Here is a 47,259-nt window from a genome sequence, read left to right as displayed (position 1 = left end):
TTTGAGACAGCTTCTTTTTTTTATTCATTAAAAATAAGCTTTCTTTTTTAGTTAATTTTTTAAAATACTTAAATAGCATATTGTATTTTATTATTTTTGGAGCACTAAAATTATAACTTGATTTATATCAAGTAATTTGGTTAAAAACGGTCGTAATTTTGCATTGATAACATTGATAAAATAGTATAGACGTATGTTGTTGAATAATTGTAATGTTTATAATAATTTGGTTTTTGATGTAGGTATAACTGCATTTGAATTGAATGATATCCTACATACAGAAAAATTGAGAAAAGAGTTATCTGTTGATGAGTATTTTGGAATAATCTGGTCTGGTTCTAAAAAATTTGTTCATAAAATAAATGGAAAAGAATATTCGATTCCTAAAAACCATTTTCTTTTTATAGCTCCCAATATCTCTCAAGAATTTGTGAAACAAACTACTCGTACTGATGCTTATTATATTGTTTTTAAACAAGAATTTTATTCAAAATCAATCGAAGAAAACTTGAAGTTAGAAAATTCTACACTTTTTTCGCGAGATATTATAAATATTGTTGAGAATACAATTTGTTCTGCTCCAATTTTTGAGGCTAATTATTTGCAATATTTCTTTACTGCATTCGAAAATGAATTAGATATGAAGCTTGCTCATAATCTCTTGGAACGTATTATTATCAATGGTCAAATGGAAACATTTGATATGCAAAGCCAATTTATACAAGATGATTTTGATGTAGAACTTGCGACAAAATTCAAAAAACTTTTGCAAGAAAATGTCAAGGAAAATAAACAAGTATCTTTTTACAGTGATAAACTTTTTATTACAAAAAGAAGGTTAGATAAAGCAACTCAAATCGTTTTTGGAAAAACAGCAAAAGAAATGATTGTTGAAGAATTGATGAAAAATGCAAAGATTTTATTAGTCAACTCAAAAATGTCAATAAAAGACATTGCGCTGGAACTCAATTTCCTTCAAGAAACCAATTTTACTGCGTTTTTCAAGAAAAACACGGGGATTTCTCCGACTAAATTCAGACAAAGCACTCCGAATTAAATAGTTAGAAATGTCGTTTTTCATCATCTTTTGGTATGATTTAATCTTTTAAGAATAAAAAACAACTTCTACATTTGCAATCGCATTTGAGAATAACCAATCTTAAATATACAAACTACCAGATTGTTTAACAAATATTTTTTAATAAATTTTTAACAAATTATAAAATCATGAAAAAATTAGCATTTTTTTTAACAATTTTCTGTGGATTAGTTTCTGGAATTGCTTTCGCTCAAGTTGCTCCAGTGATACCTGCAACTGCAACTGCAACTGCAACATTAAACGTAAAACTACACCCAATTCAAACAATTGTTATTGGAGGTAGTGAAGTTGACATAGATTATATAACAAAACAAGATTATTCAAAAGGTGTTACAAAAGAAATGAAAGACCACTTAGTTGTATATAGTACTGGAGGGTTTGCTGTTAAAGTAGGATCTCAAAATGAGAAGTTAACTTCTAAAAATAATGAAGTAAAAGGAGAAATTGAAGCTAAAACAATTAATTTAGAAGCAAGTAAAGGTAGTGGAAATTTATTAACTTCATATAAATTTAATAAAGAAGTTGCATTGAATACTGAAGCTAAACCATTATTTTCAAGTACAGTTGGTGGTACAGATTTAAAATTCAACGTTGCATATACTGGACAAGGAACTGATGCTTATGTAAACAAATATTACAATGCTGAGAATCCTACTGTGTATACAACAACTGTAATTTATACAATAGAAGCTCAATAATATAAAAAAATAGGAAGTGATGTTGAAAAATGTCACTTCTATTTTGCTTATGAAAGTACTTCGTTTATTAACAATCGTTTCTTTTTTAGCATTGATTATTTCTACAAAAATCAATGCCCAATCAGGTATTACAGTAAGTCCACCAAGGACTTATTTTGCGTTAAATCCTGGTGAGTCTGAGCGTAAAAAGATTATGGTAACCAATGTAAGTGATGTACATACATTAGAGTTGTCTGTTTCTTTTAATGATTGGAAGTATGATGAATATGGAGCTAATATAGTTTCGGATATCAATACTTTACCAACAAGTAATGCAAACTGGATCACAGTTTTACCAAGTAATACATTTACACTTTTACCAAAAGAATCGAAAGAAATAGAAGTTCTGATGCAAGTTCCAGAAAATATAAATGCAGAAAGTGTACATACAGCTATGATGTACATCACGCAAACAAATCCTATTGCTGGACAAAATAAAAGTGGGGAAAATATTGTTTTTTCAATACGTACAGGTATTAAGATTTATCAACGATTAAATATTCCACGTGATACAAATGTTGAGTTTACAAATTTTGTTTACGATAAAGCAGAAAATCGTTTGGTGCTAACTATTTCGAATGATGGAAATGTTTGGAGCGAAGGAACGATTAGAAATGAAATCATTAATCAAGAAAATGGTCAACAAATAAAATTGCAAGATGCAGTTTTTTATAGTTTACCAAATGATAAAAGAATTGTATATATACCATTGCCAAAGGATTTGCCAAAAGGCTCGTATATTGTTACCGCAACTTTAAGTTTTGAGAAAGATGATCAATTGAAAGTTGCAGAATTGACGTTCTCAAATGATTAATAATAATTTGTTTCAGAAAATAGTTTCAACAATTACAGTATTGTTGACAATGGCAGTTTCTGCTCAGTTTACGTTAAATGCTCATAATAAAGGTTGGGTGTTAGTGAATGGAAGTAGTGGAGTTACAGTGTCTAATGTTGTGGCTGTACAAATGCATATGACTGGTGCATTAAATTATAAAAATTGGTCTTTAGTTGCGCGAGCTGTTTCGCCTATTGTAAATTCTGAGAAAAAAGAATTCCCTGTCGAAAAACTGAAATTAAAATTCAATAATTATACAACTTCTCAATATTATTCAGAGAATTATCCTACACTAAATCAATTAGGAGTTATTCAGAATAATATCGCAATGAGTTTTTCTTCCAATTATTTTATTCGAAATTCTCCTTTAACTATTGCTACAACTACAGGAAAATACGGTGCAATTGTCTTGAATTATGATATTGTGATTGATGCTGGAAATTATCTAAATCCTCTAAAATCTTGGAATAATTATCCTATTCAATTAGAGTTTTCATTGTTAAATGAGCTTGGAAACGTGATTGGAACAAGTCTTTTTTCGATTGAAATGCAAATTAGTCCAAATGGAAATTACGAACCAGTTCCGACGCTTTCTATTGCGGTCGATGGTTCTGCTGTAAATGGAGAATTGGTTTTCAATACAATACAAGATTATAGAAATGGAGTGAAGAAAGAATATCAAAACGGCTTAATTGTTTCTTCTGATACGGCTTACGATATTCAAGTTTCGTCGCTTAATCAACATTTACAATCGAGTGATGCTCAGAATTTGGAATTAAATTCAATTAATGTTCAGATAAAAGATACCGAAACAAATAATCTTTCTAAGGTTATAAAACTTTCGAATTACAATCAATCATTGATGACGAATAGTTCTAAAACAGCTTCAAAAAAGTACGATATTATTTATTCTACAACTCCGTCGGATAATAAAATTTTGAATAGCAAACCTGGGAATTATTCAACTTCTTTGCTGTACACGATTACACCTTTGTAAAACAATATGTTCTTTTCAATCAATTATTTTCGAAGCGTATTTTTTATTCTGCTTATGCTTGTTAGCGGACAAAATTTCCGTGCTCAAACTATAAATAATGGATTGAAATTTAGCACAATAAAAGAAGTTAAATTAGAAGATAGCAACAATTTTTCTGTTATTCTTCAATTAGAAAATACGACCAATGATACGATAAATGCTCGTTTGGAACTTAAAATTCCTTCAGCGATAAGATCGTATTCGCAAGATAATCTTCAACTAAAAATCAATCCAAACAAGAAGGCTTTTATTCCAATGCAGTTTACGGTGAACAAATCGCAAATGGCTGGAAAATTAGATTTAGAATTCAGCATTATTGATTTTTTAAGCAAAAAAGAAATAGGGAAATCCGTTACTTCGGTTGTGGTTTTGCAGAAGAGAAACATCAAGATTTTTCCTGTCCAGAGTAATATTTTTTATCGTCAAGAAGGAGATTCTATTCATTATGAATTGAAAGTAATGAATATGGGAAATCAAGCCGAAGAAATTTTGTTAACCAATGTTCTTCCTGACTTCAGAGGCAATTTTACTTCTGATAACAAACGAATTAAGGTAGAAGCTTTTCAAGAAAAAATTGTTCGATTTTCTAAATATGTAGACCGAGATATGATGAAAATTGAAAGTTTTCAGGCAAATGTTTCGGGTTATACAACGACCAAAGATTTTGCAGGAAATGTATTTTTTACCATTCAGAATGCAAGTTCCAATCGTGTGTATAGAGATTCAACAATGTTAAATCAGAATTGGACCAATTTTTCTACAAATTATGTTCGATTAACTGCTCGTGATATAAATTCTGCTAATGCAAATTATAATTTAACGGCGCATCAAGAATTTTCGGTGGGGTTGAATGAATTTGCGTATAACATTAATGGGACAACTTGGAATAAAGATCAAGACATGGTTTTGACGGATTCTTGGGTGAAATATCAACGCAAAGACAAAGGAATTTTAATCGGATCAATCAATAACAACGATTTTGATATTCCAATTAATGGACGAGGCGTGATGTTGTTCAATAATTATGATAAGAATGACAACCGAATTGTAGTTGGAATGGTCGAAAAAAATTATAATTTATTAGATGATTTGAGTAATGATGTTTTCAAGAATAGCCATACAACTTTTGCGAATGGACGATTTTTGATAAAAGATAAAAATGAACTAGAGACTTCTGCTTTTTTGGATAAAAATTATTCTACAACTAATTTTGTTTTGACAAATGGATACAAATGGATAACACCAAATAAATGGAATCACTCAGTAAAATTTGGGTATGGTTTGTCAAAATTTAACGAAACGAACAATGTCGAAAATTCATTATCTGTTTCTGCTAATGTTTCAGGAGAAATAGGTAAGTTTTATTTTTATAGTTCTAATTATTATAGTTCAGGATATTACCCAGGCACTAGACGTGGAGCGTTGTATCTCAATCAGCGTTTGCAACGTACGTTTTCTAAATTTTCATTATGGTCTTCGTTAACGGTTACGAACAATAATCCGAAATCTATCGATCCATATTTGATAAATTATAAACAAGCAAATGAGTCGAAAGCGTTGCGTTTTGAGACGGGAATTTCGTTCAAGTTAGCGAATCATTTCAATCTTTCGATTTCTCCAAAATTGAATATCGAAAAATCAAATATCCTAAATTATGACACGTTTACGTATTCGCCGATGGATTTTAAATCAGCTTATTTAAACGGAACATTTACGTGGTTGTCTAATTCTCGTGTGCATCAGTTGGTGTTGAATACTTTAGGAGGATTTTCTGAGCTAAATGAATTGAATAAGGTTGATCCAATTGTTTATGGACAATTAACGTGGAATGTGAAAAACTTTCAGTTAAGCTCAATTTATCAACGAGGAAGTATGATGATTGCAGAGGTTTATTCGACGAATAATCTTAATCATCAATTAGAACGTTTTACAACTTCGGCGAGTTTTCGTCAAAGCTTTTTTCAGAAAAAATTGAATACAGCAGTTTCTACCTACTATAATATTGACAAAAATTTTGGAAACACCCTAACTTTTGGAGCTTCTTTAGATTATCAACCAATTGATAATTTTATTGTGAGTACACAAGCGAATTTTAGTCATTACGATTCGAAAACATTGAATAGCAAACAAACTTATTTGCAAGTTGGTGTACAATATAATTTGCCTGCGAAACGTACTGTGACAGATGTAAAAGACGGAACATTGAATTTGTTTGTGTTTTATGATTACAATGCAAATGGTATTTTTGATGAAGGTGATAAAGTGGCTGATAGTCGTAATGTAAAGATAAATGAAACGAATTTTATTACAGATTTAGAAGGAAATATCAAGTATAAAAAAGTTCCTTATGGTAATTATATAATCAAACTTCCTGGACAAAAATGGTTTGCACAAGATTTCGCGGTTAATATCAATGCGAAAACGACTTCTATTTCTATTCCAATGCAACAAACTGGTATTGTGAGAGGAAAAGTTGAGTATGAATTATCTTCAAATTTGGAGTATCAGGTTTCGGCAAATTTATTCGGATTTACATTGATTTTTAATCACGAAAATGGACAGGTTTTTACAGTTAAAACAAATGATAGAGGTGAATATACAGCTTTTTTACCTGTCGGAAATTATACGTTTCATCTTGTAGAAAATAGTTTACCAGAACATGTTTATGCAAAAACATATTTGAATAAAGTAACGGTAGAAAAGGAACAAAATACAGAATATGAACCGCTTATTTTGAAAATTAAGGAGCGAAAAGTTAACATCAAACGTTTTGGTAATTAATGGATATTTTGATTTACTTTGCATCAAAATAAAACCTAAATGCCACTAACTTTTTGCCATCCAGCAATTGTTCTTGCGCTAAAAAAGCTAAAATCGAATTGGTTTTCGATGACGGGATTAATCATTGGTTCGATGTCGCCAGATTTAGAATATTTCTCTCGAATGGAGATTGTAGCGACGTATATTCATTTGTTTTGAGGCGTTTTGTATTTTGATTTACCAATTGCTCTTATTTATTGTTTCGTTTTTCACTTATTTGTCCGAGATGTTTTAATTCATCATTTACCTTATTTTTTAAAAGAACGATTTGCTCAATTCCTAATTTTTGATTGGATTGATTATTTCAAAAAACATTGGATAATTGTAATTCTCTCAATTATAATAGGTGCATATTCACATCTTTCTTGGGATGCTTTTACCCATGAATGGGGATTTTTTGCGAAACATTTTCATGCTTTACAGAAAACTTGGGTTCAAATTCCTTTCAAAAATTTCGAAGTAAAAGGGTATAAATTTCAACAACATTTTAGCACTTTTTTAGGTACGATTTTTATCGCTTTTTGGATTTATAAAATGCCAAAACAAATTCTTCTAAAAACTAAATTTGATTACATTTTTTGGTTAAAAGTAGTTCTATTTACAACTATTATTTCCACAATACGATTAGTTTTCTTCCCAATAGAAATTGGATTAAGCAACATCATTGTCGTTATCGGAATGAGTATTTTTTTGAGTTTGGTTATTTTTGGGGTGAAAGAAAAATATTGTTAAATAAAAAAATCTCTTCAATAATACTGAAGAGATTTTTTTATGGATTTATAATTTTAATATTTATCGAAGTGTAATTATATTTTGACCAACTTTATATCCATTTTGGTAAATATCAATTTTATATTCACCTTTTGGAAAATCATAATCAACCCAGTCAAAATTAACTCTTGAACCAGACATATTATTGTAATTAACTTTTACACGATCAGAATATTCTACAGAAGATCCAGAACGTAAAGTTGTTTCACCAGCATCAGCACCTTTAAATTTTCCTATCTCGCCGCTTGGTTTATAAATAGATACATACAATTCTTTGGTTTCTGAAGTCGCATTCAAGTTTTTATCCAAATCAAAAGATACTCTAACTTTATCAATTCTTCTTGCTCGCGTTGTTTCCACTTCTTTTCCGCTTGATTTTACTCGCAAACCTTTAATCGTATAATTTGAAATCGATAAAGTAGAATTTGTCTCTTTGATTAAATTCTGATGATTTTCTTTTTCAGTACTCAAATTTGATTCAACAGTTTTTTTCTGCTCATTCAAATGAGAATTTTCCGAAGTTAACTCTGTATTCTTGTTTGTTAGCTTTTTATTTTCGTCTTTCAAGCGAACAATTTCTTCTTTATAAACTTTAATATCTGCTTGTAAAGAGGTTATCAAACGTTTAGCACGCTGCAATTCTCCACTTGTAATTCCTTCTTTATTTAAGATTGATTGAATCTCTTTTTGTTTCTCCAAAATCAATCGATCTTGATAACTTAAAGAAGAATCTTTTTTTACAACACGAGTTTTAGCATCATCAAAATCTGATCTAATTATACGTAATTCTTGTTTCAGAATTTCTCTAGATCGTTCCAAATCATTGATATCACTTTGCATTTCTATCGAAGATTTTGCATTTGCCTCTTTAGAATATACAATATACGCAATAGCTAATAAGAGGGCAACTGCTAAAACAGCAATAATAATATTCTTTACGAATTCATTTTTATATTTAGTATTTTTAGAAGGTTCAAGATCTTTGTATTCAGTCATTTTAATTATTTCGAGGAAAAATTATTAAATCAAAAATTAAACCAATTTTATAATAATCAATAACTAATGTTAAATTTAACATTTATAAATTGTAATAAAACTTGATAAATAAAGACTTTTTAATCGTTTGTCTCTTTTTTAATGTCTTCAGAAGCTTCGGCTAATTTATTTTCGGCTTTTGTTTTTAACTCATCAGCTTTTTCTTCCAATTCTGTTTTTTCTTCTCTAAAAGTTTCTTTCAAATCCGAAACTTTCTCTTTCACAAAAGCACTTGTTTCTTTCATTTGTTTTTCCGCAATATCTTTTACATCGTTATAATCTTGCTTCGATCTTTCTTTAAAATCTTTAGCGGCTTCTTTCGATTGTTCTTTCAAATCACCCGAAGCATCTTTTATATTATTGATTGTTTTACGCGCAAAATCCGATGCGTCATCTGCAATCAATGTCCCTGCTTTTTTTACAGTTGCCGAAACATCGTCAAATTTATCTCCCGCAACATCAATCGCAGTTTCCGTTTTTCCTAAAATTCTTTTCAAAAAAGTTCTAAGTCCCATAATAATTTATTTTGTTGATTATTTTCAGTTTAAATTTACAGCTTCATTCGCAATTTTAGAATGAATTAATTTAATTTTTTATTTAAAAATATGAATTTCAACTATTTTAAACGATATTATCTCGGAATTTTAATGTTCAGTTTACTAACTATTTTTAGTTGTAATCCGAAGAAAAATCAATCCGAAATACATCAAAATACTTCATCCGAAGAAATATCCTTCAAATATTCGACCAAAAATAAAAACTTTGTCAGCGCACATCGTGGCGGAAGTGGAATACATGGTTTTCCTGAAAATTGTGTCGAAACTTTTGAACATCTTTATCAAAAAGGAATTCAAATTTTTGAGATTGATGTTGTCGAAACAAAGGATAATCAACTTATTTTAATGCACGATAATTCGTTGCAACGAACAAGCACAGGGCGACAAGATGTCAATCAAGTTGACTTAAAAACCATTAAGGAATACTTTTTGGTAGATGATTTTGGACAACAAACGTCATACAAAATTCCGACTTTTGCAGAAGCGTTAAATTGGGGAAAAAGTAAACCAATTTATTTTATGGTTGACATCAAAAAAGGTGTTGATTATCGTGATATTGTAAAGACAATAGAACAAGCAAATATGCAAAAACAGGTTGTTTTGGTGACGTATACAGTTGGTCAAGCGAAAAAGTTACATCAACTTGCGCCTGATATGTTATTGTCTGTTTCGATGCGAAACGAACGAGAATTTAATGAAATGATGAACAGTGGAATTCCGACTGACAAAATGGTTGCATTTACGGGAACTCGACGCAATGATAAATCATTTTTAAATAAAATTCATGACAAGGATATTTTGGTCATTTTTGGAACATTAGGAAACTTAGACAAAAGTGCTTCGGCGAGAAATGGACAACTTTACCGCGATTTAGAAAAAGATGGTGTCGACATTTTTGCAACGGACAGAGCAATGGATGTACATCAAACGATTAATAAAAATTAAATGGAAACAATATCACTTAAGGATTCAAATTATTTCTCGAAATTGATGTTAAATTATATCAATCAAGACGAGAATTTGAAAGACTTCTACAACCTATTTCCAACCAAAGAAAACTATATAAAACAAGCAAAAAATAAGCTTGAACATTATAAAAATAGAGCAATTCTTGTTGACCAAATTTCGAAACAATTAAGTCATTTAGATTTATCGGAAAAGCAACAAAATAATCTACAAAAATTAAGAGAAAAGAATACGGTAACAATTACGACTGGACACCAGTTAAATTTATTTACAGGCCCAATCTTCTTTTTTTATAAAATTTTGCAAGTCATCAAAGCATGCGAGGAATTAAATAATGAACAAAGTGAAATCAATTTTGTTCCGATGTTTTGGATGGCGACAGAAGATCACGATTTCGAAGAAATTAATCATTTCAAATTTGGAGATCGAATTATTCATTGGGAAAAAGAGTTTGGCGGACCAGTTGGACGTTTATCAACAGATGGTTTACAAAAAGTTTTTGATTCATTTTTGTCATTAATTCCAAATGGAAAAAAGAAAACTGAATTACAAAATCTAATTGAAGCCTCTTATTTATCGAATGATAATTTGACGGATGCAACACGAAAATTGGTTCATTTATTATTCAAAGATCTTGGATTGTTGATGATTGATGGAGATGATAAAGAATTAAAAAAACTAATGATTCCGACTTTTGAGGAAGAATTAATTGAGTCAACATCATTCAAAAAAGTAATTCCTCAAAATGAGAAATTAGAACAATTGGGTTATTCTATTCAAGTGAATCCTCGTGAGATAAATTTGTTTTACATCAATCAAAATAATTCGCGCGAACGTATTGTTGAACAAAATGGAACGTATTTTGTCAATAACACTTCAATCAAATTTTCGAAAGAAGAAATTGTTGCCGATTTACGTCAAAATCCGGATAAATTTAGTCCAAATGTGATTTTGAGACCTTTGTACCAAGAAACAATTTTACCAAATGTTGCCTATGTTGGCGGCGGAGGCGAAATAGCTTACTGGTTACAATTGAAAGAAATGTTCAATCAATTTGAAGTTGATTTTCCACTTTTAGTTTTGAGAAATTCATTGTTAATCCGAACTGAAAAACAATACGAAAAACAACAAAAATTAGATTTATCAAACGAAGATTTATTTTCGAATAGTTTAGCAATCACAAAAAAACGTTCGATAAATTCGTCAGAAATTGCTCCAAAACTTCCTGAACTGGAAGAAGAATTAAAAAGCATTTTTGATCGTTTGGAACATTTGAGTTCGTTAACAGAATCTTCTTTTGCGGATATGATACAAGCGCAGCGTACAAAACAATTGAAAGGTTTTGAGAAAATAAAACAACGTTTGGTGCATGCTGAGGTGAAAAAAAATGAGGATTTATTGAAGAGAATCGAGCAATTATTGAATGATCTTTCTCAACAAAATGGTTTGCAAGAACGTGTGAAAAATTTTGCTGATTTTGATTACATTAACACTCAGTATTTCATTGATTTTATTGAAGATAGTCTTCGACCTTTTGATTTTGAGTTCATCATAAATACATTGAAAGAGGAACTCTAAACAAAACATAATTTGTATATTTGACCACGAAAATTCATCTAAATGAAAAAAATATTAGCTTTATTGTTATTTGTTGGTGCATCAGCACTTTATGCTCAACAAAAAACGCATACAGTTCAAGCAAAAGAAACCGTTTACGGAATTTCGAAACAATATGGTGTTTCGCAAGAAGAATTGTATAAAGCCAATCCCAAAATTGAAAAAAATGGGATTCATCCAGGTGATTTGATTGTGATTCCAGGTAAAGGAACTACGACAACCAAACCAACTGAAACCAATACTACAACGACTACGTCAAACGTAAATACTTCGGACGATAATTATCAATATATTACAATTGAGCCGAAAGAAACGGTTTACAATTTGACAAAAAAATATAAAATTTCGGAAGAAACATTGAACTCATTAAATCCTCAAATCAAAGAAAGAGGTTTAGAAATTGGTGATGTAATCAAACTTCCGAAAGATGTGACAAACAAAGTTTTCTCTGTTCCAAAAGGAACACATTTAATCAAAAAAGGAGAAACTTTATACACATTAGCAAAACAATATAATGTAAGTGTTGACGACTTATATGCAGAAAATACAGCTTTACAAACAGGTGTAAAAGAAGGAATGGTGATTACGATTCCTAAAAAATCTGGCTCTGTTGTGATCGAAGAAAATACCATCAATTATGTTGTACAAAAAGGAGATTCGGCTTACGGAATTTTAGAAAAATACAATACGAATTTAGATGAATTGTTACGCTTAAATCCAGAATTAATTGACGGATTGAAAGCTGGAATGACACTTAAAATTCCATTGCAAAAAAATGCTAAAATCATCAAATACGGAACTGCAGGAAAGCTGAAACGTGCGAACGACAACGAAATTAATGTTGCGATTATGCTACCTTTTGATGTTGCAAATAATCCGCAATTGAAAAATTCGCAAGCGATGCAATTTTTTACTGGAGCTAAATTAGCGTTGACTCGTTTGGCTAAAAAAGGTAAAAATGTAAATGTAAAAGTGATCGATACGAAAAGCGGAAACTTACAAGATATTCTATCAACAACAGATTTCAGTAAAACAGATGCTGTTATTGGTCCATTGAACACGTCTGATGTTACGGAAGTTGCGAATTTCTTTAGCAATTCTGGTATCGCCGTGATTTCGCCTTATGCAAATGATGATTCGTTAAATTCTTTCAATGATTTATTGATTTCTAATCCAAAAGATGAAGTAATTGCAGATCAAATTATCGAAGAAATTGGAAAAAACTTTGCTGGAGAACAAGTTTATTTGTTGACAAATCGTGACGATCAAGAGTTAGCAAATTACACGAAAAAGCAATTAGAAAAACAGTTGAAAGCAAATGTTGTCATTGTAGATAGTGCAGCAAAAATTGTTCAACCACACGACAAAGTAAATGGCGAAGATTATTACACACCAATTATTACGGTTTTAGTTGGTGATGATGATAATTTGGGAAAACAATATTTAGAGAAATTAAAAACATTTAACAAAGATAATATCAAAGCTTTCGGGATAAAATCGGTTTCGGTTTATGATGTTTATAACGCAGATAATGCAAAAAATATCGATGCATTCCGCGAATTTGGTTTTGTGTTTAGTACTGCGCGATTAATCAATACAAGAGATACGGAAGTACAAAGTGTAATCAAAGATTTCAAGGAAGTTTATTGTGAATTTCCGACGCGTTACGAGCAATTAGGCTACGATGTAACGTACGATATTGTGGACAGAATGAATAATAAAGGTGATGTTACCAACAATATTACAACAGAAAACACACGTTTGGCGTCAAAGTTTTCATACAAAAAAATAAGCGGAAGCAAGGCTTATACAAACGATGCAAGCCGAATTGTACGTTTACCTAAAAAATAATTTTATCAAAATAATATACCAAAAAGCGATGCTAAATTTTAGTATCGCTTTTTTCTTTTTATCAACATTTAGAATTAAAAACTTGAATTGAACGGATTTTTTCTAAATTTGACTATGCACAAACTTAAAGACAATTTACTCGTAAAAGTTATTCTAGCCATTGTACTCGGAATTGTACTCGGTGGAATTATCCCAGAAGCTGTTGGTCGTATTTTTATGACTTTCAATGATTTTTTTAGCGAATTACTTAACTTTTTAATTCCATTGATTATTGTTGGATTAATCGTTCCATCGATTGGAAGATTAGGACAAACAGCCGGAAAATTATTATTAGCAACTGTTTTAATCGCTTACGGATCAACCATTTTTTCAGGATTATTAGGCTATTCTGTAAGTATGTCTGTATTTCCAAATTTATTAGAACATCAAACTGGTCAAATTAATTTAGCCGAAAAAGCAAAAGAATTTGCACCGTACTTTTCGATAGAATTTCCTCCATTATTTGGTGTAATGCCAGGTTTAGTTTTTTCATTTCTTTTCGGAATCGGATTATCACGATTAAAAGATTCAACTTCTGGGAAATTTGCAGATGATTTCGAATCAATTATTACGTATTTAATTCAAAATTTAATCATTCCATTATTACCAATATTCATTTTCGGAATCTTCTTGAACATGTCATATTCAGGGCAAGTTGTAACAATTATGAACGTATTCCTTAAAATAATTGGTGTAATTTTCGTGCTACATGTTTTCTTGTTAGTGCTTCAATTTACAATTGCCGGAATTATCGCAAAAAAGAATCCTTTCACTATGTTGAAATTGATGTTACCAGCGTATTTCACAGCCTTAGGAACACAATCTTCTGCGGCTACAATTCCTGTAACAATTGCGCAAGTAAAGAAAATTGGAGTTCGCGACGAAATTGCCAATTTCGCAGTGCCGTTGTGTGCGACAATTCATTTATCTGGTTCGATGTTAAAAATCGTTTGTTGTTGTATAGCATTGATGTTAATCCAAGGAATGGAAATTGATTTTGTTCAATTTTTAGGATTTATCATGATGCTTGGAATTGCAATGGTTGCAGCTCCTGGAGTTCCTGGTGGAGCGATTATGGCAGCAATTGGTATTATTGCTTCTATGTTAGGATTTAATGCAGAAAATCAAGCTTTGATGATTGCACTTTATATCGCAATGGATAGTTTTGGAACAGCAGGAAATGTAACTGGAGACGGTGCGATTGCTGTAACGTTGAATAAATTATTCAAGAAAGAAGTTCAATAAAAAATAAAATATTAATTCAAAAAAAAAGAGTTCCAAAAAATATTGGAACTCTTTTTCGTTTTAAGAATATTTAAATGAAGAATGTTTTTAATTTATTGTAATCCAATTCCACCACCATTTTGCTCAGTTTTATTCTGTTGAGCTTCAGTTCTTGATTTTACCTTACCACCGAAGTTGTAATTAAATCCTAAATAAAATGTTCTTGATTCCCATTTGAATTTTGCAAAACCTTCGTATGGATTATCCATATTAACACGTGCTTTCATTGTATTGAAAATATCATTTACACGAGCTGAAAATGATGCTTTTCCTTGCATAAAACTATATTTTATTCCTAAGTCCATACGCCACATATCTAACATTTCTCCTTGTAAAAATTTAGTTTTACCTCTAAAGAATCCAAATTGTTGTAAACTTAATTGTTTTGTTAATGTATAAGTATTATTCATTCTCAATGACAATGTATTCGCTGTAATTTTCTTAACAACAGGATTATTATTTTCATCCTCTATAACACTTTGCATTTCTGATGAAGTAAAATCTCCGGCAAGATAAGTACTCATCCATTTAGTTAATTTATAGTTCCAGCTTGCTTCAACTCCATAACTATTCACTTTATCATAGTTCATATTATATTGTATAAAAGCTGATTCTACTTCTGGATCTTTTTTGAAAGTCTGAATAATATTATCAGTTACATGACGGTAAAATAAATTTCCTGAAATTGATCCTTTTTTCAATTGTTTCAAATACCCTAATTCAATTGAGTTTGTATATTCTGGATTAAGTTCTGGATTACCTTTACTTGACATTAAAGCTGTCGTAAACTGAGGTACAGGTGTTAACTGATACATTCCTGGACGATCAATTCTTCTACTATAGTTAAATGATAATTGATCCTTTTCTGTCAAATCATATGTTAAGAAAGCAGATGGAAATAAATCTGTATAATCTTTTTTCAAAGTTCCAGAGTTGTTAGGCGCAAATAACCAATTTCCATCATCCTCTACACGTTCTAATCTCAATCCTATTTGAGCTCCGAATTTGTTAAATTTTTGTTTATAATTCGCGTAACCCGAGAAGAATTTACGCTCAAATTCAAAATCAACATTTGGATTAAAGTTTACAGCATTTTCAGTAATTACATCTGTAGATCTTAAAATATTATCATTCGTTTCTCTTCTGAATTGTAAACCTGCTTCTAATTTTCCAGCATCTTTTATTTGATTCGTATAATCTAAATTGATTCGAGTATTCGTTGTTTTATCATTTCGATATTCTTGATAGAACTTACTTTTTGGGTATGTGTTGGTGTAATCTCTATCATCATCTTCTTTACTTGTCGAATAAAATGCATCCAAAATAATATTATGATCTTCTTTTTTGAAATCATGTTTGAAGTTTAAACTATAATCCGAACTTTTTGAATCTGACCAAATATCATTTCTATTCAATTCATTTTTTACACCTTGTAAAATATTTGTATTAATTAACGCATTATGATCTCCATTCCATTGATTTGTATAAACTGTCAATGCATTTTGATCATTAATAAACCAGTCAAAACCTGCTTTATAAGATAAATTTCTATTTTTATTATTCTGAATATCAAACAACTGATCAATTTGATCATCATAATTACGTCCAATACCATTTTGTTTTGATGGACGATCAGCGTAATTAATATTTCCAAATAAATTGAACTTTCCTACATTCACATTTGTATTCAATGATGTATTAAAACGGCTTTTATTTCCTTGTTCATAACCAGCAATCAAACCAACATTATACCCTTTTTTCTGTCCTTTTACCAATACGATATTAATGATTCCAGATTTTCCATCAGCTTCATATTTAGCAGACGGATTTGTGATAATTTCAATTCGTTGAATTTGATTAGAAGGAATTTGTTTCAGTAATTGAGCTGCAGATTGAGACGACGGCTTACCATCTACATAAACTTTTACATTTTCATTTCCTCTCAACGATAAAGCACCTGATTGTTGGTCAACATTAACTGAAGGAATATTATTCAGAACCGATGCAGCGTCTGTACCAGCAGAAACTAAATCGTTCCCCACTTCTACAACACGTTTATCTATTTCATTACGATATTGTGAAGTTTGCGCACGAACAAATGCTCCTTTCAGTTCAACTGTTTCGGCTTTTTCTGCTTGTAAAATGATGTTACCTAAATTTAACTCACCTCCTTTTACTTCTGCAGTTGTTACAGATTGTTGATAACCAAATTCTGTAATCACCAAACGATAACTTCCGTCTTCTAAATCTGGAATCTCGAATGTTCCGTCTGCATTCGCATACACTTCATCGAATAATTCTTTTGAATCTGCTTTATAAATCTGAATAGCAGCCATACCAACCGCTTCATTTTTTGCATTTTCAATCTTTCCTTTCACAGGATGTTGTTCCTGCGAGAATCCGTAAATAGAGCAAACGGAGAAAAGAATAGCTAAAGTAAATTTGTTTAATCTCATAGTTAATATTTTTTTTCAATAGTACTATGTTTTACATAATACATAATAAGAGTTGTCCGTACTTTTTCCTAATTAGACGTTTAAAAAAATGTTTTGTTACAAAATATTTAAACTTTTTTTTAATTTTTCAAGTACTATGTTTTGCATAATACGTAAACCTAATCGTTGGATGATTTTACTAATAAGACGCAACAACTTCAATAATGTTACAAGAATTTTTAATTTTTTTTAAAATTTTTTTCCTCGACTGAAAAACTTACATTTATCATTCAATTAATATTAATCAAAAAATTGCTAAAACATTGAGTTCAATTGTCATATTAGGTGCGGGAAATGTTGCGTTTCACTTAACTCGTGCATTAATCGAAAACACTTGCAATGTTCGACAAATTTTCAATAGAACATTAGAACACGCTAGAGAAATCGGAGAAGCAAATAGAATTTCGTATACCGATAAAATTTCTGAAATAGAAAAAGCAGACATTTATATTATTGCGAGTGCAGATTCTGGAATCGAAGAGTTTTCTCATTATATTCCGTATGATGATGTTTTGGTTGTACATACTTCTGGTTCGTCTCCAATGTTTGTTCTGAAAGGCGATTACCGAAAAGGCGTTTTTTATCCGTTGCAAACTTTTTCGAAAGAAAGAACAATGCGTTATGATAATATTCCGTTTTTTATCGAAGCCGAAAATCCTGAGGATTTAAAGACGTTGAATGATTTAGGAAATCGAATTTCAAACGAAGTTCACGAACTTAATTTTGCAAGTAGAATGCAAGTGCATATGACAGGTGTTTGGGCAAATAATTTTGTCAATCATTTATATTATATCGCAGGAAATATTTGTGAGCAAAACAATGTTCCGTTCGATGTTTTGTTGCCTCTTATTCAGGAAACAGCAAATAAAGTAATCGAAATGAGTCCAAAAGATGCGCAAACTGGTCCAGCAAAACGTGGAGATCAAGTGATTATTGATCGTCATTTAGAGGCCTTACAAGATGATTCGAGATTATTACAGATTTACCAAATATTGACAGATTCAATCAAACGAGTTTACGAAAAATGATAAGTTATAAAGAAAAACTAAATAACATTAAAACCGTTATTTTAGATGTAGATGGAGTTTTGACAGATGGAAATTTAATTTTATTACCAACTGGCGAAATGGTGAGAACAATGAATACGCGCGATGGTTATGCAATGCAATTAGCCATCAAACAAGGAATACGAATTGCGGTGATTACAGGCGGAAGAGATGAAGCTGTTGTGAATCGTTTAAAATATTTAGGCTTAACAGATATTTACGTGAACAAACGTGATAAAGTAGAAGCTTTTGAAGATTTACTTTTTTCTTATGGATTAGATCCTGATGAAATCGCTTATATGGGCGATGATTATCCAGATTTGGCCGTGATGAATTTAGTTGGATTATCAGCTTGTCCTAACGATGCGTGTATGGATGTGCGCAAAGCTTCGGAATATATTTCACCAGAAAACGGTGGAAAAGGTTGTGTTCGCGATTTATTAGAACAAATCTTGAAAGTTCAAAACAAATGGTATAATGCAGAAGAAGTTGCTTCTGTATAAAAGAATTTGAAATGTTATTAACAGAAAAATTAAAAGATACCAATATCATTTTGGCATCACAATCGCCAAGAAGAAAAGAACTTTTAGCTGGATTGGGATTACAATTTTCGACAATTTCACTGGATATTGACGAAACATTTGATCGCAACGAATTCAAGAAAGAACAAATCACCGAATATCTTTCCGCTAAAAAAGCCAAAGCTTATACGAATATTCAACCAAATGATTTGATTATAACATCGGATACAACTGTTTGGGTAGAAGATGAATCGTTAGAAAAAGCTTCGAATAGAGAAGAAGCTTACGAGATGATTAAAAAATTAAGCGGAAAAACACATTCTGTTTATACATCGGTTACGATTCGTTCTGTAGAGAAAGAAGTTACTTTTTCGGACGAAACACAAGTAACTTTTGCTGATTTGACAGATGAAGAAATTTATTTCTACATTGATAATTACAAACCTTTTGATAAAGCGGGTGCTTACGGTGTACAGGAATGGATTGGTTATATTGGTGTGGACAATATGAATGGAAGTTATTTCAATGTAATGGGACTTCCTACACACAAGCTATATAAAGAATTAGTAAAATTCTAAACATATCATCCAGCTTCGGCTGGATTTTTTTATTCTACAATTATCGTATTTTTGTTTTTCTAAAAAATCAATTTTATGAAGGTCGGTTTATATTTTGGATCATTCAATCCTATTCATGTCGGACATTTAATTATTGCCAATCATTTTCAACAATTCACCGATTTGGATCAGGTTTGGTTTGTGGTTTCGCCTCAAAATCCATTGAAGAAAAAAAGTTCTTTAGCAAATGAATATGATCGATTAGAAATGGTGGAACTAGCCATTAAAGATTATCCTAATCTTCGTGCGTCGAACATCGAATTTACGTTACCGAAACCTTCGTACACAATTGATACATTAATTCATCTAAACGAAAAATTTCCTGAGCATAACTTTGCACTGATTATGGGTTCTGATAATTTGGATGGAATTTCAAAATGGAAAAATACCGAGATTTTAATGCGCGATTATCAATTGTTTGTTTATCCGCGTCCTGGTTATTCGCAAGAAGAAAATTTGGATAATGTCGAAATGGTGGAAGCGCCTTTGATGGAAATTTCTTCTACATTTATCCGAAATGCAATCAAAGATGGAAAAAATATCAAACCAATGTTACCTCCAAAAGTTTGGGAATATCTTGATGGAAGTAATTTGTATGGATGAATTTAATTTGAAAATGTGAGAATTTCTAATTTAATAAAATGGTTCGGTATTGTTTTTTTACCAATTGTATTTGTATTCATTATTTTCGGTTTAATAAAAGACATTACCAAATCTGAAAATGATTTTAAATTAAATCAAGGTATAATTTCTGAAATAGGAATAACAGAAAGAATTAGTAAAGGAACTTCTCATAGAAGCATTACAACAAAAACTGATGTATTCTATGTGAAAATTAAAAATGATAACAATAAATATTCTTATTTTGACAGATTTTCAAATAATTATCAATCAATAATACATGAATTAAAAATTGGTGACTTTGTAAAAATTTATAATGAAGGAATTGATAAAAATCAAAATACAATTTCTATCATTCAGTTAGAAAAAGGCAATCAAATTTTAATTTCAAAATCTATTCATAATAAAAGAAATTATTTTATCATTATAGCTTTTTTAGCATTTCTAATCTTATATGTAATAATAATTTATCGAAAATTAAAAAATCATGACAAAACAAGCTACTATAAATAATTTAGAAGAATTAGTTCATTTATTTGATGGGTATCGTCAATTTTATGATAAGGAATCTGATGTAAAAGCAGCGGAAAAATTTCTAGAAGCCAGAATTGTAAATGACGAATCGGTTATCTTTTTAGCTTATAACAAAGACGAAAAAGCAGTTGGTTTCGTACAATTATTTCCTTCATTTTCATCTACTCGAATGAAACGTTTCTGGATTTTGAATGATTTATTTGTTTCACCAGAATTTCGCGGACAAGGTTTTTCAAGAGAATTGATAGAAGAAGCAAAAAATCTGTGTCGCAAAACAGATGCTTGTGCAATGTTGTTAGAAACAAGTGTTACGAATGATATTGGAAATTCATTATATCCAAGTGCTGGATTTCAATTGCGTGATGATGCAAATTTTTATGAATGGGAAGTTTAACCAAATTGACGTTTCAATTCGTAGATAATATCTTCTAAACCATTTAATTTTATTTCATAAACAGTGGATAAAAGAATTCCTAATTTCCCTTTCGGAAAACCACCTTTACCAACAAACCATTCCAAATAAGAAACAGGTAAATCGCACAACAATCGCCCTTCGTATTTACCGAAAGGCATTTTAGTTGTGACAATTTCTTTTAATATTTCGGGACGAAATCCTTCCATTATTTTGTTACAGTTCCTTTGTACGTTGACATTCCATCTTTGAAATTCTTGGCATTTTTGAAACCTTTTTCTTGCATTTTTTCTGTTGCTAATTTTGCTCTAACACCAGATTTGCAATAAATGAAATAATTCTTTTTTGTATCTAATTTCTGAATTTCTTCTTCGAAATTTGGATTTTTCACGTCTATATTTACCGCTCCAGGAACATGACCTTCAGCAAACTCTTTAGGTGTACGAACGTCTAACAAAACATTCTTTTTACTCTTGAAATTAATTTCATTTACATTATCTAATGTCGAAGTTATTTCTTCTATTTTCGCTTCTTTTCCTTCTAAACTTGACGAATTGCTTGCACAAGAACCTAAAAAAAGTGTTCCTGCAATCATTGCAACTCCTAAAATTTTATTTACCATTATATTGATTCATTGTATTACCTAATCCTTGAAAAATAAACGACAAAACTGCATCAGCAGCCAAATTCAATCGTTCATTCATTTTTTCATTTTCTTCTGCCGACCAATCGCCTAACACATAATCCACTTGTTTACCTTCCGAAAACTCATTTCCTACACCAAAGCGTAATCGCGCATAATTTTGTCCGCCAACTTTATTTTGAATATCCTTCAAACCATTGTGTCCACCATCGCTACCTTTTCCACGCATACGAATTGTTCCGAAAGGCAAGTTCAAATCATCTGTAATGACAAAAATATTTTCTAACGAAATATTTTCTTTTTTCATCCAAAAACGAACCGCATCTCCACTCAAATTCATGTATGTATTTGGTTTTAACAACGTAACTGGACGCGCTTTATATTTAAACTGTGCTACTTCACCAAAATTTGATGGTGAAAATTTAGCATCAACTTTTTTAGCAACTTCTTCAACAACCTTGAAACCAATATTATGACGAGTATTTTCGTATTGAGCACCAATATTACCAAGCCCAATAATCAGATATTTTTGCATGAAACAAAATTACATCTTTTTGCAATGATTAGAAATAAATATTTACCTTTGCTTTAAAGTCTACTGAATTGGTATAGATTTTGTAAATACATGAAATCGATAAAAAATTATCATGAGAAAAATAATTAGCGTTTTAATATTATTTGTTGGAATTAATGCATTTTCGCAAAACATTCCGTCAGTAATGAAAACTGAATTTCCTGCAACAGCTTTGCAAGATAGCGTAGTTGATTTAGAAGGAAATTCGGCGACCATCGAAAAAGTTTTTTCGAACTATAAAGGAAAAATTGTCTTGTTGGATTTATGGGCAACTTGGTGTGGAGATTGTATCAAAAACATGCCAGCTTTGAAATCTTTGCACGAAAAAAATCCTGACGTAACCTTTGTTTACCTTTCAATGGACAAGAATGAGGAAGCTTGGAAAAATGGTATTAAAAAATATCAGATTGAAGGTCAACACTTTTACTTAGGAAACAACTGGAAAGGCAATTTTGGCACAGGGATTGATTTAAATTGGATACCAAGATATTTGGTTCTTGATCAAAATGGAAAAATTGCAGATTATTACAGCGTAAAAGCTGATGATCCTAAAGTTCAAGAAACAATTGATCGTTTAAGAAATAAGAAATAAATAGTTTATAGTTTACCAACCAAATGGTGATTGAAATTAAAAAATCAATCACCATTTTCTTTTATTAATCATTAGAAATCAATATCTTTCATAGAATAAAAATAAATATTCTATAATTTTTTATAGATCATTTTTTGTATCAAACTTTTAGTTATTATTGCATTGATTTTAATACCCTTTTTATTTATATGAAAATATGCTTCGTAATGTATCCTTGGGACAAGGTTGAACCAGGAAAAGACACCACTATGCGAATTATTAAAGAATGCGTAGATCGTGGATTTGAAGTATCCTATTTAACAAAAAAAGATATCTCTATTGCCAAAGGCAAAGTTGTAGGAAACTGCAAAAAGATGATAACTACAGAAACAAATGATTGTGTTGAGTTTTATCACACCATGAAATTTGAAAGTAGTATAAAAGATTTGACCGAATTTGATATAATTTTTATGAGAGCCGACCCACCAATTGATCCGCTTTTGTTGAATATGTTAGAATTAATCGAAGATAAAGTTTTCTTCGTCAATAAAATTTCGGGATTACGTAAAGCAAATAATAAAATATACGCCGCATCTTTTGATGATGGTCAAGAAACAATTGTTCCTCAAACACTTATTACAAAAGATATTGATTTGATAAAATCGTTTGTAGAAGAAAATAATTTCGAGAAATTTATCATCAAACCTTTAGACGGAATGGGTGGTAAAGGTGTTATACTTTTCGAACGAAAAAATATTGGTAACTTAAGCTCGATTTGCGATTTTTATATCAATCATACCGGATATTCTCAGCCTATTATTTGTCAAAATTATATAGAAGGTGCAGAAAAAGGTGATGTTCGCGCTATTGTGATTAATGGTGAACCGATTGGTGCAATTATGCGTGTTCCTGCAGAAGGTGACCACCGTTCTAATATTTCGGCTGGTGGTTCTGCGATTAGACACGAAATGAGTGAACATGAGTTAGATTTATGCCGTAAAATAGGAAAACAATTAAATGAAGATGGAATTTATTTTTGCGGAATTGATTTGATTAACGGAAAAATGGTTGAGCTAAATGTCGTAAGTCCTGGAGGAATTGTTCCTCACAATAATGTAAACAATAACAACGAAATTCAGAAACAAATCGTATCGATGTTATTGGAGAAATATAAAGAATTTAAAGCATGAAATCCATAAGTATACAGCAAATTTTAGATAATATTGAGAACGAAATTGTATTTGAAGCTTATGCAGAAGACGAATCATTCAAAATAAAAATTGACGAATACATTCCTTACGTTTGTGCAGCTATTCACGATGGTGGACAAATGCGTGACGATATTCGCGAAAAATGTTTATTGAGTAATTATGAGCGTTGGTATGAAGAAGATCCACATACTGCTGAGTTTGTTGAGACTTTTCCAATCTTAATTCAAGGTTGCGATTCTCGATTTGAATACGATTTGAACCGTGGTCCAGAAACTGCTGTGTACGAAGAAGCTTGGGGAAAACAGGTTTGGAAAGAACCTTTGTCGGTTTCTCAAAAACAAAAAAGTATTGCAAAACATCACGCCTTTTATGAAGTTTTAGAAGCTTTAATCAACAAGCTTGAAACTAAATTTAAGTCATGTTTGGTTTATGATATTCATTCGTACAATTGGAAACGTTGGGATCGTCCGGTTCCTGTCTTCAACATTGGTGCGGAGCGAATTGACAACGAACGTTACGGAAACTATGTAGAAAGTTGGCGCGATGAATTGGCGAATATTGAGTTAGAAAATATTCACAATTATTCAGCGATTAACGATGTATTTTATGGACGCGGTTATTTGTTAGAATTTGTTACAAATCGATTCAAAAATACGTTGGTTTTAGCGACAGAAGTTTCAAAAATTTATTGTGATGAATTAACAGGAGAATCTTTTCCAGAAATTATTAACCAAATTAAAGAAGGTTTTAAATCAGCGATTCTTAACCACGCTTATGAGTTTGTAAAAACGGAAACAACGTACAAAGTAGGTTCTAAGCAAGTAAATATTTTGCACAATGAATTAGAATCTGACTTGGTTAAAATTGATAAACAATTGTGCCAATTGGTTCAGAATTTTGAATTGTTAAGTGTTATCAATCCGATCAATTTAGAATTTGAAAAGAAGAAATTTTTAGCTTCAAAATATACATACGAACCACAATTTAAATACAATCCGCTTAACATTGATCCATTCGAATTTAAACGAAAATTATCGAATATTAAAGTCGAAAAAATCAATGATATTAGTATTCAAAATATGTATGTTAACACGATTAACGCTTATTTTGATAAGGTCGATTTATTAGCCAATCTTGGTACGGATAAATTTTTATACAATTCGTTGCGTTACTTTGGCGAACCATCCAAAAAAGATATCGAAAACGCGAACTTTATCCTTTATTGTCCTGAATTTAGAATGGATAAACAAGGAAATTATACAGAGGAAGAAGTGGTTAATCTTTTTAGAAATGCTACGAATGATTATGGTTTCAAATTTGACATCGAAGTTTCGGATGATATCGCATCAAAAGCACTTGTAATCAATAGCAAGAGAAAAGTTGTGATTAAACGTGGCGTTAAGTTTGACAAACGTTTTACAAATGGTTTAATTGAGCACGAAATTGGAGTTCACATGGTGACAACCATGAATGCGTTGGATCAACCATTAAAAATCTTTAGTATTGGTTTACCTGTAAATACATTAACGCAAGAAGGTTTAGCGATTTTAAGTGAATATTATTCTGATTCTATTAATCATAGCCGACTAAGAGAACTTGGTTTACGCGTTATGGCAGTTCATATGTTGACAAATGGAAAATCATTCAACGAAACATTTATGACCTTGATGGAAGAATACAAAATGCAACCAGAAGATGCATTTTATCTGACAACTCGCGTTTATCGTGGTGGTGGTTTTACAAAAGATGCACTTTACTTGAAAGGTTTGAAAACAATTTTGAATTATGTCGATCAAGGACGTTCTTTGGATAATTTATTGATTGGAAAAACTTCAGTTGAATACATTGATACAATTGACGAATTAGTTGAACGTAAAATGATTAATAAACCAAAATATCATACCAAAATTTTCAAAAAACATCTTGAAAATCCAGAAATCAACCCTATTTTACAATATATTTTTAACGGAATAAAAGATTAAAAAATAAAAACCCACTCAAATTTGAGTGGGTTTTGTGATTAATTCTCTTTCTCAATTCTTTTATCAAAATAGAATAATACAATTCCTAATGCAATAATACCTAAACCAAATAAACTTTCTTTTGGTTTTTGCATCAAAACGAAATAACAGATATATAAACTAAATGCTAAAAATATAGCAGGCAAGATATAAAAGAATTTACTTTTGATAATAGTTAATTGATCTTGTTTGATAAAGAAAGCTGTACAAACTGCTAATGTTGCTAATATTTGTAAAACAAACGATGTATAGGTAAAAATCACTTCAAAATCTCCTGAAAAAATTAGCAAAATACTAATTGCTGTATGCACCCAAATTGCACGAACTGGAATTCTATTTTTGTTCTCTTTCGCCATAAAATTCCACAATTTATTTTCGCGCGCTGTGGCTTGCGTCAAACGAGAACCAATCCACAAATAACCGCTAATCGTCGCAATTAATTGTAAAGCAATAAAGCAACTCACCCATTTTACATTATTTCCAAGCAGATTACCGAACGAAATATTTGCAACATTTTCTTGTCCAGCCAAAGTTCCTGCTGATGCATGTTTCAAGAAAACATAATTTAGCAAAACATAAGAAATCGTGACAAAAATAACGCCTATAAATAGTGCTTTTGGTAAGTTTTGTTTTGGTTGCTCAATTTCTTCTACGATGTATGAAGCCGAATTCCAACCTGTATAAGCAAAAGTAACATAAACCAAAGACGTCGCAAATGCAGGAAGTAACAATTCATTTTTCCAAGTCGAATCAAAAACTACCGCATTTGGCTCAACTGCTGGAGCAAAATAAAAACCTAAAACAATTAAAACAACAATAAATACAACTTTTAGAATAGTAAAAATATTCTGAAATTTACTACTCAAATTTAGACTGAATGATTGAAAAACGGCAACAATCAAAATCATGGCTATTGCAAATTCTTTTCCTAAATCAAACCCGAAAACATTCAAGTATTTTCCCATTGCCAAAGCCGCTAAAGAAATCGGCGCTGAGAAACCAACGAATAAAGAAATCCAACTTGATAAATAACCAAAAACGGGATGAAATGTCCGAGATAAATAAATATAATCTCCTCCTGATTGTTTAAATTTTGAAGCTAATTCCGAATAAATAAATGCGCCAATCAACGCTAACAATCCTCCTATTGACCACAATAATAAGATAGAAGTTGTATTTTTTAAATCAGAAATTTGATAACCCAAACTGGTAAAAACACCTGTTCCGATCATATTCGAAATCACTAAAGCTGCTGCGGTTTTCCAACCAATTTTTGAATGTGCCATACACAAAAAAGTGCCAATTGAATGTTTGAATTTACATTAAAATTGACACTTTGAATATTTTATTATTGATTAAAATTTAAAACTTGCACGTGCAAAATAATACGCTCCTGTCATCCCCATTTGAACTGGCGCATACGGAAAAATTCCATAATAAGAATTCTCATAAACTTGCTTGTCTGGGAAAACATCAAACAAATTATTTGCACCAATTGTAAAGTTGAAATTCTTTGTAATATCATAACCAATCGAAGCATCCGTCACCGCTTTTCCCGTATGTTCTTGGATACTTCCCCAAGGATATCCATCTTTTGTCACTTTTCCGAAATACGTGTTACGCACCATAAAATTGAATCCAGAAATTGCATAATTCAATCCTAAAGTTGCTTTTGTTTTTGGACTTAATGATTCGATAATATTGACTTGATCAGGACCAAAAAATTCTTCCGTTGGAATTGTTAAAGCTGTTGGAAAATGATAACCGACAATTTTTGTTTCGTTGATATTTCCTGATAAACTTGCATTCAATTTTCCTCGACCTAAACGTGTATCATAGGAAATTACTAAATCCAAACCTTTGGTTTCTGTATCAATTGCATTCGTAAAAATACGCGCTGTCGCTACATTATATTTTTCTAAAGCAGGATCTGTGATATCAGAAGTTAAGACAATTCGGTCATCAACTTTTATAAAATATCCATCCAATGTGATGAATAATTTTGAAGTCGGACGAAATGTTAAACCTAAACTTGCATTGATTGATTTTTCTTCTTTCAATTTATCCAAACCAATTTCTTTCGACAATTCAGACTCATTTCGGATAATTCCTTTTGTTACCAAAACTTGATCACCATTATCATTCAAGAATAAATCAGTATATGAATTACTAAAATATTTTTGTTGTAATGAAGGCGCTCTAAATCCTGTCGAAATTGCTCCACGAACCGAATACCCTTTTGCGTATTCATATCGCATCGCTAATTTTCCGTTGATTGTACTTCCAAAATCAGAATAATTTTCGAATCGTCCAGCCAAATCAGCCGTAAAATCTCCAAATTTCAATTCTCCATCTACATAAGCCGCAACTGAGTGACGATCACCTTTTACAACATTCAATGGAGAAAACCCTACAAAAGATTCAGATCCAGAACCTGAATAAGACGCTTCATCTCCAGCTTCAATTTTATATTGTTCAAAACGATATTCTCCTCCAAACGCTAAACTAACATTTTGATTGATTCGTTTCGAAAAATCTAAATTGACTGTATTTTGTAAAAATTGATGTTTCCCAGCGTAAAAATCGGTTGGAGAATTTAAGCCTAATGATTGATTAATTGAATTTTCTAAATCATACTTGAATGAATTTAATCCAAAAGTATTGCTCAAGTCAACTTTCCATCCATCATATGAATAACGTAATCCTGTAGAATTTGAATAATCATTTACATTAGATTTTAACGTTGCTTGAAAACCATTTGGATAAATTTTTAACGCATCTTCAGACAATTCACTTGGCAATCTTCTAAAACCAAATCCATTACCTTGGCGCAACGAAACTCCTCCAAATGAATAAAAATCTAATCGATCATTAATCGCCGTTTCAGCATTTACAAAAAATTGTTGATTCTTGATTGCCGCATCTCCAATTTGAAATCTAAAATCTTTTCTCGAAAGCCCTAAAGCAGCAATTTTAGCGTCATCCACAGCTCTTGCTACATCTGGATCATCTGCAAAATCGTACGCGAAATTATCTCCAAAAATATCTAAATTATGATCTTTCGAGCGATTTGTTTTTTTACGTTCACTTACAACAGCCGAAAAAACAATCGAACCCGATTGTCCTAGTTTCGTTCCATAACTTCCGTTAAAATTGTACGTTTCTCCATCATTTCGAGAAGTCTGACCATACGTCAAAGACGCGTCACCACCTGGTTTAGATTTCAAAACAATATTTACAACTCCCGCAATTGCATCAGAACCATATTGCGCAGCCGCACCATCACGTAAAACTTCAATTTTATCAATTGCTGAAATCGGAATTGCGCCTAAATCTGTTCCTACAGAACCATTTCCAACTGTATTTTGGTAATTCACCAACGAAGTTGTGTGACGTCGTTTTCCATTAATCAAAACCAAAACCTGATCTGGTCCCATTCCACGCAATGTCACAGGATCGATATGCTCCGTTCCATCGGCAGATGATTGACGAACAGAATTAAAAGAAGGAATAACCACATTCAAAATATCATTCACACTCAATTGAGGAGAAGACGTTTTCAATTTCTCAACATCGATAATATCGACAGGAACTGACGAATTAACCACCGTTCTTTCTGATGTACGACCACCGATTAAAATAACTTCGTTAAGATTTGTTTCCTCCTTTTCAACTTCTTGAGCAAAAAGTGTAGATGCGCAAATAAATGCGAATGAAGCAAGTAAAAATTTGTTTCTTTTCATTTTTAATTATCATAAAACTTTCAAGAAACCAACAGATAAAAGTGAAATACTTTTACTCATCTTTCCCTCTAATAGGTTGGATTTAGCACCTTAGATTATAAGTCATCTGGTTGCTAAGGTTTCACAGGGCCAATCCCTCCACCTTTCTTGATAAGTTATGCAAAGGTAATGTTAAAAAATGAAAACGCAAACAATACTCTATCAATTTCATAGAGTTATTGAATTAACAACGAAATATCCAATTCTTGGCTTTCGTCTAAATTCATCATCGCATTGATTCGTTTGAATGATTTAAAATTAACTAAATCTGAAACTTTTATATTTTTCTGAATGATTTCGCCTGATTGTAACAAAGCTTCTCGCATTGTCCCTTTCAACAGAAAAGTTCGTGGCGTGATCCATTGAGAACCGTCAAAAAAAACAATATTCGAATAAATACAATCTGTAATATAATTTGATTTTACCAAGACCAAATCATCTGTTTTTGACTCTTTTAAATATTCATCAAAAAACCAACGATCTAAATATTTGTAGGAATAATCAATTTTATTTTCGATCTCAAAAAGTTGAATACTTTCAATGGGTTTGATTTGATACGATTGAAATTCTACCGATTGAATTTCACGATCATAAACAATTCTAACTTTATATTTTTCGTCCGTTAAATCTGTCGGAAACTTAATAATTTCGTCCAATAAAATCGGATTGATTTCAGTAAAATTATCATTTCTTGTTCGATCAAATCTCGCTTGATGAAATTCTAAATTTCGAAGTTGTTTGTTTACACAACAAATCGATTCAATAAATTGGAACATACACTTTTTGTATTAATTCTTCGTACTCTGCTTTTGCCTTACTTTTTGCTGTTATTCCTCCTCCACTCTTGAAAAATAATTCACCTTGATTATTTTCGATGAAACGAATCATCACAGCACTATCAAGATTTTCGCCATCAAAAACACCAAAAACTCCTGTATAAAAATTTCGATGATACTTCTCGGCTTCTAAAATAATTTCAACGGTTTTCTTTTTGGGCGCACCGCAAATAGAACCAGCAGGTAAAAGTTGATCGAAAATCGTTCCTAAATTTTGACTATAATCATCATTCAAATCGCCTTTTATCTCAGAACTTACTTGCAAAAGTGTTGCATCATTTGTCTTCACCTCATCCATGTAGCGATAATTTATCACCTCAACATTTTCGGAAACAAGACTCAAATCATTTCTGATTAAATCGACAATTGTTGCATGTTCGGCAGCTTCTTTTTTATCATTCAAAATAAGTTGCTTCGCATTTAGAATCGAGGCATCAATGGTTCCTTTCATTGGATTTGAAAAGATTTTTTGATCTTCAATTTTCACAAAACGTTCGGGAGAAAAACAAACAAATTCGTTTTTATATTTCAATTTATATTTTGCTTCAGAAAACTGAAAAACTTCATCTAAAGTCAAATCTGTTTCAATTTTTGTTGGAAGCGTTAAATTCGTTAAATATGAATTTCCAAACAAAAGATTATCGTGAACATAATTGAATTTTGGCAAATATTCGTCGAAAGAAATCGGGAATTTATTGAATTTAAAATCTTTCTGAAAAGATTCTTTTTTTGTTGAATCTACTTCAAATTTTATCTCATCAGGTAATTCATTTAACGGAACTACTTCTCCATTTTCTTTCAAAAAATCGATCATAAAAAAAAAGGGAACTTTTGCAGCTCCCAATTCATTCATTTTCGTAAAAATCGAATGCTTTGCTAACATTCGATAAAATTAATATTATTCTTGGTTTGTACCAAGTAGATCAATTTCTGTTTTTTCATCATCTGTCAAAATCATATCTTTTAACATAAAATAAACCATCATATAGCCAATTGGATAAGTTGCTAACGCACCTACATAACAAGCAATAGCTCCTATTGAAGCAACCAGACTAACAACAATAGCTATTAGAACCATCCACCAAAAATTCTTTTTTACGATTGCATAAGAAGTTTTCATTGCGTCAATAGCGCTCATATTTCCATAATGAATAAGATACGGAGCCAGATAAATGCACGCTTGTAGGAATAATAAAAATATCGTCGCCACTAAGATATATAACATACCGAAAAGTGATGAACCAATCATTAATGCTGGATTTACATTTTCGGGATCATTAAACATAAGTGGTAAAAAAGAAAAAATAATATAAGGCGACAAAACGACAAGCGAAACTCCCATAACGATAAGCGTTAAAAGGAAATAGCTTCCTATATTTTTGAAACCTCCAAAAAATTCACCCAATTCTAATGACATTTTGTTTTCTGCACGTTCTGCACCAATCATAAATCCCATTATAAGTGGATACATCACAAAAAGAAATCCGATTACAGTGAAGGAAGTAAACATATAAATAATAGCTGCAACAAGAGCATAAATAACAAATGGCTGCCAATTATTTTGAAAAAGTTCTAATGATTGATTGAAATATTTCCCGATATCAAATTGGAATTTATTGTTTTTGTAATATTCAATTTTGTTGTAGTCTAATGTTTTCATCTTAACGTTGGTTTAATTGAAATTAATGTAAATTTGCTTGATTAGTAGAATAAAATTAATATTTGTTACAACATGAATGCAAACGATTTATTATCAATCATAAAAAATAGACGCTCTATATTTCCTCCGCAATACAATCAAGAAGAAATTACGCGCGAAGAATTGAATCAAATTTTTGAGGCAGCAAATTGGGCACCATCTCATAAAAAAACAGAACCTTGGCGTTTTGTCGTTTTAGAAGGTCCTGCAAAAGACCGTTTCCGCGAATACGTAAAGCGTGTTTATGTGCAAGGAACGCCAACAGATCAATTGAGCGACAGAAAAATAAATGCATTAATTGAGAAATGTGATAAGTCGAATAAAATTGTATTAATCAATTTTATCAACACAGAAAAAAATCCTGAATGGGAAGAATTAGCTGCTACTTCTATGGCAGTTCAGAATATGTGGTTAATGGCAAGTGCGCTAAAGATTGGTGCATATTGGTCTTCTCCAGCAAATATTATCGCCAATGTTGATGAGTTTACAACTATGGAAGAAGGTGAAAAATGTGTTGGTGTTTTCTATATGGGAAAATTTGATGGAGAAATCCCAGAAGCTATTCGTCAACCAATCGAAGATAAAGTGAGATTTTTAGAATATTAAAAATCTTCTGAAAATAATTTGAGAAAGACTACTATTTTTTAGTGGTCTTTTTTATTAAATAGAAAATCAACTCTTTATGATTTTTGTATATTTGAATAAATACTTTAATATGAAATACATGAAATCGATTTTTAACTACTTATTAGTTGTAATCTCTATTAGTTTTTTTACATCTTGCAAAAACTCTAATCTGCCTGTTTACAACGATCCAATCCCGAAACACGAAACATTTACAATTGATTCTAAAATTCTAAATGAAAAACGAGTTATTAATGTTTGGGTTCCAATAGAATATTCGACTTCTCAGGATTCGTTATCCGTTTTGTATATGCCTGATGGCGGAACAAAAGAAGATTTTCCACATATTGCAAACACATTAGATAGTTTGATTACTTCGAAAAAAATAAAACCAGTTATTTTGGTTGGAATAGAAAATATACAACGTCGCAAAGATTTGAGTCCACCAACTGAAAATGAAGAAGATAAAAAAATAGCCGATGTTGTGGGAGGTTCTAATCAATTTAGAAACTTTGTCAAGGATGAGTTATTTCCTGAAATCACGAAAAAGTATCGCACTAAAAATAATAAAGGAATTATTGGCGAATCGTTGGCTGGATTATTTATCATGGAAACTTTTCTGAAACAACCAGAAATGTTTGATTATTATATTGCAATTGATCCTTCACTTTGGTGGAACAATCACAAAATGTTATTGAATTCAAAAAATGATTTAGCTAAATTTCCTTCAACTCCAAAAAAGTTATGGTTTGCAGGATCTGGAGCAAGTGATATTTTACCTTATACAGATGATTTGAAGAATATTTTGACGCAAGAAAAACTTCCAAATCTACAATGGAATTATTCTCCAGAACCTAAAGAAGAACATGCTACAATTTACAGAGCAACTAAAGAAAAAGCACTGATTTGGAGTATTGGTAAATAAAATTTATCTGATAAACAAAAAACCCTCACTTCAAATGAAGTGAGGGTTTTTTATGCGATTCGTTTTCCTAAAATAGTTAAACTTCTTTCTATTCCGTCTAAAATTGCAATATTGGGATAATTTCCCCAATCTTCGAAACCAAAATGTTTGAATAGTTTTAAACTTGGTTCATTATGCGAAAAAATAAAACCTAAAATCGTTTTAATTCCAAATTCTGCTGCTTTCGTAATGCTATATTCCAACACTTGTTTTCCTAAACCTTTTCCACGTTGCATAGCATCTAAATAAATGCTAATTTCTACAGTTGCATCATAAGCTGGTCTTCCATAAAAAGATTGAAAACTTACCCAACCTACAATGTCTTTCAATTCATTTTCTACAACCCAAAGTGGTCTTTTTTCAGGTGAATGTTCTTCGAACCATTTTGCTTTACTTTCAACTGAAACTGGTTCTGTATCGGCAGTTACTAATCGCGAAGCTATTGTAGAATTATAAATTTCTGTTATTTTTTCTAAATCGCTTCGTTTAGCATCTCTGTATGTTAACATCTAAATTTTTAAATTTTATTCTCTTTTTGATTTTAAAAAGGAATATTCTTTTTCATCGCCATCATATAGCCCAAATGCATTGCTTCGTGAATATTGTTGTACAAAATTGCATCTTCAATCGATTCTAACGTCATACCAAAACTTGTTTTATATGATCGATAATACGATAGTTTTTCCGAACGATAATCCTTGAACATCTGCATTGGTGTACTTTCCAACATTTCCTTCAATTCTGTCACATCTTCTTCCGTTACTTCCGTATTTCCGATTGTTCCTTTTTTATACTTCTGAATAAACTGAATATCGACCAACATCCTATTATCGGTTAAATAATAATGGATCAATTGCTGTGTTGCCAAAACGTGAGCCGCATTCCAAAACAAATTGTTTTTATAGCCAACAGGTATATAAAGTAGTTGTTTCAGAGAGTGTTGTTCAAGCTCATCAATAATCTGTTTTCTTATATTCGTCAGATAAATAATATGCTCTTCCATAGTCAGATTTAAAGTTTAAATATACATCAAATTAAGTCTATTTATCAAATTATAAAGCAAAACAATTAAAATCACGTTTTTAGATTATTTAAAGTCTTTGATTCTTCGTAATTTTGTCTCATTAAAATTAAAAGATGGCTTACACAAGAGATCAAATATATCAAGTATTAGAAGAATTAGGTATTCGCAATTGGATGCGTAACGCTCAAGTGATGGGAAATGATATTATATTGGATATTGTTTCTCCTTCGCCTGCAATGCACGAACGCAAGCGTTTGGAAATTGCGTTGAAAAATGCATTTAAAGAAAATTTACCTGAGTCAAATCTTAAACTTAACATTTCTGTTGAAGTTGAAGAAAAAAATCCGAACGAAATCAAAGGTTCTGAATTGCCAGGTGTTAAAAATATTATCGCTGTAGCATCAGGTAAAGGTGGTGTTGGTAAATCTACTGTTTCATCAAACTTAGCAATAAGTTTAGCAAACATGGGATTCAAGGTAGGTTTATTAGATGCTGATATCTACGGACCTTCTATGCCAATTATGTTCGATTGTCAAGATGCTCGTCCATATTCTGTAGAAGTTAATGGAAAAACGAAAATAAAACCAGTAGAAGCTTACGGAATTAAATTATTATCAATTGGATTCTTTGCTGATACAGATCAAGCAATTGTTTGGAGAGGACCGATGGCTGCAAAAGCATTGAATCAAATGATTCGTGATGCACATTGGGGAGAATTAGATTTCTTATTAATCGACTTACCTCCAGGAACAGGTGACATTCATTTATCTATCGTTCAACAAGTTCCAATTACAGGAGCTGTTGTAGTTTCTACGCCTCAAAATATTGCATTAGCAGATGCAAAAAAAGGAGTTGGAATGTTCCAAATGGAAGCGATTAATGTTCCAGTTTTAGGAATTGTAGAAAATATGGCGTATTTTACACCAGAAGAATTACCTAACAACAAATATTATATCTTTGGACAAAATGGTGCAAAGAACTTAGCAGAACAAATTGGTGTTCCTTTCTTAGGCGAAATTCCAATTGTACAATCTATTCGCGAAGCTGCTGACGTTGGTCGTCCAGCTGCAATGCAAGAAGATACTGTTGTAGCTAATGTTTACAAAGAAATTGCACGTAACGCAGTACAAAGTTTAGTAGAACGTAACAATACTTTGCCTCCAACAGAAGCCGTTCGTATTACAACGATGGCAGGTTGTTCGGCAAAAAATTAAAAAAAGTAAAAGATCATGACTCCAGAAGAAAAATATTCAGAAGTTGAAAAGGCCTTAACTGAAATTAGACCATTCTTAAATTCAGATGGAGGCGATATCGAATTAGTATCTGTAGAAGATAATATTGTAAAAGTTCGCCTTACAGGTGCATGTATAGCATGTTCTGTCAACCAAATGACCTTAAAGTCTGGTGTTGAAATGACCATCAAAAAATATGTTCCAGAAATAGTTTCGGTTATCAATGTTTCAGATTTTGAAACTTCAACTGAAGCAGATCAAATATCTTCCTTAAAAGAAGAAAATTAGAATATCATTAGATTCTCATAAATTAAAACGCCTTTATATCAATTTATAAAGGCGTTTTATTATTTTTGGCAAACAATTTGAATCTTAACCTCAAAACCAAAAATTCAAAATGAAAAAATATATTTTATTTTTTACTTTTATTGTCCTTTCATTTGCATTGCCTTTAAATGCTCAAAACAACTACAAAGTTGGCGAAAATCTAAAATTTAGAGTTCATTATTCTGGATTGAATGCAGGTTTTGCTTCCATTGATGTAAGAGAAGCTACATTGAATGGAAAAAGCCATTATCACATCATAGGAAAAGGAACTTCAACAGGTGCTGTGCGTGCTTTTTTTAAGGTAGATGATAATTACGAATCGTATATTGACAAAACAGATTTGAAACCTACAAAATTTGTTCGAAATATTGTAGAAGGAAGTTACAAACGTCATCAAATCTATTATTTTGATCATGCCAATAGAAAAGCAAAAGTTGAAAATAAACGAGATGGAAAAGTTACAACAGAAACGATTCCTTACGATGCGCAAGATTTACTTTCTGCTTTTTATAGCTTACGTAATGCCAATCATACCACTCTTAAAACAGGAGATTATTTGAACGAAAATATTTTTCTTGGTGATGAAACGCTTAAATTTCGATTGAAAGTTTTGGGACGTGAAACCCTAAAAACAAAATTCGGAAAAATTGCAGCAATCAAAATTCGTCCGTATGTACAATCTGGTCGTGTTTTCAAAGAATCAGAATCGGTTACAATGTGGATTTCTGACGATGATAACTTAGTTCCGCTAAAAATAAAAGCGGGTTTATTAGTTGGATCGTTAAATGCAGATCTAAATGAATATAAAAATTTAAAATATCCTATTACTTTTACGAAGTAAATTGAAAAAGCGAAGTTCGAAATCCGAATTTCGCTTTTTTTTATTTCTCCAAATATTCCAAAAAAACATCACTCGGAATTTCCATTGCACCCAAACTCGCTAAATGTTCGGTATAAACTTGACAATCGATCAATTTATATTTCTTGTGGTATTTTGCAACAAATTGTATAAAACCAGCTTTGGAAGCATTGCTCACTTTCGCAAACATACTTTCTCCACAAAAAACATCGCCCATATCAATTCCATAAAAACCACCAACCAATTCGTCGTTTTGCCAAACTTCAATACTTTTAGCGATTCCCATTTCATGTAACGTACAATATGCTTCGATCATATCATTTGTAATCCACGTTCCGTCCTGATCTTTTCTATACGCTTGCGAACAATTTGTAATCACTTCTCGAAACGCTTTATTTTCTGAATACGTAAATATTTGATCTCGAAAAACTTTCTTCATCGATTTCGAAACATGTAAATTTTCTGGAAATAAAACAAATCGATCTTGTGGAAACCACCAAATAATTGGATCTTCTTCATTAAACCAAGGAAAAATTCCTTTCTGATAAGCCAAAATTAGGCGTTCTGGCGAAAGATCTCCTCCAACAGCTATAATTCCCTCGCTATTCACTTCATCGTAATCAGGAAAGATTAAATCAGAACTTAACCAATACATATCGTTTTGTGTATAATTTATATAAAATTAAAAAAACGTGTCCAATAAAGAACACGTTTAGTATTAATTGATGTTTTTTTACTTAGAATGGTAAATCATCATCATCTCCATTAGAAAAAGTATCAACTGGAGGCGCTGGTGCAAAATTATCGTAACCTTGAGGTGCTTGTGCAGCTGCATTCGCCATATTCTCAATTCTCCACGCTTGGATTGTATTAAAATATCTTGCTACTCCTTCTGGATTAATCCACTCACGACCACGAATATTGATAGAAACTTTCACTTCATCACCAGGTTTGTAAGCATTCAACACATCAGTCTTATCTTGTGTAAGCTCAATTAAAATATCTTGTGGATATTGTTCTTGCGTTGTAACAACAAATTCTCTTTTCTTGAAACTTGCAGTAATATTTTGAGTTTCAAATACTTTCTTAATTCTTCCTGTAATTTCCATTTTTGTAAAAGCTTTGTACAAATTTAGAATGTAAAAAAAGATTAAAAAAATTTTATTTCGAAATTTTGTTAGAAAGAAAACTTGTGTATATTTGCAATCCAAATCGGTGAGATTTTAGCGGGCGTGGTGGAATTGGTAGACACGCTAGACTTAGGATCTAGTGCCGCAAGGTGTGGGAGTTCGAGTCTCCCCGCCCGTACAACAGCAAAGACTTTGAAAAATATTTCAAAGTCTTTTTTTTATGACTTATTACTTTATAATATTTTTTATAAATTTAGATAATTATTTGGTTACAAGTTGTTTGGTATGTATTCGAAAAGAAAAAGAAATTTGAAATCTGGAGGGAGAACTATCCCCATTTTTGAATTTATAGTGGTTGTAATTATCATCATTATTTTGATTTACTTCGCAGTTTTCTAAGGAAATTATTCTTCATTTTTTTAAACATTAATTTATAATTATTTAGAAGAAAAATAGAATCAAATCAAAGAATCTGTTAAGCAAAAATTTGGAGATTAGTTTGATGATGATGCTGAAGATAATGCGAAAAATTATCAGCCACAACCTTAATTGATATAGAAAATGGTTAGAATTTAGATTCTAACCATTTTTTTATGCTTCTATATCTTTATAAAATGTTTTTCTACGTTTATGGATAACCGGATCAAAGTTTTTCCATAATTGTTGCACTTTTGTATTCTCCTCTAGCAAAGGATTGGTCTCTAAAGTTTTAATTCCTCTCGCTATAAATCGATCATAAAGCTCTTTAAAAATCAAGGCGTTAACACCTTTATTTTGATAATGAGGATGAATTCCAATCAAATAAAATTCGACATGATCGTTCTTTTTTTGCGCTTGCATCAAATGCCACCAACCAAATGGGAACAATTTTCCTTTCGTTTTCTGGAAAGCTTTTGAAAATGAAGGCATCGTAATCGCAAAAGCAATCATTTTGTTGTTTTTATCTTTTACACATGAAATAAAATCGGGATGAAGAAATTTTAGATATTTCTTTTTGTAATGCTCAACCTGAAATTTTTCTATCGGAACAAAACTTTGCAATTCTGCATACGTCACATTCAACAAATCAAACATTTCGTCTACATAAGGTAACATTTCGTTAATTGTATCAAATTTATACGTATCTATTTCGTAACGTTTTTTGAGCATTTCACACAATTTATCCATTTGCTTTACCTTGCCCAAATTCGCAATATCAATAGAATATTCTAACCACTCGGCTTTTGGTTGATAACCTAATTCTTGCAAATATATTGGATAATATTCGTAATTATATAAACCGATCAAAGTGGCAACTTTATCAAATCCTTCTGTTAATAATCCAGCTTTATCCATATTCGAAAATCCCATCGGACCTTCTATATAACTCAGTTTATTATTTTTAGCAATGTTTTCAACAGTTGTTAATAAAGCTTTTAAAATGTTGATATCATCTTTAAAAACTAACCAACCAAAACGAATTTTAGTCTTTCCAATTTCTTTTACTTCGGTCCAATTAATAATCGAAACAATTCGTCCAACTACTTCTTTTCCTTTGTAAGCTAAAAAATAGTTAGCTTCAACCGTCTCAAAAATTGCATTATTTTTATCAAAACTTGCGAGTTCATCTTTCTTTAAAGAAGGCACCCAATACGGATTATCTTTATACACTTCAAAAGGTAAATCGACAAATTTCTTCATTTCACTTGGCGTATTCACCTCTCTTACTTCGATCATATGCTATTAAATTGCGTCTTACAGATTCTAATTTAGGGAGATTTTTTTAGAGAACAATTTTCTCTTCTACAGATTTTCCGTTTTTATCTTTTCCGTAAAATAAAATATAATCAAGCTTTACGGAGATTCCAGCCGTTCCTTTCTTCTGTTTTAAGAAAACACGATTCAGTGTTATCAACTTGTTATTAACAGTTGTTTGAACAATTGGATTTTTTTGAGAATCAAGCTTAAGCGTTAATTTTTGAGTTGGATAAGAAACCAATGTCAACTGAAAAACATTCTTTTCAATTTTCTTAATATCTAAACCATATGCCAATTTCTTTTGTATAGAAGTCAAGGGCTTTTTTGAACCATCTTCGGCATAAAGAATACGATAAATATCAACTGGATTATCATCATCTAAAATTCCTTTGCTCGAAAAAATAGCATCGTAAACAAACGTATTTTTATTGTCGTTGTGTTGAATGTAAAATAATCTATTTTCTGATTTTGGAGGAACAGGATAACCTTGTTGTGCATTTACAACAAAAGAAAAAAGGATAGAACAAATAATTAATAGGTTTTTCATTGATTGATATTTTTAAAAATAGAAGATAGGAATTATTTGAATGATTATCTAAATCCAAATAAAAAGTTTCGAAACTTTTACTTGTTCAATATTATTTTGATCAAGAAAATCTTGCGGAAATTTGATTAAATCTGAAATTGGAATAATTTCATCATTCTGAATAAAATTATATTTACCATGACCAGTTTGATATTTAGAACTTTTATTAGAAACTTCGTGATTGATTTCAATCATTTCATCTTCTAAATCAATAGTAATTTCTGATTCTTTTTCTACAACGAACAAAACCTTTTTATTCCTGAAAAAATAAATTTCTCGCTTAGATTCATGTAAGAGATGATTGTAAGTATTGGCAACTGGAATGGTAAAAACAAAGAATAGTATCAAAAAAATCATTCCAATAATTATGTTAGTTAAAATGAAATCTGTCACAAACAATAATTGATAAGCTATAAATAAAAAAGTAAGACAAAGAATTGCAAAAAGAATCATATTAAAAACTGAAATATAGCTTAAAAAACCAATTTTGACGCGAATAACTTCATCATTTTCGTGTTTATATTCTTTTTGAGACTCAATGATAAATAAAATAATTGGTAAAAAGATTATCAACAAAAGTAAGATGATGAAAATCGAATTTTCTGTACTCATTTTTTATTTTTTTATTTTCTCTTTGACGAATTCTACAATAATTGGAACCAAAGAAAACACAATAATTGCCATTACGACAATTTCGAAATTGTTTTTGATAAATGGAATTGTTCCAAGGAAATAGCCAGTCAATGTAATCCCGAAAACCCAAATTGTTCCTCCGATAAAATTATATTTGATAAATGTGCCATAATGCATTTTAGAAATCCCTGCAACGAAAGGTGCAAGCGTTCTTACAATCGGAACAAAACGTGCAATTACAATGGTTTTTGAACCATATTTTTTAAAGAAATCTTCGGTCTTTAGTATCGCAGAATCTTTAATAATTCGTTTACCGAAAATTTTAGCTGTGACTAATTTCGTTCCTAAGGTTTTCCCAATCGTATAATTGACTGTGTCGCCTGCAATTGCCGCGATCCAAAGTAAACCTAATACGATATAAATATTGAGTTGAGCTGGAAAAGCCGCAGCTAACATCCCTGCTGCAAATAAAAGCGAATCGCCAGGTAAAAAAGGCATGACAACCAAACCTGTTTCGATAAAGATTAAGAGAAATAAAATCAAGTAAAACCAATGTTGATAATCATTCAAAATGGTTTCTAAATATTTATCGATATGTAGAATATAATCTAAAATTTCCATGATTTAAAGGTATAAAAAACTCGACCGAAGTCGAGTTAAGTTTTTATTGTTATTCTTGTTCAACAATCTTTTTTTTGCCAAACTTTTCTTTGATAATTTCTACAAAAATTGGAAGTACAGAAGCGATTGTTATTCCTAAAATTACTTTAGAAAAATTATTTTGAACCCATTCGATATTTCCTAAAAAGTATCCAATAAGTGTTAAACCAACAACCCATAACACAGCTCCAATTACGTTATATGTAATGAAAATAGAATATCCCATTCGTCCGATTCCTGCAACGAAAGGCGCTAAAGTTCTTACAATTGGTACAAAACGTGCAATTACAATGGTTTTTGAACCGTATTTTTCGTAGAATTCGTGCGTTTTATTGATATGTTCTTCTTGGATGAAATTTTTACCAAAAATCTTAACCTTAGTTGCTTTGTAACCAACTTTCTTTCCGATGGTATAATTCAATGTATCACCGAGTATCGCGGCCACCAAAAGAATTGCAATCATAATCCACACATTCATATCATTTGTTTCTTGTGCAGCTAACATCCCTGCCGCAAACAACAATGAATCTCCAGGTAAAAAAGGCATCACAACTACACCTGTTTCCACGAAAATGATTAAAAATAAAATTGCATACAACCACAAACCATATTCATTTGCAAACTCTGCTAAATGTTGGTCGATATGCATAATAAAGTCAAAAAGACTCATAAATACTTCCATAAAAGTTGATTAAATTTCCGAAGCATTAAATGCATTTTTGATATGATTTACGCTCCAAGATTGTTGTTTTTTTAAAAGTGCTAAAATATCAAATCTTACCTCAGAAATAAAATTATTTTTCTGAATAAAATCATCTGCGGCAAGAATTAACAATTTCTTCTTCTTTGTGTTAACAGAACTTTCTGGCTCCGCAACATAATTTGAAGTACGACTCTTAACCTCTATAATAACAATCTCATTTTCAAATTGAGCAATAATATCGATTTCGGCTTTTCTGTAAAAATAATTTCGAGCCAATATTTTGTATCCATTTTGGATTAAATAATTAACAGCAAAATTTTCTGCTTCTTTTCCGAAATCGTAACTAATACTCATTCAAAAAAATTATTTTGTTCCGTACAAACGATCTCCAGCATCACCTAAACCTGGAACGATATATCCATTTTCATTCAATTTTTCATCCAAAGCAGCCAAGAAAATTGGAACTTCTGGATAAACATTTTGTACAGCTTCCACTCCTTCTGGACAACCAACTAAACAAGCTAAACGAACAGATTTTGCTCCTTTTTCTTTTAAAATTTCGATTGCTTTGATTGCAGAACCTCCTGTTGCTAACATTGGATCAACCAAAATTACATCCCGAGAATTTAAATCAGTTGGGAGTTTACACAAATATTCAACTGGTTGTAATGTATCATGATCGCGGTAAAGCCCAATATGACCAACTTTAGCGGTAGGAATTAATTGATGAATTCCTTTTACCATTCCCAATCCTGCACGTAAAATTGGAACGATAGCCATATCATTTCCTTTTAATTTGTAACCGATTGTTTTGGTAATTGGCGTTTCAACTTCTACTTCTTCAAGCTCGATGTTACGTGTAATTTCGTAACACATCAAACCTGAAATTTCGTCTACTAATTCACCAAATTCTTTCGTTGTTGTGTTTTTATCACGCATTTGCGTAATTTTTGCTTTTACCAACGGGTGAGAAATGACTGTTAAATTATCTTGTTTCATATATGTTTGTATAATGATGCAAAGTTACATTATTTGAAGTAACATTTAACTGAACTTTTGCACCCATTTTTAGCGCAACATTGTGACCTGTATGTCCTGCAGGAAATCCGAAAGCGATTGGAATATTTATTTTTTTTGTATAACTATGAATGACTTCATACGTTTTTGGATCGAATGGATGATTGTAGTTTTCAGCATTTTCTTCTTCCGTATCCATGTGCGTAAAGTTCCCTAAAATAATTGCGTTTACATGAGTAAGAATTCCGTTTCGTTTAAGATTCATCAACATTCGGTCGACTGCATACCAACTCTCAAACCAATCTTCTAAAAATAAAATCTTATCCGTAGGATTTGTAATCGCAGATTCGCTCCCTAAAAGGGAATAAACAATCGAAAGATTTCCTCCGATTAATTCTCCTTTTGCTTCGCCTAAATTATTGTAAGCATGTGATTGAATTTCGTAATTAATTTCCTTCCCAAACAATGCTTCATAAACACTTTGATAAGATGTTGGATGATATTCGGTATTTGCTAATTTCTTTGCTGTAACACCGTGTATTGTTTGAAAACCTAATCGATTAAAATGATTGTGAAAAACAGTGATATCAGAATAACCAATTATCCATTTTGGTGATTTTTTGAAATTTGTTAAATCTAATTCATCAATAATTTTCACAGAACCATAACCTCCTCTAGCACACCAAATCGCTTTAATTTCAAAATCATCCAACGCCCACTGAAAATCTTCTGTTCTCATTTCATCTGTGCCTGCATATCGATAACCAAAATCATATTCGGCATAAATATTTTTCCCTAAAACTGGAACTAATTTCCAAGATTTTATGAGCTCAATTGTTTCTTCTAATTCTCCTTTGAGCATTCGCTTTGCAGGAGCTACTATTGCTATTTTATCCCCTTCTTTTAAAAAATCAGGCTGAATCATTTTACAAATTTTCATCAAAGGTAAACACAAAAAAAAAGACGAACTATAAAAGTTCGTCTTTTTATTATTTATAAAATTTATCTTAGAAATTGTATGTTACACTTGCATTCCAAGTTCTTCCATTCCCCCAGAAGTAACCGTAGTTGTCTTTACGAGAAATGTATTGATCATTGAATAAATTGTTGATATTTCCTCTAAATTTAAGTGATTGACTGTTTGTAATTTTAAATTTATAAGACATTCCTAAATCTACCGTTGCGTATGGATCGATAGGAACATTAACATAAGTTTTTCCAGCAATTGAAGCTTTAGCAGCATCAATTAAATCAACATTTTCAAAAACACGAGCAAAATAGTTAAAGTTTGTATCAAAAGACCAAGCACGAGTAATATTTACTCTAGTTCCCATACCAAACGTAAATTGTGCTGCATTACCAACATAAGCATCTAATGATTCTTTTCTGTTTTCATAACCAGGAACTAATGCTTGTGTATCTGTATCTTGAACTTGGAAATTATAAGCTCCAGTGTATTTCCAGTCACCATAAGATGTATAACCTGTTACAGTCCAAGCATGAGATATTTTTGCTTCAAAATCTGCCTCTAAACCTTTGTGAACTTCAGATAAGTTTGTTGCAATGAAACGAACGTTAGCATGGTTATCTCCATTAGCATCGACAAAATCTTGACCAGAATAAGTCATCGATCTATTATCCCATTCTGTATAATAAGCATTAAGATTTACTCTTAATGTACGAGATTTATAACGGTAACCAGCTTCAATACTTTGTAAAATTTCGTTGTTAACTGGTAAGTCTTCTACATAATTTACAGTATTACGAACAAAAATATTATTTAAATATGGTTGACGAGAATATTTCCCAACATTAGCAAAAATACTATTTTCACTATCTATATTGAAAGAAGCTCCAGCTTTTAAGTTATATCCAATTTTAGTACGCTCCCCTGAGTAAGCTTTACCATTTTTAAATTTGATTCCTTGTGCAGCTGCTGTTTCTGCAGTATAGTTCCAGTTATCATATTTCTCATACTCTTGCCAAGATAATGCTCCTTGGAAGAAAGCAGAAAATCTTTCGTTAGAATATTCAGCTTGTCCAAAAAATCCTTGATAATTAATACGCTCTGAATTATCAAAACCTATTCTTTCTGAATGTTTAGCTTTATTAAACAATGCATTCCAAGGACTTGCACTGAATGTTTTTGTAACTTCGTATCCTGCTGGTCTACTAACATTAACATTTCTTACATCAGTACGAGCTCTAGCGCCTAATAAATTATTTAATTGTTGATAATGCTCTCCTGTATAAAAACGAATATCTGTACCTACATTAAACGTTAAACCTTTCTTTGTATCAAACGTAAGATTAGATACCGCTCCATACCAGAAATGATTATTAACTGAAGAAGCTAATACTGTACCATTTCTATACCCATCAGAAATACCATTTTTTAACGTTGCGTTATTTGCATAAATATTTCCCCAATTAATCTCTCCATTATTTGTGTAACCACCTCCTGGAGTATAACCAATTCCGTTACCAGCATTACCTACACTTCCACCAGTACCTGTTGAAGCGTAAACTACTGTAGATAACGATAAGTTTTCATTAATCGTAAAATCCCAGTTTAAATTAGCAACTGGTTTATGATAATAATTTGTACGTGCAGACATTGCCTCTCCATTGTAAAAACCATAATTAGAATTACCTTTTCTTCCAGTAATATCATAACCTGGTTTTGTTACAACACCATTTTTATCACGTTCAGACACCATTGGTTTAGAGTAATTCTGATCGTGTTGTTGTGGTGCACCAAAAATCATTAAGTTGAATGTATGACGATCATTTGGTTTAAATCCAACAGAAACAAAGTAAGATTGTCCTTTACCTTCTGTACCACGAGCAAAACTTCTGTGAGCTGACCAATTATCAAAAACAAAAGAAGCTCCCCATTTGCCTTTCATACCTGTATTATATCCTACAGTTTGTTTTTGGTAAGAATCATTTCCTGCGAAATAACGTACAAATCCTCCTTCTTTTTTATCTGTTGCTTTTGTTACTATATTTACAGTTCCTCCAATAGAAGAAATTGCTAACTTAGATGATCCTAAACCTCTTTGTGCATCAATTACAGTTGCAATATCAGAAACTGATTGCCAGTTAGACCAATATACACTTCCGTTATCCATTCCGTTCATTGGTTGACCATTCAATAAGAAAGCAGTATTTGATTGATCAAAACCACGCATATACATTTTTGCATCTCCAAAACCTGAAGCTTGGTCTGCAATATAAATAGATGGCGAATTTTTTAATAATTCTGGAAATTCAACATTTCCTACACCTTTATCCAAAATTTGCTCCCTTGTAATAACTGTAGAAGCAACTGGTGTTTTACGATTTTCTGTAACGTCGATTACACCTTTACCAATGATTAATGTTTCACTTAAAGATACATTTTCGTCTTGTTCAACCTTTGTAGAATCTGTTGGTTCAACAACTTGAGCGAAAGATAATGATGCCGTTAAGGCAAAAGCTCCTACTAATAAAAGCTTTACTGAGTTTAACCTCATCTTATGAAATAGTTT

The 47,259-nt window shown here is 31.2% G+C and carries 47 protein-coding genes, 1 tRNA gene, 1 pseudogene and 1 riboswitch; of the genes and pseudogenes, 25 read left to right on the top strand and 24 right to left on the bottom strand.

Going from position 1 to position 47,259, the window contains the following annotated elements; translation table 11 throughout:
- The first annotated feature begins 193 nt into the window (after nucleotides 1–193).
- From B4E95_RS05820 to B4E95_RS05795, 6 genes and pseudogenes are all read left to right on the top strand, one after another.
- The gene (locus B4E95_RS05820) at nucleotides 194–1,057 is read left to right on the top strand and encodes a helix-turn-helix domain-containing protein (RefSeq protein WP_291090642.1); all 864 of its coding nucleotides are present in this window, start codon (nucleotides 194–196) and stop codon (nucleotides 1,055–1,057) included.
- 170 nt (nucleotides 1,058–1,227) lie between these two features.
- Nucleotides 1,228–1,797 carry a hypothetical protein gene (locus tag B4E95_RS05815; protein WP_291090640.1) on the top strand — a complete coding sequence of 190 codons (570 nt, stop codon included), beginning with the start codon at nucleotides 1,228–1,230 and terminating at the stop codon, nucleotides 1,795–1,797.
- A 19-nt stretch (nucleotides 1,798–1,816) separates the two neighbouring features.
- Complete coding sequence (locus B4E95_RS05810; protein ID WP_291090638.1) at nucleotides 1,817–2,650, top strand: molecular chaperone; 834 nt, start codon at nucleotides 1,817–1,819, stop codon at nucleotides 2,648–2,650.
- On the top strand, nucleotides 2,643–3,668 hold the full coding sequence (locus tag B4E95_RS05805; RefSeq protein ID WP_291090636.1) for a hypothetical protein: 1,026 nt from the start codon (nucleotides 2,643–2,645) through the stop codon (nucleotides 3,666–3,668). The genes B4E95_RS05810 and B4E95_RS05805 overlap by 8 nt, the downstream gene beginning before the upstream one ends.
- Before the next feature lie 102 nt (nucleotides 3,669–3,770).
- The gene (locus B4E95_RS05800; RefSeq protein ID WP_291090634.1) at nucleotides 3,771–6,488 is read left to right on the top strand and encodes a hypothetical protein; all 2,718 of its coding nucleotides are present in this window, start codon (nucleotides 3,771–3,773) and stop codon (nucleotides 6,486–6,488) included.
- Between the two features lie 39 nt (nucleotides 6,489–6,527).
- Nucleotides 6,528–7,259, top strand: a pseudogene (locus B4E95_RS05795) (DUF4184 family protein).
- 60 nt (nucleotides 7,260–7,319) lie between these two features.
- On the opposite strand, the gene B4E95_RS05790 reads toward B4E95_RS05795, so the two are convergent.
- Complete coding sequence (locus B4E95_RS05790; protein ID WP_291090632.1) at nucleotides 7,320–8,294, bottom strand: hypothetical protein; 975 nt, start codon at nucleotides 8,292–8,294, stop codon at nucleotides 7,320–7,322.
- 119 nt (nucleotides 8,295–8,413) lie between these two features.
- Nucleotides 8,414–8,848, bottom strand: a complete 435-nt coding sequence (locus tag B4E95_RS05785; RefSeq protein ID WP_291090630.1) for a hypothetical protein — start codon at nucleotides 8,846–8,848, stop codon at nucleotides 8,414–8,416.
- A gap of 132 nt (nucleotides 8,849–8,980) precedes the next feature.
- Here B4E95_RS05785 and B4E95_RS05780 point away from each other — a divergent pair, with 132 nt between their 5' ends.
- From B4E95_RS05780 to B4E95_RS05765, 4 genes are all read left to right on the top strand, one after another.
- A complete protein-coding gene (locus tag B4E95_RS05780; RefSeq protein WP_291090628.1) occupies nucleotides 8,981–9,835 on the top strand; it encodes a glycerophosphodiester phosphodiesterase family protein in 855 nt (284 codons plus the stop codon).
- Nucleotides 9,836–11,434, top strand: coding sequence for a bacillithiol biosynthesis cysteine-adding enzyme BshC (gene bshC, locus B4E95_RS05775; RefSeq protein WP_291090626.1), 1,599 nt, complete (start codon nucleotides 9,836–9,838; stop codon nucleotides 11,432–11,434).
- Between the two features lie 42 nt (nucleotides 11,435–11,476).
- A complete protein-coding gene (locus B4E95_RS05770) occupies nucleotides 11,477–13,324 on the top strand; it encodes a LysM peptidoglycan-binding domain-containing protein (RefSeq protein WP_291090624.1) in 1,848 nt (615 codons plus the stop codon).
- 114 nt (nucleotides 13,325–13,438) lie between these two features.
- A complete protein-coding gene (locus B4E95_RS05765) occupies nucleotides 13,439–14,608 on the top strand; it encodes a dicarboxylate/amino acid:cation symporter (protein WP_291090622.1) in 1,170 nt (389 codons plus the stop codon).
- A 92-nt stretch (nucleotides 14,609–14,700) separates the two neighbouring features.
- On the opposite strand, the gene B4E95_RS05760 is transcribed toward B4E95_RS05765, so the two are convergent.
- Complete coding sequence (locus tag B4E95_RS05760) at nucleotides 14,701–17,103, bottom strand: TonB-dependent receptor domain-containing protein (protein ID WP_291090620.1); 2,403 nt, start codon at nucleotides 17,101–17,103, stop codon at nucleotides 14,701–14,703.
- Nucleotides 17,104–17,405: 302 nt separating this feature from the next.
- Here B4E95_RS05760 and B4E95_RS05755 point away from each other — a divergent pair, with 302 nt between their 5' ends.
- The 6 genes from B4E95_RS05755 to B4E95_RS05730 all read left to right on the top strand — a co-directional run bounded on the left by B4E95_RS05755 (nucleotide 17,406) and on the right by B4E95_RS05730 (nucleotide 20,875).
- Nucleotides 17,406–18,170: a Rossmann-like and DUF2520 domain-containing protein gene (locus B4E95_RS05755; protein WP_291053100.1), complete on the top strand. Its 765-nt coding sequence runs from the start codon at nucleotides 17,406–17,408 to the stop codon at nucleotides 18,168–18,170.
- The gene (locus B4E95_RS05750; protein WP_286479257.1) at nucleotides 18,167–18,691 is read left to right on the top strand and encodes a KdsC family phosphatase; all 525 of its coding nucleotides are present in this window, start codon (nucleotides 18,167–18,169) and stop codon (nucleotides 18,689–18,691) included. The genes B4E95_RS05755 and B4E95_RS05750 overlap by 4 nt, the downstream gene beginning before the upstream one ends.
- Nucleotides 18,692–18,702: 11 nt before the next feature.
- Nucleotides 18,703–19,287 (top strand): Maf family nucleotide pyrophosphatase, encoded by a 585-nt coding sequence (locus tag B4E95_RS05745; protein ID WP_291053095.1) that lies wholly within the window; start codon nucleotides 18,703–18,705, stop codon nucleotides 19,285–19,287.
- 75 nt (nucleotides 19,288–19,362) lie between these two features.
- On the top strand, nucleotides 19,363–19,929 hold the full coding sequence (gene nadD / locus B4E95_RS05740) for a nicotinate (nicotinamide) nucleotide adenylyltransferase (protein WP_291053093.1): 567 nt from the start codon (nucleotides 19,363–19,365) through the stop codon (nucleotides 19,927–19,929).
- Between the two features lie 15 nt (nucleotides 19,930–19,944).
- Nucleotides 19,945–20,460 carry a hypothetical protein gene (locus tag B4E95_RS05735; RefSeq protein ID WP_291053091.1) on the top strand — a complete coding sequence of 172 codons (516 nt, stop codon included), beginning with the start codon at nucleotides 19,945–19,947 and terminating at the stop codon, nucleotides 20,458–20,460.
- Nucleotides 20,435–20,875 carry a GNAT family N-acetyltransferase gene (locus B4E95_RS05730; RefSeq protein WP_291090618.1) on the top strand — a complete coding sequence of 147 codons (441 nt, stop codon included), beginning with the start codon at nucleotides 20,435–20,437 and terminating at the stop codon, nucleotides 20,873–20,875. The genes B4E95_RS05735 and B4E95_RS05730 overlap by 26 nt, the downstream gene beginning before the upstream one ends.
- Here B4E95_RS05730 and B4E95_RS05725 read toward each other — a convergent pair.
- The 3 genes from B4E95_RS05725 to pth are packed head-to-tail and all read right to left on the bottom strand — an operon-like array spanning nucleotide 20,872 to nucleotide 22,071.
- On the bottom strand, nucleotides 20,872–21,102 hold the full coding sequence (locus tag B4E95_RS05725; RefSeq protein ID WP_038336390.1) for a DUF3820 family protein: 231 nt from the start codon (nucleotides 21,100–21,102) through the stop codon (nucleotides 20,872–20,874). The two genes, B4E95_RS05730 and B4E95_RS05725, sit on opposite strands and share 4 nt — an antisense overlap.
- Nucleotides 21,102–21,515 carry a rhodanese-like domain-containing protein gene (locus tag B4E95_RS05720; RefSeq protein ID WP_291053088.1) on the bottom strand — a complete coding sequence of 138 codons (414 nt, stop codon included), beginning with the start codon at nucleotides 21,513–21,515 and terminating at the stop codon, nucleotides 21,102–21,104. The genes B4E95_RS05725 and B4E95_RS05720 overlap by 1 nt, the downstream gene beginning before the upstream one ends.
- Nucleotides 21,505–22,071, bottom strand: a complete 567-nt coding sequence (pth, locus tag B4E95_RS05715) for an aminoacyl-tRNA hydrolase (protein WP_038336392.1) — start codon at nucleotides 22,069–22,071, stop codon at nucleotides 21,505–21,507. The genes B4E95_RS05720 and pth overlap by 11 nt, the downstream gene beginning before the upstream one ends.
- A 112-nt stretch (nucleotides 22,072–22,183) precedes the next feature.
- Between pth and B4E95_RS05710 the strand changes: the two genes are divergently transcribed.
- From B4E95_RS05710 to B4E95_RS05700, 3 genes are all read left to right on the top strand, one after another.
- Nucleotides 22,184–22,702, top strand: a complete 519-nt coding sequence (locus B4E95_RS05710; RefSeq protein WP_286495151.1) for a TlpA family protein disulfide reductase — start codon at nucleotides 22,184–22,186, stop codon at nucleotides 22,700–22,702.
- 188 nt (nucleotides 22,703–22,890) lie between these two features.
- Entirely contained in the window at nucleotides 22,891–23,871 is a 981-nt protein-coding gene (gene gshB, locus B4E95_RS05705; RefSeq protein ID WP_286495152.1) for a glutathione synthase, read from the top strand.
- On the top strand, nucleotides 23,868–25,874 hold the full coding sequence (locus tag B4E95_RS05700) for a flavohemoglobin expression-modulating QEGLA motif protein (RefSeq protein ID WP_286495153.1): 2,007 nt from the start codon (nucleotides 23,868–23,870) through the stop codon (nucleotides 25,872–25,874). Before gshB ends, B4E95_RS05700 begins: the two co-directional genes overlap by 4 nt.
- Before the next feature lie 38 nt (nucleotides 25,875–25,912).
- Here B4E95_RS05700 and B4E95_RS05695 read toward each other — a convergent pair whose 3' ends face one another.
- The 5 genes from B4E95_RS05695 to B4E95_RS05675 all read right to left on the bottom strand — a co-directional run bounded on the left by B4E95_RS05695 (nucleotide 25,913) and on the right by B4E95_RS05675 (nucleotide 32,191).
- On the bottom strand, nucleotides 25,913–27,199 hold the full coding sequence (locus tag B4E95_RS05695; RefSeq protein ID WP_219033802.1) for an APC family permease: 1,287 nt from the start codon (nucleotides 27,197–27,199) through the stop codon (nucleotides 25,913–25,915).
- Between the two features lie 69 nt (nucleotides 27,200–27,268).
- Nucleotides 27,269–29,656, bottom strand: a complete 2,388-nt coding sequence (locus B4E95_RS05690; RefSeq protein ID WP_221855632.1) for a TonB-dependent receptor plug domain-containing protein — start codon at nucleotides 29,654–29,656, stop codon at nucleotides 27,269–27,271.
- A 53-nt stretch (nucleotides 29,657–29,709) separates the two neighbouring features.
- Nucleotides 29,710–29,813: riboswitch (SAM riboswitch) on the bottom strand.
- 58 nt (nucleotides 29,814–29,871) lie between these two features.
- Nucleotides 29,872–30,471, bottom strand: coding sequence for an aminotransferase class IV (locus tag B4E95_RS05685; protein ID WP_114998715.1), 600 nt, complete (start codon nucleotides 30,469–30,471; stop codon nucleotides 29,872–29,874).
- The gene (locus B4E95_RS05680) at nucleotides 30,455–31,414 is read right to left on the bottom strand and encodes an aminodeoxychorismate synthase component I (RefSeq protein WP_291090616.1); all 960 of its coding nucleotides are present in this window, start codon (nucleotides 31,412–31,414) and stop codon (nucleotides 30,455–30,457) included. Before B4E95_RS05680 ends, B4E95_RS05685 begins: the two co-directional genes overlap by 17 nt.
- Nucleotides 31,415–31,429: 15 nt before the next feature.
- Nucleotides 31,430–32,191, bottom strand: a complete 762-nt coding sequence (locus tag B4E95_RS05675) for a hypothetical protein (protein WP_291090614.1) — start codon at nucleotides 32,189–32,191, stop codon at nucleotides 31,430–31,432.
- Nucleotides 32,192–32,263: 72 nt separating this feature from the next.
- Here B4E95_RS05675 and B4E95_RS05670 point away from each other — a divergent pair, with 72 nt between their 5' ends.
- Complete coding sequence (locus B4E95_RS05670; protein WP_291090612.1) at nucleotides 32,264–32,836, top strand: nitroreductase family protein; 573 nt, start codon at nucleotides 32,264–32,266, stop codon at nucleotides 32,834–32,836.
- Between the two features lie 109 nt (nucleotides 32,837–32,945).
- Complete coding sequence (locus B4E95_RS05665) at nucleotides 32,946–33,779, top strand: alpha/beta hydrolase (protein WP_114998709.1); 834 nt, start codon at nucleotides 32,946–32,948, stop codon at nucleotides 33,777–33,779.
- A 50-nt stretch (nucleotides 33,780–33,829) separates the two neighbouring features.
- Here B4E95_RS05665 and B4E95_RS05660 read toward each other — a convergent pair whose 3' ends face one another.
- Together B4E95_RS05660 and B4E95_RS05655 are read right to left on the bottom strand one after the other, a co-directional pair.
- Complete coding sequence (locus B4E95_RS05660; RefSeq protein ID WP_114998707.1) at nucleotides 33,830–34,327, bottom strand: GNAT family N-acetyltransferase; 498 nt, start codon at nucleotides 34,325–34,327, stop codon at nucleotides 33,830–33,832.
- 32 nt (nucleotides 34,328–34,359) lie between these two features.
- The gene (locus B4E95_RS05655) at nucleotides 34,360–34,821 is read right to left on the bottom strand and encodes a DinB family protein (protein WP_038336414.1); all 462 of its coding nucleotides are present in this window, start codon (nucleotides 34,819–34,821) and stop codon (nucleotides 34,360–34,362) included.
- A gap of 134 nt (nucleotides 34,822–34,955) precedes the next feature.
- On the opposite strand from B4E95_RS05655, the gene B4E95_RS05650 reads away from it, so the two are divergent.
- From B4E95_RS05650 to B4E95_RS05640, 3 genes are all read left to right on the top strand, one after another.
- Complete coding sequence (locus tag B4E95_RS05650; protein ID WP_114998705.1) at nucleotides 34,956–36,056, top strand: Mrp/NBP35 family ATP-binding protein; 1,101 nt, start codon at nucleotides 34,956–34,958, stop codon at nucleotides 36,054–36,056.
- A 15-nt stretch (nucleotides 36,057–36,071) separates the two neighbouring features.
- Nucleotides 36,072–36,362, top strand: coding sequence for a NifU family protein (locus tag B4E95_RS05645; protein ID WP_114998704.1), 291 nt, complete (start codon nucleotides 36,072–36,074; stop codon nucleotides 36,360–36,362).
- 109 nt (nucleotides 36,363–36,471) lie between these two features.
- A complete protein-coding gene (locus B4E95_RS05640; RefSeq protein WP_114998702.1) occupies nucleotides 36,472–37,242 on the top strand; it encodes a DUF3108 domain-containing protein in 771 nt (256 codons plus the stop codon).
- Nucleotides 37,243–37,282: 40 nt separating this feature from the next.
- On the opposite strand, the gene aat is transcribed toward B4E95_RS05640, so the two are convergent.
- Together aat and B4E95_RS05630 are read right to left on the bottom strand one after the other, a co-directional pair.
- Complete coding sequence (aat, locus tag B4E95_RS05635) at nucleotides 37,283–37,915, bottom strand: leucyl/phenylalanyl-tRNA--protein transferase (RefSeq protein WP_114998700.1); 633 nt, start codon at nucleotides 37,913–37,915, stop codon at nucleotides 37,283–37,285.
- An 82-nt stretch (nucleotides 37,916–37,997) separates the two neighbouring features.
- Complete coding sequence (locus tag B4E95_RS05630) at nucleotides 37,998–38,369, bottom strand: DUF3127 domain-containing protein (protein ID WP_019976879.1); 372 nt, start codon at nucleotides 38,367–38,369, stop codon at nucleotides 37,998–38,000.
- 117 nt (nucleotides 38,370–38,486) lie between these two features.
- Here B4E95_RS05630 and B4E95_RS05625 point away from each other — a divergent pair.
- Nucleotides 38,487–38,568 (top strand) — tRNA-Leu (locus tag B4E95_RS05625).
- 413 nt (nucleotides 38,569–38,981) lie between these two features.
- On the opposite strand, the gene B4E95_RS05620 is transcribed toward B4E95_RS05625, so the two are convergent.
- The 9 genes from B4E95_RS05620 to B4E95_RS05580 all read right to left on the bottom strand — a co-directional run bounded on the left by B4E95_RS05620 (nucleotide 38,982) and on the right by B4E95_RS05580 (nucleotide 47,244).
- Entirely contained in the window at nucleotides 38,982–40,106 is a 1,125-nt protein-coding gene (locus tag B4E95_RS05620; protein WP_286495690.1) for a GNAT family N-acetyltransferase, read from the bottom strand.
- A gap of 46 nt (nucleotides 40,107–40,152) precedes the next feature.
- Nucleotides 40,153–40,674 (bottom strand): DUF4833 domain-containing protein, encoded by a 522-nt coding sequence (locus B4E95_RS05615; RefSeq protein WP_291074965.1) that lies wholly within the window; start codon nucleotides 40,672–40,674, stop codon nucleotides 40,153–40,155.
- A gap of 48 nt (nucleotides 40,675–40,722) precedes the next feature.
- Nucleotides 40,723–41,325, bottom strand: coding sequence for a hypothetical protein (locus B4E95_RS05610; protein WP_114998695.1), 603 nt, complete (start codon nucleotides 41,323–41,325; stop codon nucleotides 40,723–40,725).
- Between the two features lie 3 nt (nucleotides 41,326–41,328).
- Nucleotides 41,329–41,967: a VTT domain-containing protein gene (locus B4E95_RS05605; protein ID WP_291090609.1), complete on the bottom strand. Its 639-nt coding sequence runs from the start codon at nucleotides 41,965–41,967 to the stop codon at nucleotides 41,329–41,331.
- Between the two features lie 49 nt (nucleotides 41,968–42,016).
- Nucleotides 42,017–42,688: a DedA family protein gene (locus B4E95_RS05600; RefSeq protein ID WP_291090607.1), complete on the bottom strand. Its 672-nt coding sequence runs from the start codon at nucleotides 42,686–42,688 to the stop codon at nucleotides 42,017–42,019.
- Between the two features lie 9 nt (nucleotides 42,689–42,697).
- Nucleotides 42,698–43,063, bottom strand: a complete 366-nt coding sequence (locus tag B4E95_RS05595) for a YraN family protein (protein ID WP_291090605.1) — start codon at nucleotides 43,061–43,063, stop codon at nucleotides 42,698–42,700.
- Between the two features lie 9 nt (nucleotides 43,064–43,072).
- Complete coding sequence (gene upp, locus B4E95_RS05590; RefSeq protein ID WP_291090603.1) at nucleotides 43,073–43,708, bottom strand: uracil phosphoribosyltransferase; 636 nt, start codon at nucleotides 43,706–43,708, stop codon at nucleotides 43,073–43,075.
- Entirely contained in the window at nucleotides 43,695–44,651 is a 957-nt protein-coding gene (locus tag B4E95_RS05585) for a S66 peptidase family protein (protein WP_291090601.1), read from the bottom strand. Before B4E95_RS05585 ends, upp begins: the two co-directional genes overlap by 14 nt.
- Nucleotides 44,652–44,733: 82 nt before the next feature.
- Nucleotides 44,734–47,244 (bottom strand): TonB-dependent receptor, encoded by a 2,511-nt coding sequence (locus B4E95_RS05580; protein WP_291067014.1) that lies wholly within the window; start codon nucleotides 47,242–47,244, stop codon nucleotides 44,734–44,736.
- Between the last annotated feature and the right edge of the window lie 15 nt (nucleotides 47,245–47,259).

This window comes from Empedobacter sp. UBA7494, assembly GCF_002478465.1.
GTDB lineage: Bacteria > Bacteroidota > Bacteroidia > Flavobacteriales > Weeksellaceae > Empedobacter > Empedobacter falsenii_B.
This window is presented reverse-complemented; position numbering and strand designations above follow the sequence as displayed.

Coding starts and splice junctions, on each gene's coding strand:
- B4E95_RS05725 (WP_038336390.1), bottom strand. CDS start 21,102: ATGGAAGGATTTCGTCCCGAAATATTAAAAGAAATTGTCACAACTAAA.
- B4E95_RS05675 (WP_291090614.1), bottom strand. CDS start 32,191: ATGAAAACATTAGACTACAACAAAATTGAATATTACAAAAACAATAAA.
- B4E95_RS05690 (WP_221855632.1), bottom strand. CDS start 29,656: ATGAAAAGAAACAAATTTTTACTTGCTTCATTCGCATTTATTTGCGCA.
- bshC (WP_291090626.1), top strand. CDS start 9,836: ATGGAAACAATATCACTTAAGGATTCAAATTATTTCTCGAAATTGATG.
- B4E95_RS05785 (WP_291090630.1), bottom strand. CDS start 8,848: ATGGGACTTAGAACTTTTTTGAAAAGAATTTTAGGAAAAACGGAAACT.
- pth (WP_038336392.1), bottom strand. CDS start 22,071: ATGCAAAAATATCTGATTATTGGGCTTGGTAATATTGGTGCTCAATAC.
- B4E95_RS05610 (WP_114998695.1), bottom strand. CDS start 41,325: ATGAGTACAGAAAATTCGATTTTCATCATCTTACTTTTGTTGATAATC.
- B4E95_RS05750 (WP_286479257.1), top strand. CDS start 18,167: ATGATAAGTTATAAAGAAAAACTAAATAACATTAAAACCGTTATTTTA.
- B4E95_RS05790 (WP_291090632.1), bottom strand. CDS start 8,294: ATGACTGAATACAAAGATCTTGAACCTTCTAAAAATACTAAATATAAA.
- B4E95_RS05700 (WP_286495153.1), top strand. CDS start 23,868: ATGAAATCCATAAGTATACAGCAAATTTTAGATAATATTGAGAACGAA.
- B4E95_RS05730 (WP_291090618.1), top strand. CDS start 20,435: ATGACAAAACAAGCTACTATAAATAATTTAGAAGAATTAGTTCATTTA.
- B4E95_RS05585 (WP_291090601.1), bottom strand. CDS start 44,651: ATGATTCAGCCTGATTTTTTAAAAGAAGGGGATAAAATAGCAATAGTA.
- gshB (WP_286495152.1), top strand. CDS start 22,891: ATGAAAATATGCTTCGTAATGTATCCTTGGGACAAGGTTGAACCAGGA.
- B4E95_RS05580 (WP_291067014.1), bottom strand. CDS start 47,244: ATGAGGTTAAACTCAGTAAAGCTTTTATTAGTAGGAGCTTTTGCCTTA.
- B4E95_RS05805 (WP_291090636.1), top strand. CDS start 2,643: ATGATTAATAATAATTTGTTTCAGAAAATAGTTTCAACAATTACAGTA.
- B4E95_RS05615 (WP_291074965.1), bottom strand. CDS start 40,674: ATGAAAAACCTATTAATTATTTGTTCTATCCTTTTTTCTTTTGTTGTA.
- B4E95_RS05720 (WP_291053088.1), bottom strand. CDS start 21,515: ATGGTAAATAAAATTTTAGGAGTTGCAATGATTGCAGGAACACTTTTT.
- B4E95_RS05665 (WP_114998709.1), top strand. CDS start 32,946: ATGAAATACATGAAATCGATTTTTAACTACTTATTAGTTGTAATCTCT.
- B4E95_RS05810 (WP_291090638.1), top strand. CDS start 1,817: ATGTTGAAAAATGTCACTTCTATTTTGCTTATGAAAGTACTTCGTTTA.
- B4E95_RS05685 (WP_114998715.1), bottom strand. CDS start 30,471: ATGTTCCAATTTATTGAATCGATTTGTTGTGTAAACAAACAACTTCGA.
- B4E95_RS05780 (WP_291090628.1), top strand. CDS start 8,981: ATGTTCAGTTTACTAACTATTTTTAGTTGTAATCCGAAGAAAAATCAA.
- B4E95_RS05765 (WP_291090622.1), top strand. CDS start 13,439: ATGCACAAACTTAAAGACAATTTACTCGTAAAAGTTATTCTAGCCATT.
- B4E95_RS05650 (WP_114998705.1), top strand. CDS start 34,956: ATGGCTTACACAAGAGATCAAATATATCAAGTATTAGAAGAATTAGGT.
- B4E95_RS05630 (WP_019976879.1), bottom strand. CDS start 38,369: ATGGAAATTACAGGAAGAATTAAGAAAGTATTTGAAACTCAAAATATT.
- B4E95_RS05680 (WP_291090616.1), bottom strand. CDS start 31,414: ATGTTAGCAAAGCATTCGATTTTTACGAAAATGAATGAATTGGGAGCT.
- B4E95_RS05640 (WP_114998702.1), top strand. CDS start 36,472: ATGAAAAAATATATTTTATTTTTTACTTTTATTGTCCTTTCATTTGCA.
- B4E95_RS05620 (WP_286495690.1), bottom strand. CDS start 40,106: ATGATCGAAGTAAGAGAGGTGAATACGCCAAGTGAAATGAAGAAATTT.
- aat (WP_114998700.1), bottom strand. CDS start 37,915: ATGTATTGGTTAAGTTCTGATTTAATCTTTCCTGATTACGATGAAGTG.
- B4E95_RS05710 (WP_286495151.1), top strand. CDS start 22,184: ATGAGAAAAATAATTAGCGTTTTAATATTATTTGTTGGAATTAATGCA.
- B4E95_RS05820 (WP_291090642.1), top strand. CDS start 194: ATGTTGTTGAATAATTGTAATGTTTATAATAATTTGGTTTTTGATGTA.
- upp (WP_291090603.1), bottom strand. CDS start 43,708: ATGAAACAAGATAATTTAACAGTCATTTCTCACCCGTTGGTAAAAGCA.
- B4E95_RS05760 (WP_291090620.1), bottom strand. CDS start 17,103: ATGAGATTAAACAAATTTACTTTAGCTATTCTTTTCTCCGTTTGCTCT.
- B4E95_RS05770 (WP_291090624.1), top strand. CDS start 11,477: ATGAAAAAAATATTAGCTTTATTGTTATTTGTTGGTGCATCAGCACTT.
- B4E95_RS05645 (WP_114998704.1), top strand. CDS start 36,072: ATGACTCCAGAAGAAAAATATTCAGAAGTTGAAAAGGCCTTAACTGAA.
- B4E95_RS05605 (WP_291090609.1), bottom strand. CDS start 41,967: ATGGAAATTTTAGATTATATTCTACATATCGATAAATATTTAGAAACC.
- B4E95_RS05595 (WP_291090605.1), bottom strand. CDS start 43,063: ATGAGTATTAGTTACGATTTCGGAAAAGAAGCAGAAAATTTTGCTGTT.
- B4E95_RS05660 (WP_114998707.1), bottom strand. CDS start 34,327: ATGTTAACATACAGAGATGCTAAACGAAGCGATTTAGAAAAAATAACA.
- B4E95_RS05655 (WP_038336414.1), bottom strand. CDS start 34,821: ATGGAAGAGCATATTATTTATCTGACGAATATAAGAAAACAGATTATT.
- nadD (WP_291053093.1), top strand. CDS start 19,363: ATGAAGGTCGGTTTATATTTTGGATCATTCAATCCTATTCATGTCGGA.
- B4E95_RS05745 (WP_291053095.1), top strand. CDS start 18,703: ATGTTATTAACAGAAAAATTAAAAGATACCAATATCATTTTGGCATCA.
- B4E95_RS05600 (WP_291090607.1), bottom strand. CDS start 42,688: ATGGAAGTATTTATGAGTCTTTTTGACTTTATTATGCATATCGACCAA.
- B4E95_RS05815 (WP_291090640.1), top strand. CDS start 1,228: ATGAAAAAATTAGCATTTTTTTTAACAATTTTCTGTGGATTAGTTTCT.
- B4E95_RS05695 (WP_219033802.1), bottom strand. CDS start 27,199: ATGGCACATTCAAAAATTGGTTGGAAAACCGCAGCAGCTTTAGTGATT.
- B4E95_RS05670 (WP_291090612.1), top strand. CDS start 32,264: ATGAATGCAAACGATTTATTATCAATCATAAAAAATAGACGCTCTATA.